The organism is Massilia sp. 2TAF26 (assembly GCF_052115005.1).
Taxonomy (GTDB): domain Bacteria; phylum Pseudomonadota; class Gammaproteobacteria; order Burkholderiales; family Burkholderiaceae_D; genus Telluria.
Genome location: NZ_JBFRFV010000008.1, coordinates 1 through 54,662, shown reverse-complemented (window position 1 = coordinate 54,662; position 54,662 = coordinate 1). Strand labels below are relative to the sequence as shown.

Below are 54,662 nucleotides of genomic sequence, written 5' to 3'. Positions count from 1 at the left end.
GCGTCGGCGCTGCTGTTCGGCTTGTACAGGCCGGTGACGGTGAACAGGGTCGGGCCGTCGTACTCGAACGGCCCGGTCAGGCCGAAGCCGCCGGAGATGTTCAGCGCGATCTCGCGGCCCTTCACCATGCCCTGGTAGAACAGCGAGGCGTCGCCGCCGGCCAGCAGTTCGGCCAGTACGGCCATCGGGGCCTGGTCGGCGGTGCCGCGGGCCGGTACCTTCCAGGCGGCGGCCACGGCCGGCACCTGGGCCAGGGCGTCGCTCTGCTCGATGCGTTTTTCCTGGGTGTTCAGGCCTTCCGAGAAGTCGGTGGCTTTCGGGGTCGCGCGCCTGGCGATGCCGCCGAAGTATTTCTGGGCCAGCGCGAAGCCCTGGGCCGGCGTGACGTCGCCGGCGATCGCCAGCACCGCGTTGTTCGGGCCGTAGTAGTCGCGGTGGAAACCGCGCACGTCGTCCAGGCTGGCGCCCTCGAGGTCTTCGAAGCTGCCGTAGCCGTCGTGGTTGTTCTCCCACTTGTTGAAGGCCAGCTTGCTGATATCGATCCAGTTGAAGCCGCCGTAGGGCTGGTTCTTCACGTTCACGCGGATCTCTTCCTTCACCACGTCCTGCTGGTTCTTCAGCGTGGCCGGGTTGAAGTCGAGGGTCTTCATGCGGTCCGCTTCCAGCCACAGGATGGGCTCGAGCGAGGACACCGGCGCGGTCTCGATGTAGTTGGTGAAGTCCGGACGGGTCGAACCGTTGTTGCGGCCGCCGCCACCGGTGATGGTGCGGTCGAACACGCCCTTCGGCGAATTCGGCGTGCCCTGGAACATCAGGTGTTCGAACAGGTGGGCGAAGCCGGTGCGGTTGCGCGGCTCCAGGCGCATGCCGACGTGGTAGACGACCGACACGCCGACGGTCGGCGAGCTGTGGTCTTCGGAGACGACGACCGTCAGGCCGTTGTCGAGCTTCTTGACGTTGACCGGCAGGGTCCACTGGTCGCTGTTCGCGGCGTACGCGGACATCGACAGCGACACCCCGGCCAGCAGGGCGGGTAATAGGCGCATGCGCATTGATAACCTCTGGTTTGGGCTGAACTAGAAACTGCGTCTTTCTGTCCGGATCGTATCCAGGCAGCGGCTCATATTAGCGCAATGTCATGCAAATAAGTAACTTTTTGTTTGGGTGGCAACTAAAAGCGGAGACGATTCGATGACAAATCCGTACAGTTTTTCATGGTGGGGCGGCGCATAATGGTCGGTTCCGCCGCGTCTCCGGCCTGCATGTCATTCCCGCCATCGTGTCGCTCGGGGCCCGCTTTCTGCAGTTCGTCGCAATCCCGTGGGCATGGACGCGCCGGGGCTTTACTCTGACCATGTGTGATGCCATCTTGAAAATTGTCGAACTAGCACAATTTCATCGAGCACGGTACGCTTGCACAACAAGAACATGGATTCGGAGAACTGGATGAACAAGGTTTTTAAGCTCGGCATGGCGGCCGCGGGAATTGTTGCCTGTTTCGGTGTAGCGCAGGCAGCGCCCGAGGTCGCCACCGAGACCCGCCCCATCGATGCGCGCGTGGTGCGCGTGAAGCTCGACGGCGCGGTCGACCTGCGGATCAGGCAGGGCAGCACGGCCACCCTGACCCTGAGCGGCGATCCGCGCTGGCTGGCCAAGACCGTGACGGTGCAGAGCGGCGATACGCTGAACATCGATACCGACGTCCACGGCCGCGTGCGCCTCGGTTCCCTGCACGCCGAGCTGACCCTGCCCGCGCTGCGCGAGGTGAGTTCCGAGAGCCTGGGTTCGACCGACGTCTCCGGTTTCTCCGGCGACGAGCTGGAACTGAGCCTGGATGGCGCCGGATCGATGCGCATCTCGTGTAATTACAGGATGGTGACGGCCAGCCTGGGCGGCATCGGCAGCATGAACCTGACCAGCCTGAGCGGCGAGGGCGTCGACCTGAATCTGCGCGGCGCCGGTTTCGTGACCCTCAATGGACGCGCCAGATGGCTGAAGGCCGACCTCGGCGGCCTGGGCAGCCTGGATGCGAAGGAATTCGTCGCCGACAGCGTCAACGTCGACCTGTCCGGCCTCGGCAATGCCAGCGTTACGGYGCACCAGAACGCCAGCCTGAACCTGTCCGGCATGGGCTCGGTAACGGTGTACGGCAAGCCCCTGAACCGCAAGGTGGCGGTCGACGGCCTGGGCAAGGTCAGTTGGAAGTAGCACAACAATAAAAATACCGTTCCGAACGAGACAATGAGAAAACACATCGTTGCCATCCTGCTGGCCCTGGGGCTGCACAGCAGTGCGATGGCAGGCTTCACGGAAGGCGCCAACGCCTACAACGCCCGCAACTATGCGCTGGCGTTGAAGGAGATCACGCCGCTCGCCAAGGCCGGCGACGCGGATGCCCAGCACTTGCTGGGCCTGATGTATTACATGGGCCGCGGCGTGCAGCGCGACTACAAGCAGGCCTTCGCCTGGCATTACAAGGCGGCCCAGCAGGGCAAGGCCGACGCCCAGTACGTGATCGGTGCGATGTACTACACCGGCAACGCGGTGCCCGTGGACCAGAAGCTGGCCGTCACCTGGTTCCGCAAGGCGGCCGAGCAGGGCCACCCGGATGCCCAGCACGCGCTCGGCCTGATGTACCGCTACCACGTGGCCGGCATGCCCCAGGACTTCGTCATCGCCTACATGCTGTGGAACCTGGCGGCCGCCAGCGGCCACCGCAGCGCCACCGAGCAGCGCGCCCTGATCGCGCGCCAGATGACCCAGGAGCAGGTCGAGGAAGGGCAGGCGCTGTCGCGCAACTGGAAGCCCGGCACCCCCTTGCCGACCCAGTCCAGAACCGGCAACAACACCCCTTGAGTTGCTTTCAGGTGCAAAGACCAGGCTGACGTGGCTTGAAGGCCCGATCCTACAAAGCCATGGGGCTTTCATGGTGGGCGGGTTGGTGCATGGTGACTACCATGGTCTTGTCTCAGCCAGTTTTCGAACGGGCTGGTGCATAACTCACCAATTATCGGAGGTAAGCATGGCATCGAACAATCAAGGCGGCGGCAACAAGGGTAACAACCAGAGCGACACCAGCAACCGCGGCTTCGCATCGATGGATCCGCAAAAACAGCGCGAAATCGCTTCGGAAGGCGGCAAGGCAGCACACGCTTCGGGCAATGCCCACGAGTTCAACTCGGAAGAAGCCCGCCGCGCCGGCTCCATGAGCCACAAGAACGACGGCAGCCAGCAGAGCCAGGGCGGCGGCAGCCAGCAGAGCGGCAGCGGTGGCAGCGGCGGCGGCACTCGCGGCGGCTCGTCGGCGCAGCATGCGAAGGCTGGCTCGCAGAGCCACAAGAACGACAACAAGAAGTAATTAGCAAGCACTAACGCAACACACCACGTCGTCCCCGCGCAGGCGGGGATCCAAGTTTGAAAGCGTTTCGATGGCTTTCGCAGAACTTGGGTCCCCGCCTTCGCGGGGACGACGGCTTTGTGGGCACGGCCCGTCTCATTCTGAGCATTTAGTTGCGCAATGGTAACGTTATCAGCAATTTCCAGGCGGCAGTTCGCTTGGTCACGGCTTGCCGGTGGCGTACAATTGCCACTTGTTCAACAGGCCTATCCGCACAGGAGTCTCCATGCGCGCAATCGAAATCACCCAGCCCGGCTCGCCCGAGGTGCTGCAGCCCTGCGAACGTCCGCTGCCCGTGCTGAAGGCCGGCGAAATCCTGATCCGCGTGATCGCGGCCGGCGTCAACCGTCCCGACGTGTTCCAGCGCCTCGGCCAGTATCCGGTGCCGCCCGGCGCCTCCGACCTGCCCGGCCTCGAAGTGGCCGGCGAGATCGTCGACGGCGAACTCGGCGATAGCGGCTTTAACAAGGGCGACCTGGTGTGCGCCCTGGTGCAGGGCGGCGGCTATGCCGAATACTGCGCGGCCCCGCTCGAGCAATGCCTGCCGGTGCCGAAGGGACTGAGCCCGCTGGAAGCGGCCTCGCTGCCCGAAACCTTCTTTACCGTCTGGAGCAATGTGTTCCAGCGCGCCGCCCTGCAGCCGGGCGAGACCCTGCTGGTGCAGGGCGGCAGCTCGGGCATCGGCGTCACCGCGATCCAGCTCGCAAGCGCCATGGGCCACCGCGTGTTCGCCACCGCCGGCAGCGAAGACAAATGCCGCGCCTGCGAGCAGCTCGGCGCCGAACGCGGTGTCAACTATAAGACCGAGGATTTTTCGGCCGTGGTCAAGGAGCTGACGGGCGGGAAGGGCGTCGACGTGGTGCTCGACATGGTCGGCGGCGACTACATCAAGCGCGAGATCGCCTGCCTGGCCGACGATGGCCGCATCGCCCTGATCGCGCTGCTGGGCGGCGCGCGCGCCGAAGTCGACCTCGGCCAGGTACTGCGCCGCCGCCTGACGATTACCGGCTCCACCCTGCGTCCGCGCCCGGTGGCCTTCAAGGCGCAGGTCGCACGCGAGTTGCGCGAACGTGTCTGGCCGCTCATCGAGGCCGGCAAGATCAGGCCGGTGATCTACCGCAGCTTCCCGCTCGAGCAGGCCGCCCAGGCCCATGCCCTGATGGAGAGTAGCGCCCACGTCGGCAAGATCATGCTGCAGGTGGCGCCCGCCTGAGCCGGCGCAGGCTACCGGGAAACGAATACCCACAACTTTGGAAAACACCATGAATGACAAGCCTTTGGTCAGCCTTCGTTTGACCGTCCATTCAACGACCGCTAAAATAGCGGGTTATTTGACCGTGAGGTTCTGATGCGGCCCAAGCTCATCGTAGGTAACTGGAAGATGAACGGTAGCCGTTTGGTCAATGCGGCCTTGTTGGCGGATATCGCCGCGGGACTCGGCGATGCGAAGGCATCGGCCGCCGTGTGTGTGCCGGCACCCTATCTGCAGCAGTGCGAAGACCTGCTTTCAGGCAGTGCCATTGCCTGGGGTGCGCAGGACGTGTCCGCGTATGAGGGCGGCGCCTATACGGGCGAAGTGTGCGCCAAGATGCTGTCCGACTTCGCCTGCCGCTACGTGATCGTCGGCCACTCGGAGCGCCGCGCCTACCATGGCGAGAGCAGCGAGCTGGTGGCGCGCAAGGCGCAGGCGGCGCTGAAGGAGGGGCTGACCCCGATCGTCTGCGTCGGCGAAACCCTGGAGCAGCGCGAAGCGGGGCAGACCTTCGACGTGGTCGGCGCCCAGCTCGACGCGGTGCTGGAGCTGCTGCCGGCCGAAGCGGTGGCGAAGATCGTGGTTGCCTACGAACCCGTGTGGGCGATCGGTACCGGCAGGACTGCGACGCCGGAGATGGCACAGGAGGTACATGCGCGGCTGCGCGAGCAGCTGCGGGTGCGTAACGCCGAAGCGGCGGATGGCGTGGCCATCCTGTACGGCGGCAGCATGAAGCCGGAGAATGCGCGCGAACTGCTGTCCCAGCCCGACATCGACGGCGGACTGATCGGCGGGGCGGCGTTGAAGGCGCAGGATTTTCTGGCTATTATTCACGCGACCTGAGCATGCCGCCAGAATAGAATTTGCAACGTAGTTAACCTTGGAATGGAATAATAATGAACGTGTTGTTCAATCTGATCGTTGTTCTGCAGGTCGTGTCCGCGCTGGCCATCATCGGCCTCGTGCTCGTCCAGCACGGTAAGGGCGCCGACATGGGCGCCGCCTTCGGTTCCGGCGCGTCCGGCAGCCTGTTCGGCGCCAGCGGCTCGTCCAACTTCCTGTCGAAGTCGACCGCAGTGGCCGCAGCGATCTTCTTCGCCTCGACCCTCGCGCTGGCCTACTTCGGTACCAACCGTCCGGCAGCCAGCATCGGCGGCGGGGTGATGGAGCACGCGACCGTTCCGGCGACTGCGCCTGCAAACAATGCCGGCAATGCCGTGCCGAACACGGCGCCGGCCGCCCAGGCTCCGGCGCCGGCCGCGACCCAGGACGTCCCGGCGGCCGCCGGCGTGCCGTCGGCTCCGGCTGCTCCGGCTCCGGCTCCGTCCAAGTAAGGCAAGCTCCGCTCCGCACGGTCAAATGCGGACCCCTCCGTGCAGGCTTGCGCGGGGTGGTGTAGTATCGGTGGATTCTCTCCGCCAGCAAGCCCTGGCGGCTTCTCGACCCGCCAGGCTGTGAATACAGCGAAAACACAGTAGAGAAAAAACAGTAGTTTTCCTTGATCTAGCGCAATTTGAGCATTGAAAAAAGGTGCTAAGGCAGGGTAGAATACTGGTCTCCAGCCGACGTGGTGAAATTGGTAGACACGCTATCTTGAGGGGGTAGTGGCGCAAGCTGTGCGAGTTCGAGTCTCGCCGTCGGCACCAAGATACAGAAGCCAGCTAGGGCGCACGGGCTCCGCTCCTGCACTAGCTGGCTTTTTTACGAGGATCTCTGAGGATCCTGGAAAACATCCCAGGGTCTTCGGTCGTACGATCCTGGTGGTAGGCAAAAAGCCAGGATTGCGCGATGCGGTGCTGCAGTCAATGCAGTGTTTTATCAACCGATCGTTCAATAAGGCTTTTCTGCTGTGAACCTCGAGAATTACTTCCCCGTCCTTTTGTTCCTTCTTGTCGGCATCGGCGTTGGCGTCGCTCCGCAAGTCCTTGGCCGCATCATTGCGCCGCACCGTCCCGACGCTGCCAAGCTGTCGCCGTACGAATGCGGTTTCGAAGCATTCGAAGATGCGCGCATGAAATTCGACGTCCGGTACTACCTGGTCGCGATCCTGTTTATTTTGTTTGATCTGGAAACGGCATTCTTCTTCCCATGGGGCGTCTCGATTCGCGACCTGGGCTGGCCGGCGTTCGTCACGATGATGGTCTTCATCGCCGAATTCGTTGTCGGTTTCTGGTACATCTGGAAGAAAGGTGCCCTTGATTGGGAATAAGCCATGGCTATTGAAGGCGTTTTAAACGAAGGTTTTGTTACCACCACAGCCGATAAGCTGATCAACTGGGCCCGTACCGGTTCGATGTGGCCGATGACGTTCGGTCTCGCATGCTGCGCGGTCGAAATGATGCACGCGGGCGCCGCCCGCTACGACCTCGACCGCTTCGGCGTCGTGTTCCGTCCGTCCCCGCGCCAGTCCGACGTGATGATCGTCGCCGGCACCCTGTGCAACAAGATGGCGCCGGCACTGCGCAAGGTCTACGACCAGATGGCCGAGCCGCGCTGGGTCATCTCGATGGGTTCCTGCGCCAACGGCGGCGGCTACTACCACTACTCCTATTCGGTCGTCCGCGGCTGCGACCGCATCGTGCCGGTCGACGTCTACGTCCCGGGCTGCCCCCCGACCGCTGAAGCTCTGCTGTACGGCATCATCCAGCTCCAGAACAAGATCAAGCGCACCAACACCATCGCGCGATAAAACCAAGCAGCTAACACCATGACGACAAAACTCGAAGTCCTTGAGCTCGCCCTGAAGAATGCGCTCGGCGAGCGCGCCGCCATTTCGTCGGCTCTCGGCGAAGTAACCGTGGTAGTCAAGGCCGCCGACTATCTTGCGGCGATGCAGACCCTGCGCGACGACAAATCGCTCGCGTTCGAAGAAATGATCGACCTCTGCGGCGTCGACTACCTGAACTATGGCGAAGGCACCTGGGATGGCCTGCGTTTCGCGGTGGTGGTGCACCTGCTGTCGATCGAGCACAACTGGCGCGTGCGCGTCCGCGTGTTCTGCCCGGACGACGAAATGCCCCTGGTCCAGTCGATCACCGGCATCTGGCGCAACGCCAACTGGTTCGAGCGCGAAGCGTTCGACCTGTACGGCATCCTGTTCGAAGGTCACGGCGACCTGCGCCGCATCCTGACCGACTATGGCTTCATCGGCCACCCGTTCCGCAAGGACTTCCCGATTTCGGGTTACGTCGAGATGCGCTACGACCCCGAGCAGAAGCGCGTGATCTACCAACCCGTGACGATCGAGCCGCGTGAAAACATTCCGCGCGTGATCCGCGAAGAAACCTACGGGATGAAATAATGGCTGAGCTTAAGAATTACACCCTGAACTTTGGTCCGCAGCACCCGGCAGCGCACGGCGTGCTGCGCCTCGTGCTGGAACTGGACGGCGAGGTCATCCAGCGCGCCGACCCGCACATCGGCCTGCTGCACCGCGGCACCGAGAAGCTGGCGGAAACCCGCACCTACCTGCAGTCGGTGCCGTACATGGACCGCCTCGACTACGTGTCGATGATGTGCAACGAGCACGGCTACGTGCTGGCGATCGAGAAGCTGCTGGGCGTCGAAGCCCCGATCCGCGCGCAGTACATCCGCACCATGTTCGACGAGATCACGCGCATCCTGAACCACCTGATGTGGCTGGGCGCGCACGCGCTGGACATCGGCGCCATGGGTCCTTTCCTGTACGCCTTCCGCGACCGCGAAGACCTGTTCGACGTCTATGAAGCGGTGTCGGGCGCGCGCATGCACGCGGCCTACTACCGCCCGGGCGGCGTGTACCGCGACCTGCCGGACGAAATGCCGAAGCACAAGCCGTCGCTGGTGCGCAACCAGCGCGCCGTGGACGAGCTGAACGAAATCCGCCAGGGTTCGGTGCTCGACTTCATCGAAGGCTTCACCAAGCGCTTCGACGGCTACGTCGACGAATACGAGACCCTGCTGACCGACAACCGTATCTGGAAACAGCGTACCGTCGGCATCGGCGTGGTGACCCCGGAAGACGCGAAGGGCATGGGCTTCTCGGGCCCGATGCTGCGCGGCTCGGGCATCGCCTGGGACCTGCGCAAGGTCCAGCCGTACGCCGCCTACGACAAGGTGGAGTTCGACGTCCCGGTCGGCACCAACGGCGACTCCTACGACCGCTACCTGGTCCGCATCGAAGAGCTGCGCCAGTCCAACCGCATCGTCAAGCAGTGCGTCGCCTGGCTGAAGGCGAACCCGGGTCCGGTCATGATCGACAATAACAAGATCGCGCCGCCGTCGCGCGTCGACATGAAGTCGAACATGGAATCGCTGATCCACCACTTCAAGCTGTTCTCGGAAGGCTTCCACGTGCCGCCGGGCGAGGTCTACACCGGCATCGAGCATCCGAAGGGCGAGTTCGGCATCTACATCGTGTCGGACGGCGCCAACAAGCCGTACCGCCTGAAGATCCGTACCCCGGACTATGTGCACCTGCAGAGCCTGGACGAAATGGCGCGCGGCCACATGATTGCCGACGCCGTGACCATCATCGGTACGCAGGACATCGTGTTCGGTTCGATTGACCGCTGATCCGGTCGATAAGGAAGAGAAAAAATGTTATCTGAGCAGTGCTTACAAAAAATTGACCGCGAGCTGGCGAAATACCCGGCCGACCAGCGTCAATCGGCCGTGATGGCCGCGCTGGCCCACGCACAAGTCGAAAAGGGGTGGCTGGCGCCGGAAACGATGCAGGAAATCGCCGACTACATCGGCATGCCCGCCATCGCCGTGCAGGAAGTCGCGACTTTCTACAACATGTACAACCTGAAGCCGGTCGGCAAGCACAAGATCACCGTGTGCACCAACCTGCCGTGCGCCCTGTCGGGCGGCGAGCGCGCCGGCCAGCGCATCAAGGATGCCCTGGGCATCGACTACCGCGGCACCACCGAAGACGGCCAGTTCACCCTGCTGGAAGGCGAGTGCATGGGCGCCTGCGGCGACGCACCCGTCATGCTGGTGAATAACCACCGCATGTGCTCGTTCATGAGCGACGAGAAGATCGACGCCCTGCTGGAGGAACTGAACAAATGACCAGCCTGCACGACCGCCACATCAATCCGCTGATCCTGAAGGATCTGAACGGCGACAACTGGCACCTGGCCGACTACGTCAAGCGTGGCGGCTACTCGGCCCTGCGCAAGATCCTGGAAGAAGGCATTCCGCCCGAGCAGATCATCGCCGACCTGAAGACCTCCGGCCTGCGCGGCCGCGGCGGCGCGGGTTTCCCGACCGGCCTGAAGTGGAGCTTCATGCCGCGCCAGTTCCCGGGCCAGAAATACCTCGTCTGCAACACCGACGAAGGCGAGCCGGGTACGTTCAAGGACCGCGACATCATCCGCTACAACCCGCACGCGCTGATCGAAGGCATGGCCATCGGCGCCTACGCGATGGGCATCACGGTGGGCTACAACTACATCCACGGCGAGATCTTCCAGGAATACCTGCGCTTCGAAGAGGCGCTGGAAGAGGCGCGCGCCGCCGGCTTCCTGGGCGATAACATCATGGGTTCGCAGTTCTCGTTCCAGTTGCACGCCCACCACGGCTACGGCGCCTACATCTGCGGCGAAGAAACCGCGCTGCTGGAGTCGCTGGAAGGCAAGAAGGGCCAGCCGCGCTTCAAGCCGCCGTTCCCGGCCTCGTTCGGCCTGTACGGCAAGCCGACCACCATCAACAACACCGAGACCTTTGCAGCCGTCCCGTTCATCCTGAACATGGGTCCGGAGAACTACATGGGCCTCGGCAAGCCGAACAACGGCGGCACCAAGATCTTCTCGATCTCGGGCGACGTCGAGCGTCCGGGCAACTACGAAGTCCCGCTGGGTACGCCGTTCGCCAAGCTGATGGAACTGGCTGGCGGTATGCGCGGCGGCAAGAAGATCAAGGCCGTCATCCCCGGCGGTTCGTCCGCTCCGGTGATCCGCGGCGACGTCATGATGGACACCGACCTGGACTACGACTCGATCGCCAAGGCCGGTTCGATGCTCGGTTCGGGCGCCGTGATCGTCATGGACGAGACCCGCTGCATGGTCAAGTCGCTGCTGCGCCTGTCCTACTTCTACTACGAGGAATCGTGCGGCCAGTGCACCCCGTGCCGTGAAGGCACCGGCTGGATGTACCGCATGGTCCACCGTATCGAGCACGGCCAGGGTCGTCCGGAAGACATGGATCTGCTGAACAACATCGCCTTCAACATCAAGGGCCGCACCATCTGCGCGCTGGGCGACGCCGCCGCGATGCCGGTGGAAGCGATGATCAAGAACTTCCGCGAGGAATTCGAATATCACATCGAGCACAAGCACTGCCTCGTGCCCGCATACCTTTAAACCAGGTCAGGTAACGATCAAATGGTTGAAATTGAATTAGACGGCAAGAAAGTAGAAGTCCCACCAGGTTCCATGGTGATGGACGCCGCGAACAAACTGGGAACCTATATCCCGCACTTCTGCTATCACAAGAAACTGTCGATCGCAGCGAACTGCCGCATGTGCCTGGTGGAAGTCGAGAAGGCGCCGAAGCCGATGCCGGCCTGCGCCACGCCGGTCTCGCCGGGCATGATCGTGCGCACCCACAGCGACAAGGCGGTGCAGGCACAGAAGTCCGTGATGGAATTCCTGCTGATTAACCACCCGCTGGATTGCCCGATCTGCGACCAGGGCGGCGAATGCCAGCTGCAGGACCTGGCCGTCGGCTACGGCAAGAGCGGCTCGCGCTACAGCGAAGAAAAGCGCGTCGTGACCCCGAAGGAAGCCGGTCCGCTGATCTCGATGGAAGAGATGAGCCGCTGCATCCAGTGCACCCGTTGCGTGCGCTTCGGCCAGGAAGTGGCCGGCGTCATGGAATTCGGCATGGTCGGCCGCGGCGAGCACTCGGAGATCACCACCTTCGTCGGCAAGACCGTCGACTCCGAAGTGTCGGGCAACATGATCGACCTGTGCCCGGTCGGCGCGCTGACCTCCAAGCCTTTCCGCTACTCGGCACGTCCGTGGGAACTGCAGCGCCGCCGTTCGGTGTCGCCGCACGACTCGCTGGGCACCAACCTGATCGTCCAGGTCAAGGGCGGCAAGGTGATGCGCGTGCTGCCGCTGGAAAACGAGAACATCAACGAGTGCTGGCTGTCGGACAAGGACCGCTTCGCCTACGAATCGCTGGACAACGCCGAGCGCCTGGTCAACCCGATGATCAAGCAGGACGGCAAGTGGATCGACACCGACTGGCAGACCGCCCTCGAGTACGTCGCCCACGGCCTGCGTAACATCCGTCACGAGCATGGCGCCGACAGCATCGCCGCCGTCGCGACCCCGCACTCGACCGTCGAAGAACTGTTCCTGCTGCAGAAAGCCATGCGCGGCTTCGGCATCGAGAACGTCGACTTCCGCCTGCGCCAGAGCGACTTCGCGCTGGACGGCACGGTGGTCCCGCACCTGGGCATGCCGATCGCCGAACTGTCGACGCTCAAGCGCGTGCTGGTCGTCGGTTCCTTCCTGCGCAAGGACCACCCGCTGGCCGCGACCCGCCTGCGCGCCGCCGTCAAGTCGGGCGCCAAGCTGACGATCGTCCACGGTTCGGACGACGACAACCTGATCCCGACCAACGGCCGCATCATCGCCGCACCAACGGACTGGCTGGCTGCGCTGTCGGAGATCGCCGTCGCCGTCGCCGCCGCCAAGGGCATCCAAGCCCCGGCCGGTTTCGAAGGCATCGAAGTGTCGGCCGCGGTGAAGGCCATCGCCGCGACCCTGGTGGTCGAGAACGCCGCAGACCTGCCGGGCGCCGTCCTGCTGGGTAACGCCGCCATGCAGCATCCGGAAGCCTCGAAGCTGCACGCTTGTGCCCAGTGGATCGCCGAGCAGACCGGCGCCAAGTTCGGTTACTTCGTCGACGCCGCCAACACCGTCGGCGGCTACCTGGTCAACGCCACGTCGAAGAACGCCGCGAACCTGTTCGCCCAGCCGAAGAAAGCCTATGTGCTGCTGAACGCCGAGCCGGAACTGGACGCCGCCAACCCGCAGCAAGCCATCAAGGCACTGCAGGGCGCCGAGATGGTCGTCGCGATGTCGGCCTTCAAGCACGGCATGGACTACGCCGACGTGCTGCTGCCGATCTCGCCGTTCAGCGAGACCGCCGGCACCTTCGTCAACTGCGAAGGCCGCGCACAGAGCTTCAACGGCACCGTCAAGCCGCTGGGCGAGACCCGTCCGGCCTGGAAAGTGCTGCGCGTGCTGGGTAACCTGCTGGGCCTGTCGGGCTTCGACTACGAGAACTCGGAGTCGATCCGCGACGAAGCGCTGGGCGGCAAGGACGTCGACCTGTCGGCCAGGCTGAACAACGTCGCCAGGCTGGCGCCGGTGTCGGCCAAGTATGCCGACGTCAAGGACGGCGAGCTGAAGCTGGAGCGCCTGGCCGACGTGCCGATCTACTTCGCCGACGCCATCGCGCGCCGTTCGGAACCGCTGCTGCGCACCGCCGACGCCCAGGCGCCGCTGGCCACCATCTCGGCCAAGCTGGCCGAAGTGCTGGGCGTGCAGGCCGGCGACATGGTCACCGTGCAGCAAGGGGAGGGCAGTGCGACCCTGGTCGCCGCCGTCGACGCGCGCCTGCCGGCGAACGTCGTGCGCGTGGCCGCGGCTCACCAGCTGACCTCGTCGCTGGGCGCCATGTTCGGTCCGATTTCGATTGAAAAGGCTTAATAAAAATGTCGATGCCTGACGTACTCAATAGTTTTTACGCTGGCGGCGAACACCTGGTGGGTCCGACCGTCTGGACCTTTGCCTGGACGCTGCTGAAAATCGTCTGCGTCCTGCTGCCGCTGATGGGCCTGGTGGCCTATCTGGTGCTGTGGGAGCGCAAGCTGATCGGCTGGATCCACATCCGCGTGGGTCCGAACCGCGTGGGCCCGCTGGGCCTGCTGCAGCCGATCGCCGACGCGCTCAAGCTGCTGCTCAAGGAAATCGTGGTGCCGGCCAAGGCCACCCCGAGCCTGTTCATCATCGGCCCGATCATGACCATCATGCCGGCTCTGGCCGCATGGGCCGTCATTCCCTTCGGTCCGGAAGCGGCGCTGGCCAACGTCAACGCCGGCCTGCTGCTGCTGCTGGCCATCACCTCGATGGAGGTGTACGGCATCATCATCGCCGGCTGGGCCTCGAACTCGAAGTACTCCTTCATGGGTGCGATGCGCGCTTCGGCACAGATGATCTCCTACGAAATCCCGATGGGCTTCGTGATGGTCGTGATCCTGATGGTGTCGGGTTCGCTGAACTTCTCCGACATCGTCGGCGCCCAGACCCGCGGCCACTTCGCCAGCATGGGCCTGAGCTTCCTGTCGTGGAACTGGCTGCCGCTGCTGCCGCTGTTCGTGATCTACATTACCTCCGGCCTGGCCGAATGTAACCGCCACCCCTTCGACGTGGTGGAAGGCGAATCGGAAATCGTGGCCGGCCACATGGTCGAGTACTCGGGCATGTCCTACGCGATGTTCATGCTGGCGGAATACGCCAACATGATCCTGGTGGCCACGCTGGCGTCGATCATGTTCCTGGGCGGCTGGGCGGCACCGTTCTCCTTCCTGGAATTCGGCGCGCTGGGCGGCTTCTTCTGGCTGTTCGCGAAAGCCTTCCTAGTCGTGTCGCTGTTCGTGTGGGTGCGCGGTACCTTCCCGCGTTACCGCTATGACCAGATCATGCGCCTGGGCTGGAAGGTGTTCATCCCCCTGACCCTGGTGTGGCTGGTCCTGGTCGCCGGCGTCATGCAGACGTCGTGGAACCCCTGGAAGTAAAGAGGCGCAAGAAATGACTCGAGTAAAAGACTTTTTCGGCAGCTTGATGCTGTCCGAACTGATCAAGGGCCTGGCGCTGACCGGAAAATACGCGTTCTCGCGCAAGATCACGGTGCAGTACCCGGAAGAAAAGACCCCGATCTCGCCGCGATTCCGCGGCCTGCACGCGCTGCGCCGCTACCCCAACGGGGAAGAGCGCTGCATCGCCTGCAAGCTGTGCGAAGCGGTGTGCCCGGCAATGGCGATCACGATCGAATCGGCGCAGCGCGAAGACGGCACCCGCCGCACCACGCGCTACGACATCGACCTGACCAAGTGCATCTTCTGCGGCTTCTGCGAAGAATCCTGCCCGGTCGATTCGATCGTCGAAACCCAGGTGCTGGAATACCACGGCGAAAAGCGTGGCGACCTGTACTACACCAAGGAAATGCTCCTGGCCGTGGGTGACCGCTACGAGAACGACATCGCCGCCGCACGTGCCGCTGATGCCAAATATCGTTAATCGCGCTAATAACAAGAGGGCTCCTGCGTAAGTCATGGAATTCACAACTGTTCTTTTCTACGTGTTCTCGGCGATCATGGTCATCGCCGGGTTGCGCGTCATTACCGCCAAGAACCCGGTTCACGCCGCGCTGTTCCTGGTGCTCGCGTTCTTCAACGCTGCCGGCATCTGGATGCTGCTGAAGGCCGAGTTCCTGGCCATCGTGCTGGTGCTGGTCTACGTCGGCGCCGTCATGGTGCTGTTCCTGTTCGTCGTGATGATGCTCGACATTAACGTCGACCGCATGCGCGAAGGCTTCTGGGGCTACCTGCCCCTGGCCTCGGGCATCGGCGCGCTGGTCGTGCTGGAGATGGCGGCCGTCCTGTGGCGCGGCTTCCTGGGCACTTCGGAAGCGCCGGCTGAAAGCGCCGTCGGCCACATCGGCGGCACCAAGGAATTGGGCAAGCTGATCTATACCCAGTACATCTACGGTTTCGAGATCGCCGGCCTGATCCTGCTGGTCGCGATCATCGCCGCCGTGGCGCTGACCCTGCGCAAGCGCAAGGACACCAAGGCCATCGACCCGGCCCTGGCCGTCAGCGTCAAGCGTAACGACCGTCTGCGCATCATCAAGATGCAGACGGTGAACCAGAAGGCGATCGATGCAGCCGCAGTGGCCGCCGCAGAAGCCAAGAAGGAGGCTCCATGACTCTGTCGCTCGCTCACTACCTGATCCTCGGCGCGATCCTGTTCGCGATCTCGGTGGTCGGTATTTTCCTGAACCGGAAGAACATCATCATCCTGCTGATGGCCATCGAACTGATGCTGCTGGCAGTGAACCTGAACTTCGTCGCCTTCTCGCATTATCTGGGAGACGCGGCAGGCCAGATCTTCGTGTTCTTCATCCTGACTGTCGCGGCCGCCGAATCGGCGATCGGCCTGGCGATCCTGGTGGTCCTGTTCCGTAACCTGGACACGATCAACGTGGAAGACCTCGACAGCCTGAAGGGCTAAGCGGTTTGGTCTGTGAACTCCTCGATAAACAAGACATAAGGCTATAGAAAATGACGGGGCCAATTAACCCTAACCTCTTGCTGGCGGTGCCACTCGCACCGCTCGCGGGCTCGGCGATCGCCGGCCTGCTGGGCACCAAGTTCTTCGGGAACGTGGTCGGTCGCAAGGTGTCGCATACCGCGACCATCGCCGGCGTGTTCATCGCCATGGTCATCTCGATCATGACCCTGATGGACGTGCTCGGCGGCGCGACCTTTAACGGCGACGTCTACACCTGGATGACCATCGGCAGCATGAAGATGACGGTCGGTTTCCAAATCGACGCGCTGTCGGCAATGATGATGTGCGTGGTGACCTCGGTGTCGCTGATGGTCCACATCTACACGATCGGCTACATGGCCGAGGACGAAGGCTACAACCGCTTCTTCTCGTACATCTCGCTGTTCACCTTCTCGATGCTGATGCTGGTCATGTCGAACAACTTCCTGCAGCTGTTCTTCGGCTGGGAAGCGGTGGGCCTGGTCTCGTATCTGCTGATCGGCTTCTGGTACACCCGTCCGACCGCCATCTTCGCGAACATGAAGGCCTTCCTGGTCAACCGCGTCGGTGACTTCGGCTTCATCCTCGGCATCGGCCTGCTGCTGGCCGCCACCGGCACCATGAACTACGGCGAAACCTTCGCCAAGGCCCACGACCTGGCCGGCATGACCGTGCCCGGCCTCGGCTGGCCGCTGCTGACCGCCGCCTGCATCTGCCTGTTCATCGGCGCGATGGGCAAGTCGGCGCAGTTCCCGCTGCACGTCTGGCTGCCGGACTCGATGGAAGGCCCGACCCCGATCTCGGCGCTGATCCACGCCGCCACCATGGTTACCGCCGGTATCTTCATGGTGTCGCGCATGTCGCCGCTGTTCGAGCTGTCGGACACCGCGCTGTCCTTCATCATCGTCATCGGTTCGATCACCGCGCTGTTCATGGGCTTCCTGGGCATCATTCAAAATGACATCAAGCGCGTTGTTGCTTATTCCACGCTTTCCCAGCTGGGCTACATGACCGTCGCCTTGGGCGTGTCGGCCTATAACGTGGCCGTGTTCCACCTGATGACCCACGCCTTCTTCAAGGCCCTGCTGTTCCTCGGCGCCGGTTCGGTCATCATCGGCATGCACCACGACCAGGACATGCGCAACATGGGCGGCCTGCGCAAGTACATGCCGATCACCTGGATCACCTCGCTGCTCGGTTCGCTGGCCCTGATCGGTACCCCGTTCTTCGCCGGTTTCTATTCGAAGGACTCGATCATCGAGGCCGTGCACGAGTCCCACCTGTGGGGTTCGGGCTTCGCCTACTTCGCGGTCATCGCCGGCGTGTTCATCACCGCCTTCTACTCCTTCCGCATGTACTTCCTGGTGTTCCACGGCGAAGAACGTTTCGGCAAGGCCCATGCGCATGACCACCATGACGACCATGCGCATCATGCAAGCAACCAGGGCGACGAGGGCAAGGACCCGACCGCCCTGCACGAAGCCACCGCCCACCACGAAGAGGACGAGGACGACGATCACGGCCACCACGGCCTGGCCCCGGGCCAGAAGCCGCACGAGTCGCCGCTGGTGGTGACCCTGCCGCTGATCCTGCTGGCGATCCCGTCGGTCATCATCGGTTTCTTCGCGATCAAGCCGATGCTGTACGGCGGCTTCTTCGACAAGGTCATCACGATCAACGCCGAGCGTCACCCGGCGATGGAAAAGCTGGCCGAAGAATTCCACGGCCCGCTGCAGATGGCCCTGCACGGCTTCACCGCGCTGCCGTTCTGGCTGGCACTGGCCGGCGTCGTTGCCGCCTACTACTGCTACATGATCAATCCGCGCGTACCGGCCTGGTTCTACAACAAGCTGCGCCCGCTCCACACCCTGCTGGACAACAAGTACTACATGGACAAGTTCAACGAGGTGGTGTTCGCCGGTGGCGCCCGCGGCGTGGGCAAGGCCTTGTGGCAGGTGGGTGACCGCGTGCTGATCGACGGCCTGGTCGTCAACGGTTCCGCCAAGCTGGTGGGCTGGTTCTCGACCGTCGTCCGCACGTTCCAGACTGGTTATATCTACCACTACGCGTTCGTGATGATCCTGGGCGTGCTGGGTACGCTGCTGTACTTCTTCCCGTTCTGGCGCGCTTAAACAGAGAGAAAAACAAGATGCAGTCCACGATTTCCACATTTCCTCCGTACCTGAGCCTGTCGGTCTGGCTACCGATCATCTTCGGCATGATCGTGCTGGCCGTCGGCCGTGACAGCAAGGCGGGCTTCACCCGCGTGCTGTCGCTGATCGGCGCGGTGGTCAGCTTCCTGCCGACCATCCCGCTGATGTCGAGCTTCAGCAATACCGCCCACGGTCCCCAGTTCGTCGAGAAGGCGGCCTGGATCGAGCGCTTCAACATCCATTACTACCTGGGTATCGACGGCCTGAGCCTCTGGTTCGTGCCGCTGACTGCCTTCATCACCATCATCGTCGTCATCTCCGCATGGCAGGTGATCGAGGAACGCGTGGCCCAGTACATGGGTTCCTTCCTGATGCTGTCGGGCCTGATGATCGGCGTGTTCGTCTCGCTGGACGGCCTGCTGTTCTACTTCTTCTTTGAAGCCACCCTGATCCCGATGTACATCATCATCGGCGTGTTCGGCGGCCCGAACCGTGTGTACGCGGCATTCAAGTTCTTCCTGTACACCTTCATGGGTTCGCTGCTGACCCTGATCGCGATCATCTACCTGTACAACAAGTCGGGCGGTTCGTTCGACATCCTGGCATGGCACCAGTTACCGCTGGACATGAAGGAACAGGTCCTGATCTTCCTGGCCTTCCTGATGGCCTTCGCCGTCAAGGTGCCGATGTTCCCGGTCCACACCTGGCTGCCCGACGCCCACGTGGAAGCGCCGACCGGCGGTTCCGTGGTGCTGGCCGCGATCATGCTGAAGCTGGGCGGCTACGGCTTCCTGCGGTTCTCGCTGCCGATCGCACCGGACGCCTCGCACTACCTGGCGCCCCTGATCATCGTGCTGTCGCTGACCGCCGTGATCTACATCGGCCTGGTCGCCATGGTCCAGAAGGACATGAAGAAGCTGGTCGCTTACTCGTCGATCGCCCACATGGGCTTCGTCACCCTCGGCTTCTTCATCTTCAACGAGATCGGCGTGCAGGGCGGTATCGTGCAGATGATCTCGCACGGCTTCGTGTCGGGCGCCATGTTCCTGTGCATCGGCGTGCTGTACGACCGCATGCACTCGCGTGAAATCGCCGACTACGGCGGCGTCGTGAACCGCATGCCGAAGTTCGCCGCTTTCTCGGTCCTGTTCGCGATGGCCAACTGCGGCCTGCCGGCGACCTCGGGCTTCGTGGGCGAATTCATGGTCATCCTGGGCGCCGTGAAGTTCAACTTCTGGACCGGCCTGCTGGCCGCCACCGCCCTGATCCTGGGCGCAGCCTACTCGCTGTGGATGGTCAAGCGCGTCGTGTTCGGCAAGATCGGCAACAAGCATGTGGCCGAACTGACCGACCTGAACGGCCGTGAGTTCTTCATGCTGGGCGTGCTCGCGATCCTGACCATCTACATGGGCCTGTATCCGGCGCCGTTCACCGATTCGCTGCAAGTGTCGGTGGCCGACCTGCTGCAGCACGTCTCGGTCAGCAAGCTGCCGCCGTTGCACTAAGCAGGAAACTACAACGATATGAATCCGATGATTAACAACACTGTATCGGTGGCGTCCATCAACATGGCGCCGCTCGCCGCGGAAATCTTCCTGGTGATTGCCGCCTGTGCGATCCTCCTGATCGACATGTTCCTGAAGGAAGGGAAGCGCAACCTGACCTATATCCTGTCGCTGCTCACCCTGGTGGGCTGCGCGGCGATCACCTGGACCGACTTCAGCGCCGGCACCACGACCTACACCTTCTTCAACATGTTCGTGTCGGATCCGATGGCGAACCTGCTGAAGCTGTTCACCTACCTGGCCGTCGGCATCACCCTGGTGTACTCGCGCCAGTACACCGGCGACCGCGGCATGATGTCCGGTAACATGGGCGGCGAGTTCTACGTGCTCGCGCTGTTCACCATGCTGGGCCAGATGATCATGATCTCCGGCAACAACATGCTGCCGATCTACCTGGGCCTGGAAATGATGTCGCTGTCGCTGTACGCCCTGGTGGCACTGCGCCGCGACCATGCGACCTCGACCGAAGCCGCGATGAAGTACTTCATCCTGGGTTCGCTGGCCTCGGGCTTCATGCTCTACGGTATCTCGATGGTCTACGGTGCCACCGGTTCGCTGGACATCACCACCATCGCCAAGCTGACCGCCGCCGGCGCCGCCAACCACACCATCCTGGTGTTCGGCCTGGTCTTCATCGTTGCCGGCATGGCCTTCAAGCTGGGCGCCGTTCCCTTCCACATGTGGGTGCCGGACGTCTACCAGGGCTCGCCGACCGCCGTGACCCTGCTGCTGGGCGCCGCGCCGAAGCTGGCCTCGTTCGCGATGATGATCCGTATCCTGGTCGAAGGCCTGCTGCCGATGGCGGTCGACTGGCAGCAGATGCTGCTGGTGCTGGCCGTGCTGTCGCTGGCCGTGGGTAACCTGACCGCGATCGCCCAGACCAACATCAAGCGCATGCTGGCCTACTCGACCATCGCCCAGCTCGGCTTCGTGCTGCTGGCCATGATGGCCGGCGTCACCGGCGGCAAGGATGCGGTCAACGCCGCCAACGCGGCCCCGGCCTACAGCGCCGCCATGTACTACAGCATCACCTACGTGCTGACCACCCTGGGCAGCTTCGGCCTGGTGATGATGCTGGCGCGCTCGGGCTTCGAAGCGGAAGAAATCGCCGACTTCAAGGGCCTGGCCAAGCGCAGCCCGTGGTACGCCGTCATCATGACCCTGCTGATGTTCTCGCTGGCCGGCGTGCCGCCGATGATGGGCTTCATGGCCAAGTGGGCAGTCCTGCAGTCGGTCGTGGCCACGGGCCAGTACTGGCTGGCGATCGTCGCGGTGATGTTCTCGCTGATCGGCGCCTTCTACTACCTGCGCGTCGTCAAGACCATCTGGTTCGACGAGGTGGTGGATGCTTCGCCGATCTCGACCCCGCTCGACATGCGCGTGGCCCTGTCGCTGAACGGCGTGCTGGTGGTGCTGCTGGGCGTGATGCCGAACGGCCTGCTGAGCGCCTGCCTCAACGCCATGACCCAGACCCTGGGTTCGTAAGCGCCTGTGGACCTGTCCCTGGCAACCTGGTTGGTGATCGCGGTCGCGATCGCGTTCGCCAACCTGCCTTTCCTGAACGAGAGCGTGTTCGGCTTCATTCCCCTGAAGCCCGCGCAGGGCAGGGCGCACACGAAGTTCTTCGTCGTGCGCCTTCTCGAGTTGTTTGTCTTATACTTCGTCGTCGGCGGACTCGCCCATGTGCTGGAATCCCGGATCGGCAATACCTTTCCGCAAACCTGGGAATTCTATGCAATCTCGGCCTGCATGTTCGTCGTGCTGGCGTTTCCGGGTTTCGTGCTGAGATACCTGCGCAAGCGCCGGCATTGAGCACCCGCGTCCATGGCGCCGGTGCTGTTGAAAACCTACGCATCACCGGAGCATCAACCATGGATTCCCACCTGAGAGAAACCCGCATCGATGGCGAGCTCGCCTACGATGGCCACTTCCTCAAAGTCTCCCGCGACCGCATCAGGCTGCCCGACGGCTCGGAAAGCAAGCGCGAGTTCATCCGCCATCCCGGCGCCGTCGTGATCCTGCCGTTGCTGGCCGACGGCCGCGTGCTGCTGGAGCGCCAGTACCGCTACCCGAACGACCGCGTCTTCATCGAATTCCCGGCCGGGAAGATCGACCCGGGCGAACTTCCTCTGGCCACCGCCAGGCGCGAACTCGAAGAAGAGACCGGTTATACGGCCACCGAGTGGAACTTCGTCTGCACCATCCACAACGCGATCGCCTATTCCGACGAGCACCTCGAGATCTTCCTGGCGCGCGGCCTGAGCGCGGGCGAGGCCAAGCTGGACGAGGGCGAATTCCTCGAACTCTTCACCGCCACCATTCCCGAGCTGCTCGAGATGGTGCGCAAGGGCGAGATCACGGACGTGAAAACCATCATCGGTACCTTCTGGCTGGAGAAGTACGCCGCCGGCACCTGGACACCTTCCTGAGATGGCGAGACTGGCGCCGTGCCTGCCGCTGTGCCTGCCGTTGCTGATCCTGTTCGCGGCCGCCGACGCGGCGGCGCGCACGCCTTTCGAGGCGCGCTGCGAAGCCCGGCAACTGGGGCTGGACAGCGAAGTGCGGCGCCCCGGCGTCAGCGTCGAGGCCCACGACAACGGCTACCGCGTCGACAGCAGCCTGTCCTACCGCAGCCTCACCCGGATCAAGCCGGAACGCGTGGGCGACTACGTGCTGGGCCTGACCCGCGCCGAGTCGCGGGTGGCGATCAGCGTCGAGGGCGCCATCGTCAGCGACCCGGATACCGGCGAGGAATGCCTGCTGCCCCAGGTCGGCGTGAGCCTGTCCTATCTGCCGATCGTGATCTATGTGGGCAGCGAGTTCGCCCCGGGCACTTGTGCATATCGCGAGATACTTGCGCACGAGATGCGCCATCTCAAGGCCTACGTCGATTACCTGCCGAAAGTGGAAAGCAGGGTGCGCGAGGCGCTGGGGCGGCGTTTCGACGGCCGTCCCGTGTATGCCTTGCACGGCCAGGCCCTGGCCCGCGTGCAGGCCGAACTGGACGGGCGCTGGATGCCCTTCATCAAGCGCGAAATGGGCAAGGCCAGGGCGCTGCAGGCAGGTATCGACAGTCCGCGCGAGTACGCGCGTCTCAGCAAAGTTTGCCAAGGTGAGGTACAGTCTCTTATTGGATCGACAAGACGATCGCCTTCATCAACAAGCTCATAAATGAATCAAGCACCACGTTACTTTGCCTTAATTCCTGCCGCGGGCGTCGGTGCCCGCATGGGCGCGGGCAGCCCCAAGCAGTACATCAAGATCGGCGGCAAGCCGATGCTGCGGCATACCCTCGACGCCTTCCTGTCGAGCGACCTGATCGCCCACACCTTCGTCGTGGTGAGCCCGGACGACCCCTGCATCGACGCGGTGGCCCCGAGCCATGGCGTGACCGTCCTGCGCTGCGGCGGCGCGAGCCGCATGGAATCGGTGCGCAACGGGCTGGCCGTGCTGGCCAACACCCTGGCGCCGACCGACTGGGTGCTGGTGCATGACGCCGCCCGCCCGGGACTGACCGCCGAGCTGATCGAGAAGCTGATCACGGCTACCGGCGACCACCCGGTCGGCGGCCTGCTGGGCCTGCCGGTGGTCGACACCGTCAAGCGCTGCATCGAAGGCGAAGCCTGCGGCACCATTCCGCGCAACGGCCTGTGGCTGGCGCAGACCCCGCAGATGTTCCGTTTCCAGCTGCTGCGCGAAGCGCTGACGGCGGCTACCGACCCGAATACGATTACCGATGACGCCAGTGCGGTTGAAGCGCTGGGATTGACCCCCAAGTTGGTCGAAGGGCATCCCCGCAACCTGAAAGTGACGCTGCCGGACGATATCCGGATTGCCGAGCTGTACCTGGCAGTGTCCCAACCTGAACTCGTGTGAACACCATGGCTCTTGCATCGTATAACCCAACTCCGCCGTTCCGTATCGGGACCGGCTATGACTGCCACGCCCTGGTCGAGGGGCGCAAGCTGATCGTCGGCGGCGTCACCATCCCGCATCGCCTTGGCCTGCTGGGCCATTCGGATGCCGACGTGCTGCTGCACGCCATCATCGATTCCCTGCTGGGCGCCGCCGCCCTCGGCGACATCGGCAAGCACTTCCCGGACACCGATCCGATGTTCGCCGGCGCCGACTCGCGCACCCTGCTGCGCGAAGTGGCCTCGCGCGTGCTCGCCACCGGCTATACCATCGGCAACATCGACGCCACCATCATCGCCCAGCAGCCGAAGATGGCGCCGCACATCCCGCAGATGGTCTCGCGCATCGCCGAGGACCTGGGCGTTTCGCCGCAGCAGGTCAACATCAAGGCCAAGACCAACGAGAAGCTCGGCTTCCTGGGGCGGGAAGAGGGGATGGCGGCGCAGGCTACGGCTTTGTTGGTCAAGGTCTGACTCGTCGCTTTCGCGCACCCCTGCGTCGTCCCCGCGCAGGCGGGGACCCAAGTTTGCCGGCGTTTCGATAGCTCAAGCAGAACATGGGCCCCCCGCCTTCGCGGGGGCGACGGTTTTGGGGCATCCCTCTGCAGCTTCCCGCACTCCATGCGACACTGTCGAACACAAACGACAACAAGGGAGCCAAGATGACCAGCCAGACCCCGATGACGCCACGCGCCGCGTGGCTGCTCATCCTGTCCGCCAGTGCGATCCTGATGATCACGATGGCGGCGCGCCTGACCACCGGTCTCTTCCTTTCCCCGATCAACACCTCCACCGGCCTCGGCGTCGCCTCGATCAGCCTGGCGATGGCGGTCGGCCAGTTCATGTGGGGCGCTTCGCAGCCGATCTTCGGCGCCGTGGCCGACAAGTGGGGCCCGGCGCGCGTGATCGTGCTGGGCGGCGTGATGCTGGCCGCGGGCCTGGCCGCCACGCCTTTCGTGTCATCGCAGTGGGGATTGATGCTGACCCTGGGCGTGCTGTCGGCGGCCGGGGCGGGGGCCGGCAGTTTCTCGATCCTGATCGGCGCCACCGCCCAGCGCCTGCCGCCCGAGCGCCGGCCCTTCGCCGCCGGCTTCATCAATGCGGGCGGCTCCTTCGGCCAGTTCGTGTTCTCGCCGCTGGTGCAGCTCGTGATCCAGGCCAGCGGATGGGTCGTGGCGATGTTCGCGCTGGCCGCCACCACCTTGCTGACCATTCCGCTGGCCGCCCTCGTACGCGGGCGCGCGCCGGCGCCGGGCGCAAAAGCCGGCGCCGCCGTCGACGAGTATTCGCTGGGCCGCCAGGTGCGCGAAGCCATGCGCGACAAGAGCTACCTCTGCCTGCACGCCGGCTTCTTCACCTGCGGCTTCCACATCGCCTTCCTGGTCACCCACCTGCCGGGCGAGGTCGCCCTGTGCGGCCTGCCGGCCGGCGTGTCCGCCACCGCGCTGGGTCTGATCGGCCTGTTCAACATCGCCGGCTCGCTGGTTGCCGGGGCGCTCGGCCAGCGCTACCGCATGAAGTGGCTGCTGGCCGCGATCTATGGCGGACGTGCCGTCATCATCGGCCTCTACCTGCTGGCGCCGAAGACCGCGCTGACCTTCTACCTGTTCGCGGCGGCGCTCGGCTTCTCGTGGCTGGCGACGGTGCCGCCGACGGCCGGCCTGGTCGGCAAGTTGTTCGGCATGCGCTACCTGTCGACCCTGTTCGGCCTGACCCTGCTGTCGCACCAGATCGGCGGCTTCTTCGGCGCGTGGCTGGGCGGACTGGCCTTCGTGAAGTTCGGCGATTATTCCTGGATGTGGTACGCCGACATCCTGCTGGCGCTGGCCGCCGCCCTGGTCAACCTGCCGATCCGCGAGGCGGCCGTGCACAGCGCCGCCGCAGCGGCGGCGGCGAAAGCCTGAGATGGCGCGCGATCCCTGGGCCTACCGCGAGGTTGCGGTCGAATCGGTGATGGACCCGCGCACCGGGATGCCGCACATCCGGCCGATGGCGGGACAGGCCTACGCGACCTCGATGCGCGTGCATTGCTCGCGCGCGCTGCGCGACCCGGAACTGTACCCGCTCGGGACCCGCTTCCTGATCCGCGCCAAGCTGACCGACCGGATGGGCGGGGCGCCTTACCTGTACGCCCACCATGGCGATCCGGTGAAGGTGCTGACGGCGCGCGAAACCGAGTCCTTCCTTGACGAATATCGCCGCCGGCGGATTTGACTTCGAAAAAACCTGAATATATCTCAAGATTTCTTCGGTTTTAGTTTTGGGTGGAAGGCAGTAGTCTGTTGTCTCCACTATTCGAGGAGTTTCACAATGCGTTCCTATCCCACCGACAGTCCCAAGGCAATTTCCAGGCTGCTGGCGCTGACCATGATCGTCGACGGCCACCTGGCGCCCTCGGAACTGAAGGCCATGCACCGCTCGGGCATCCTGCAGCAGGTGGGCATCGCCGAGGACGATTTCGACGACGTGGTGCGCGACCTCTGCGAAGACCTGCTCGCGACCGCCGCCCGGCGCTGCAGCCAGGAAGTCGAGATCGACGTCCACCTGCTCGATGCCCTGCTGGGCGAACTCCAGGACACGACCTTGCGCATGGCGGTCATGAAGGCCATGCTCGACATCGTCCATGCGGACAGCGTGCTGGATACCCGCGAGACCTTGCTGATCGAGCGCGCGTTCAAGGTGTGGTCGGTGCCGCGCCTGCATGCCGCGTAAGCTAGTTACCGCGAAGGGCAAGCAATTTTCCTTTTGCATTATTCGAAAGGGCATAAGGACAGGACTTGAGCAGTATGCGGATCCGTTCGACACACCGGTCGGAAGTGCTGCCCTGCGATAATTGATAAACGCTGTCCCCTAATGCCAGCTCACCGGGAAGCTTCTCGGCTTTCTGAAGCTGCTGGAGCGCATCCATCTGGTCGAGCGTGCCCTGGAGCGCACAGGCATTCAATCCCGAGATCCGGAATTCGTTGAAATTGGCGGGTCGGCGCTCCTCGGCAAGCCCACGGTCTTTCCAGTAAACGCCAACGACGTGACCGCCCCGATGAAAAATCGCTACACTTGAAGTACTGACATCCATCCCGCAACCTCGAAAGGAATTTCATGGCAACGCGTAAGATCGCAGTTCTCGTCGGCAGCCTGCGCAAGGAATCGTTCACCCGCAAGCTCGCCAAAAGCCTGATGCTGGTAGCCCCGCCCACGCTGGAGCTGGAAATCGTCAACATCGCCCAGCTTCCGATGTACAACCAGGATGACGAGACCGACACGCCGCCGCCGCGCTGGACCGAGTTCCGCGACCGCATCCGCGAGGCCGACGGCGTGCTGTTCTGCACGCCCGAGTACAACCGTTCGCTGCCCGGGGTGCTCAAGAACGCCATCGACGTCGGCTCGCGCCCCTACGGCAAGGCGGCCTGGAACGGCAAGCCCTGCGCCGTGGTCAGCAATTCGCCGGGCGCAATGGGCGGCTTCGGCGCCAACCACGCCTTGCGCCAGTCCCTGGTCTTCCTCAACATGCCCTGCATGCAGCAGCCGGAGGCCTATATCGGCGGCATCGGCAACAAGTTCGACGGCGACAAGCTCACCGACGAATCGCTGCACGGCTTCCTGCAGCAGTTCATGGAATGCTTCGCCACCTGGGTCGAACGCCATGCCGACTGACATGGGGACCTGCGGCGCGGTCAGGATCCGCGAGATCGACCACATCTGCTTCCGCGTCGAGCCCTTCGACGAAGCCGCGATCCGCGCCCACCTGGCGGCGCACGGGGTCGAGGCCGGCCCCGTCGAATCGCGCTTCGGCGCCGAGGGCGAAGGGCCCTCGATCTACCTGCAAGACCCGGAAGGGAACATGATCGAGCTGAAGGGGCCGGCCACAAAGTGACGCCGGAACCGCGCGCCGACAAGCCCTACGTTTCGCAGGTTCCGGACTCCTACGGCAAGCCGCCGTCCGGCCTGCGGCGGCGCATGTTCGACGTCATCTTCGAGGCCGACACCCCGGCCGGGCGCCGCTTCGACATCGGACTGGTCTTCGCGATCATGCTCAGCATCCTGGTCGTGGTGCTGGACAGCGTGCCCGGCCTGCACCGCGAGTACGGCGAAACGCTGAACGTGGTCGAGTGGACCTTCACCCTGCTGTTCAGCGTCGAATACCTGGCGCGCCTCGCCTGCGTGCAGCGGCCCTGGCGCTATGCGGCCGGGTTCTACGGCGTGATCGACCTGTTGGCCGTGCTGCCGACCTATTTCTCGCTGCTGCTGCCGGGCAGCAATCTCTTCCTCGACATCCGCATCCTGCGCCTGCTGCGCGTCTTCCGCATCTTCAAGCTGACGCTCTACATCGAGGAGTACACGCGCCTGGGCGAGGCGCTGTCCGCCAGCCGCCGCAAGATCCTGGTCTTCCTGTCGGTGGTGCTGATGGCTATCCTGATCCTCGGCACCGTCATGTACGTGGTCGAGGGGCCGAAGAACGGCTATACCAGCATCCCGGTCGCGATGTACTGGGCCACCGTGACCATGACCACGGTCGGCTACGGCGACATCACGCCGCATACCCAACTGGGCAAGGCGATCGCTTCCTTCATGATGCTGCTGGGCTGGGGCATCCTGGCGGTGCCGACCGGCATCGTGACGGCCGAAATCTCGGCGCGACGCGGCGACCGCAGGGTCGGGCCGGCACGTCTGCTGGCGACGCGCAAATGCGAGGCCTGCGGCAGTCGTGGCCACGAAGCGGGCGCCCGTTTCTGCAAGGATTGCGGCAGGGAGTTGCCGGCGTCCAAGCCCCAGGCGGGGCCGGGTTCGTCCTCCTGAATTCAAGTCCGGCACGTTTAATCTAGATCAAACTCGTGTACAGCCGCGTCTTTAGTCTTCTAGCTTCATGCCACGGACATGCGGCGGTGCAGCAAAACCGCCGCCGTGGCCTTTCAGATTCTTCCAATCATTTATCCTGAAAGCGAGGCAAGGCATGTATCCATTTCCGCAAACCGTCGCCCCGGCAGTGAAGACCCACGTCGACGCCCAGACCGCATTCCTGAACGACATGTCGAAGTCGCTGTTCCGCTCCTTCCAGCAGATGTGCGACCTGAACATCCAGCTGATGCAGACCATGATCGAGGAAACCACGCTGGCCGGCAAGCACATGCTCAGCGCCGACCGCCAGACCGAGCTGCTGAGCGCCGCCGCCGCGCGCGCCCAGCCGGCCAGCGACAAGCTGCGCGCCTACCAGCAGCACATCACCCGCCTGGCGGCCGACGCCCAGGTGGACCTGGCAAGAGTGACCGAGCAGCACGTCCAGAATACCACCCGTACCGCACGGGCCCTGGCCGACGAGGTGGCGCGCGACGCCACCGAGCAGACCGAGCGCGGCCTGCGCGCCCAGCAGGAAACCGTGCGCCAGTTCTCCGATCCCTTCGCGCACGTGGGCAACGGCGCCGCTTCCTCGTCGCAATCGAGCGCCGGCGCGGGCACGCAGAGCGGTGCGGCCAATGCCCAGGGCAGCCCGCAGCAGACGCAGTCCGGCGGCCAGGGCGGCAGCCAGAGCCAGCGCGGCGCAACGACGCACTGAGCGGCATTACCTTCCGGTGCAAGCCCCAGTGACCGCGCCCAGCCTTTCCATCACGGCAGCGCGGTACTGGCGGCTGCAGGGCACGCGGGCGCCGCCGCGCAGCACCAGTTCGCAATCCCCCTTGTCGAGCGGGACCACCCGCTCGATCCACGCCAGCTGCACGGCGGCGCGCCGGTGGCAGCGCAGGAAGGCCGGTTCCAGCCGTTCCGCCAGTCCGGCCAGGGTCTGGCGCAGCAGTGGGCTGCCGGACGGCGTGTGCAGGGCCACGTAGTTGTCCGCGCTCTCGATCCAGCCGATCTCGGCCACCGGCACCACGCGCGTGGCGCCGCGTTCGGAAACCAGCAGCTGTTGCACGGGCAGGGCCGGCAAGGCCTGGGCCCCGGGTGCGGCGATGCGTTCCCGCAGGCGCTGTACGGCGCGCGCCAGGCGGGCCGCATCGTAGGGCTTGAGCAGGTAGTCGATGGCGCCGGCGTCGAAGGCGCGCAGTGCATACTCGTCGTAAGCGGTCACGAAGACGATGGCCGGCGCCGGTTCCGGCAGCGAGGCTGCCAGCTCGATGCCGGACAGCTCGGGCATGGCGATGTCGAGGAACAGGGCGTCCGGCCTGAAGGCTTCGATGCGTTCCAGCGCGTCGATGCCGTCCGGCGCTTCCTCGATCGCGGCGACGCCCGTTTCCTGCGCCAGCAGGCGGCGCAGCTTGTCGCGCGCGGGCTTTTCGTCGTCGACGATCAGAATACGCATGTGAACCTCAGCATGGCACCCTCAGCTCGGCGCGCACGCCGCCACCGTCGCGGGCGGCCAGGTCCAGCGAGGCGCGCGTGCCGTACAGCGCCGCCAGGCGGGCCCGCAGGTTTGACAGGCCGATGCCGCCGCCCGCGCCGGCCGTGGCGCCGAGACGGCCGTCGTCGTCCACCCGCAGCACCATCGCATCCTGTTCGCGCTGGGCCGAGACCTCGATGCGGGTCAGGCCGCGGCGCTTTTCGACCGTGTGCTTGAACACGTTTTCCAGCAGCGGCTGCAGGCTCATCACGGGCAGCGGCTGGGCCAGCAGGGCATCGTCGATGCGCCAGCCGATCTCGACCCGGCCGGCAAAGCGCTCCGCCATCACGCCGGCATAGCTTTGCGCGATCGCCAGCTCGGCCCGCAGCGGCGCCTCGTGCGCCTCCCCCAGGGCGAGGGTGGCGCGCAGCATCTCGGCCAGTTGCTGGAGGGTGGCGTCGGCCTTGTCGACGTCGACGTGCATCAGCGAGGACACCGTGTTCAGCGCATTGAACAGGAAGTGGGGTTGCATCTGCTGGGCCAGGCGCTGCAGCTGGGCCTGCTGCTGGAGGGCGATCGCCCGCTGCGCGCGCAGCTCGGCTTCGACCAGGGCCAGGTAGGACTTGATGCCGAAGCGGACCGCCGTGAACAGGCCGGCGAAGATCGAGATCTTCATCGACTCGTAGACGAACAGGTGCGGCCATGAATCATGGTAGTAGGTAGCGCCCATCAGCGCATACACGGCGTGGCGGATGCCGAAGGCGAGCGGCGTGAAGACGATCCACCACACCGGCAGCCACAGCGCCTGGCGCGCGAACCAGCGACCGGGACTGCCGAGCAGCGCGTCGTCGCGGCGGCTGAAGCGCAGCTGCGCGAGTACCAGCACGGTCGCCACCAGTGCCGACGAACCCTCCCATAACACCGGCTTCCACAGCTCGGGGCTGTGTTCGTTGCGCTGGAAGTCCTGGACGGCCACCAGCACCATCAGGGTCCAGAACAGGACCCATACCAGGATGAAGACGAGATTGCGGCGAGGAATCTGCATGGCGAAATCATCTGCCATCCTTGCCTGATTGTCAAAATCCAGAATACTGGAATCAGTATTCCAGTTCATCCTCGCCCGGCTTGCGCCCGCGGCTGCGGTCGAGCGGCTCCTTCATGCCCTCGACCTCGCGCATGAATTCGTCGATGCCGTGGTCGCGGCTGACCCGCAGACCGGGCGGCATCAGCACCGCCATGTAGAGCTCGTCCGCCAGGCGTCCGGTGCGCTGCAGGTTGAAGGCCAGGATCAGGCCGGAGCCCAGCACCGCCAGGCCGGCGGCGATCCAGCGGTAGCGCAGGCGGTTCTGCGGCCTGACGGTGCAGAGGTGGAAATAGAGCATGCCGGCCACCAGCAGCGTCGCCGCGTGCGAGGCATAGCGGGTGAAGAACTCGACCGAGAAGGCATAGGCGGCGGTGGCGCACAGCATCGCCACCAGGCTCAGCGCAGCCAGCCCGCAGCCGAACACGAACAGGTGGCGGCCCAGGCGCGCATGGCGTCCGAACAGGCGGTTGGCGAAGGACCACACGCCGGCCCACAGCAGGGCCGCGCCGACGCCCCATGCCAGGGCCTCGAAATAGCGCACGAACTCGACATACTGCGTGTCGCTGAGCCAGCGCGCAAACAGGGCGCAGGCGCCGACCAGCAGGACGCCGGCCGTGCCGGGCAGCGCGCCTTCCCAGCGGTGGAAGGTGCGGTCCTCGAGCTCCGGCGCCACCGGAAAACTCGCCGCCCGCACCCGCAGCGAGGTATGGCCGATGCGCACCACGGTATCCCCGGACAGCACCACTTCCTGCAGCCGCTTGCCGCGATGATTCAGGCCGTTCCTGCTGCCGAGGTCGCGCAACACCAGGCGTCCGGCATTGTCCAGCTCGATGCGCGCGTGGCTGGCGGCCACATAGTCGTCGTCGAGAATCAGCTCGTTATCGTAGCCGCGGCCGATCCGGATCGGCAGGGCGTCCACGCAGTGGCGCTGCAGCACGTCGCCGTTGCGCGCCAGGGTCTCGATATACCAGGGGCCGCTCATCGCGCCAGCCTCCGGGGCTGGGTCCGTCCCAGCGAGGACAGGAAGGCGCGGGTGGCGCGCAGGCCGTTCTCGTAGGAGACGCCGGCCAGGTCGAGACGGCTCTGCAGGCTGGCATGGCCGTCGTCGGTGCTGGCGGTGAGCAGGGTGAAGTTGTACAGGCCGGCAAACTTGCGGTAGGCGCGCACGCAGGTGACGGCGCGCAGCGGCAGGCTGGCCGTGTGCACGAACTGCTCGGTGCAGGACGGGCGGGTCAGGCGCACGTCGCGCGAGGCGCCGATGCGGTCGACCCGGAAGCGGGCGCTGGCCAGTGCCGCGAACTGCAGCGGATGCATGCCGGCCGAACGCAGGTAGAGGTGGGACATCGACACATGCCCGGTCTGCTGGGAATCGGAGACGTACACCGCCACCTCCATCGCGCAGCTGACGGAATCGCCGGTGAACTCGGCTTCGAGGCGGAAGTTGGTGCGCCCCCAGCAGCGCAGCTGCTGCGATTCGCGCACCGGCACGTGATAGGGCCCCATGGTCTTGATCGACAGCGGCTCGGCCAGCAGGCGGTCGATCATTTCGCGCTGGTGGGCCAGCAGCTGCTGGGCGATCAGCGGATTGAAGTCTTTCGGCGGGTGCGGCTGCGCGGCAACCTTGCGCAGCAGTTCCTGGGCGAAGCGTACCGGCACCAGGAAGCTGACCGACTCGCCGTCGCGGCGCTTCGAGACGTTGATCCCGGCCACGGTGCCGGACGCCGTCACGCTGGGACCGCCGCTCATGCCGGAGTTGATCGGCCCCGTGAAGATCAGCTGGTCGTAGAAGCTGCGCGTGACCACACCGTTATAGGCGCCTTCCGAGATCGCGAAGCCGAGGTCGAGAGGATTCCCCAGCGAGTACAGGTACTGGCCCTGGGTCAGCCTGACCGGACGGTCGGGCACCTGGAAGAAACCGGTGCCTTCGCGGTTCACGCGCACCACCGCGAGGTCGTGCAGCACGTCGACCGCCATCAGCTCGACCGGGCCGGTCCTGCCGTCGGTGTCGACGTATTCGCCGATGTAGACGTCGGGGTCGAGCGCCATCTGCGACACCACGTGGTAATTCGTCAGCACCAGCCTGCCGGTGCCGACCAGGAAGCCCGAGCCGACCGAGGACTGGCTGCGGCCGTTCTTCAGCAGCATGCGGATCTGCAGCAGGTCGGACTTGGCGGCCGAGTACAGGTCCTGGGCGGCGGTGGAGGGCGGCGGCAGGGCCGCGGTTTCGTCGGTTTCGCCGGGGAGGGGAGCGGGCGGCGTGGTGGCGGGCGGCGTGGCGGGAGGGATCACCAGCGGCGGCTGCGGCGCCTGCTTGCCGCCGGCGCCCGTCGAAGCGCTCTTCTGTGCGACAGGCGCGGCGCCGGCGATGGCGCAGAGCAGGCACAAGAGGGTGACAAGCGGGAGCGGGCGCATTCCATTCGTCGCTGGAAAGATGACTGGAGTTCATCTTGCCAGAAGATGCAGGAGGGTAGCGCTCGATGGTGCAACGCCATCCCCGCGAAGGCGGGGACGACGTCAAATACTTACAGCTCGCCGTCCAGCACCGGCTCGGCCGCAGGCGTCATCATATGCCCCAGCTTCGCCTGCTTGGTATTCAGGTAGTTGTTATTGAAAGCGTTACGGTTCACCAGCAGCGGCACGCGTTCGGCGACGTCGAAGCCGAGCTTGGTCAGGGCGTCGATCTTGCGCGGGTTGTTGGTCATCAGGCGCACCGACCCGATGCCGAAGTGGGCCAGCATCGGCTGCACCAGCTCGTAGTTGCGGGCGTCGGCGTGGAAGCCCAGCTGCAGGTTGGCTTCGACGGTGTCGGCGCCGGCTTCCTGCAGGCGGTAGGCGCGGATCTTGTTCACCAGGCCGATGCCGCGGCCTTCCTGGCGCAGGTAGAGGAGGATGCCGCGGCCTTCGGCGGCGATCTTCTTCAGCGCGCCTTCGAGCTGGGCGCCGCAGTCGCAGCGCTGCGAGAACATCACGTCGCCGGTCAGGCACTCCGAGTGGATGCGCATCAGCGGCGCCTCATTCGTGGACAGGTCGCCCAGCGTCATCGCCAGGTGTTCCTTGCCGGTGGCATGCTCGACGAAGGCGTGCAGCGTGAACTGCGCCCACGGCGTCGGCAGGGTGCACGACGTGACGTAGTCGACGAGGTTGGACGAAGCGGCGGCGTTGTCTTGCATGACTGGTTCCTGAGACGTAGGCAATGATTTCTGCAACAGTAAACCCGAAGTTTACCGGAAATCCGACATGGCCGTGTGGCGCCGGGTGTTTACCCACGTTCACACTGTGTCCGCAGGGCATCATCGTGTGCTACGCTGGCGGCGGCCTTTTCCTCGATGATCCCGATGCCGTCCTCACGCTCCTTTCCCCGCAATCTGCTGCCGCGCCGCCTGGGTGCCTGGCTGGCGCTCGCCTTCACCCTGCTGACCGTTGCCCTGTCCGTGCTGCTCGTCACCGTCATCGAGCGCAGGAATACCGAACAGGTCAAGTCCAACATCGGCCACAGCCTGGCCGAGCTGGCGCTGCAGACCTCCGACAAGCTCGAGCGCGGCATGTACGAACGCTATCGCGAAGTGCACCTGATGGCGCAGCGCCGCGGCCTGCGTCCGGAGACCCCGGTGAAGCGGCGCCGCGAAACCCTCGACCAGTTGCAGGGCAGCTACGGCTACTACAGCTGGATCGGCGTGGCCGGCATGGACGGCAGGGTACAGGTGGCGGCCAGGGGCCTGCTGGAAGGCGCGGACGTGTCGAAGCGCCCGTGGTTCGGCAGCGCCCTGAAGGGCGTGCACGCCGGCGACGTGCACGAGGCGGTGCTGCTGGCCAAGTTCCTGCCGCAGCAGCAGGAACCCTGGCGCTTCGTCGACGTCGCCTTCCCGGTACGGGACGATGCCGGCCGCGCCGAGGGCGTGCTGGGCGTGCATCTGTCCTGGCAATGGGCGCGCGACGTCGAGCGCTCGGTGATCGCGCCGATCGCCGCGCGGCGCCAGGTCGAGGCCCTGATCGTCGATGCCAAGGGCGTGGTCCTGCTCGGCCCCGCGGGCTTGCAGGGCAAGACCCTGTCGCTGGCCAGCCTGAAGTCGGCGCAGACGCAGAAGGAGGACGGCTACCTGGTCGAGAAGTGGCCGGACGGCGTCTCCTACCTGGTCGGCTTCGCGCGCGGCCACGGCTATGCCGAATATCCCGGCCTCGGCTGGACCGTGCTGGTGCGCCAGAACGTCGACGACGCCTACGCGCCGGTACGCCGGCTGAGCGAATACGGCCTCACCGCCGGCATCCTGCTGGCGGGCCTGTGCTCGATCGCCGGCGTGCTGGTGGCGCGCCGCATCACCCGCCCGCTGGACGAACTGGCGCGTTCGGCGCGCGGCATCCGCGAGGGCGAGCCGGTGACCATCAGCCCGGGCCGCGGCGGCTACGAGGAAGTCGAGACCCTGTCCGGCACCCTGAACGCGCTGGTGGCCGACCTGGTCCGGCGGCGCGGCGAGCTGGAGGACCTGAACGCCACCCTCGAACTGCGGGTCGAGCAGCGCACCCGCGAACTGGAGCAGGCCCTGAACACGGTGCGCGCCAGCCAGCAGCGCATCGTGAACATCATCGAGACCGCCCAGGACGCCTTCATCAGCGTCGATCTCGACGGCCGCATCACCGACTGGAACTCCGCCGCCAGGGACATGCTGGGCCGGACCCGCCAGGAAGCCGTCGGCCGGATGCTGGTCGACGTGGCGATTCCGGAACGCCATCGCGCCAGCGCGCTGCGGGCCCTCCAGCATTTCCGCGAGACCGGCGAGCTCGCGCTGCTCGGCCACCGCGTCGAGCGCAACCTGGTGCGGCGCGACGGCGCCGAGATCACGGCCGAGATGACGGTCGGCCTGGTCGGCACCGGCGAGGGCGTGTTCTTCAGCGTGTTCCTGCACGACGTCTCGGAGCGCAAGCAGATCGAGCGCATGAAAAACGAGTTCATCTCCACCGTCTCGCACGAGCTGCGCACGCCGCTGACCGCGATCAGCGCCTCGCTGTCGCTGCTGAAGGACGGCATGGCCGGTGAGCTGCCGGCGGATGCGCAAGGCCTGGTCGGCGTCGCCTGCGCCAGTTCCGAGCGCCTGGTGCGCCTGATCGGCGACGTGCTCGACATCCAGAAGATGGAAGCGGGGCAGATGGACTACCGCTTCGAAGCGCAGCAGATGGCGCCGGTGGTGGAGGGCGCGGTGGCGGCAATGGACAGCTTCGCGTCCCAGGCCGGCGTGCGGCTGGCCGTCGAGGCGGCGGGCGATGCGCAGGACCTGCGCGCTAAGGTCGACCGTGACCGCTTCACCCAGGTACTGACCAATCTGCTGTCCAATGCGATCAAGTTTTCCGGGCCGGGCGGCGAGGTGCTGACCCGCCTGGAACGCGTTGGCGGGATGCTGAAGATCGCCGTGATCGACCATGGGGCCGGCATTCCGGAAGCCTTCCGCCAGCGCATCTTCCAGCGCTTCGCCCAGGCCGATTCGGCCGACTCGCGCCAGAAGGGCGGCACCGGGCTGGGGCTGAACATCTGCAAGACCATCGTCGAGGAGCACGGCGGGCGCATCCGCTTCGAGAGCGTGGAAGGCGAGGGGACCAGTTTCTTTGTCGAGCTGCCGGCTTTAACGACGGCTTAAGTGTTCGAGCCTTGCGTTCGTGTTAAGTTGTCATCCATTCCATTATCGACGAATCCGACGCCATGATCCTCGACCTTCTCTTCCAGGCAGGTGCCGAAGTCGCGCTGAACGTCGCCGCGCGGCGCAGCAGGGCCGTGCGCAGCTCGCTCATCGCCGCAAGCGTGCTGGTGGTGGCGGTGACCCTCGCCTATGCGCTCGCCTGAGCCGCCCCGGGTAGTCCGCTGGAAGGCCGTCGAGGGCCACGGCCTGGAACACCTGCTGCTGCGCGCGGACGAGCGCGGTGTGAGCGCGGATGGCATGATCATTGGCGAGCGCTTCGGCGGGCGTTTCGGCGAACCCTACACCGTGCGCTACAGCATCCTCTGCGATGCCGCTTGGCGCGTGCGCAGGCTGAGCGTGGACAGCATCGACGGCGGCGGACTGGTCCTGCTGGGCGACGGGCAGGGCCGCTGGACCGATGGCGCCGGCCAGCCGCTTGAAGCACTCGACGGCGCCATCGATGTCGACCTGACCGCCAGCTGCTTCACCAATACCTTGCCCTTGCGCCGCCTCGGCAGGGCGCTGGCCGGGCGCACGGTCATCGAGGTGGCGTATGTGCATATTCCCACGCTGGACTGTGCGCCGGCGCGGCAGGCCTATACCCGCATCGCGCCGGGCCGTGTCCTGTACGAAGGAATCGGCAGCGACTTCCAGGCCGAACTGGATGTGGACGAGGACGATCTCGTCCTGCGCTATCCCGGCCTATTCGACCGTATCGAGGCCTAGGCGACCGCCGAGCCTTCGCCGGTACAGGGGCAGCACGTGATCGCGGGTCAGCGGGGCGAGTTCGAGAGCCGTCGCGGAATCGGCATCGACCCAGACCGCCTCTTCGATCTCGGCCGCGGGCATGACCGGAGGATCCACCCGGATCTCATACAGCTCGCAGCACACCTCGAAGCCCGGCTCGTTCGCGGCCGGCGCGCTGAACCGGCCAAGAAAGCGCGCCCGTGCGATATCGGCATCGATATCCAGCTCTTCCTTCAACTCCCTGCCGAGCGCGTCTTCGGGACGCTCATCCGCTTCGATCTTCCCGCCGGGCTGCATGAAGGCGGCGGTGCCGCGCTTGCGCACCAAAAGCGTTTTTCCTTCGGCGTTCAGGAGCAGGGCGGCGGCAATGTGGAGGCGTCTGGTCATGGCGGTTTCGGCGGATGTAAGCGGCCGCATATTGTAATGGACGCCGCTGTCGGGGACCCAGGCCGCCAGCGCCTGCGCATAGGAGGCGTCGTTGGCAGGCGCTTCGCGCACGGACACCGGCTGCTCCGCCGCCAGCAGGCTCGCCATCGCCGGCAGATCCCGGCCGTTGATCGTGGCCTGGAAGCGGCGCCGCGGGCGGTCGATCGACTGGTGCTGCACGACGTCCTCGGCAGGCCAGCCGTTCGAGCGGATCGAAACGGACTCCGACCGCGACAATTACATGGCGACCAGCCAGGGCGTGGCATATGGACTGATCGACCGCGTACTCAATTGCCGCGCCTGAGTCGTTCGATTCAAATGGCGGCGTTGCAGGCCATCCAGTCCGCGAGCTCCGCGGCCATGATGGGCTTCGAGATGCGGTAGCCCTGGCCGACGTCGCAGCCGTTGGCGCGCAGCCAGTCCAGTTCCTCGGCGGTCTCGACGCCTTCCGCCACCACCGACAGCCCCAGCGCGTGGCTGAGCATGATGGTCGACTTCACGATGGCGGCGTTGCGCGGCGAGTCGGCGATCGCGGTGACGAAGCTGCGGTCCAGTTTCAGTTCATTCACCGGCAGGCTTTTCAGGTAGGCCAGCGAGGCCTGGCCGACGCCGTAGTCGTCGATCGAGAGTTTCACCCCGAGCGCCGCCAGCGCGTTCAGGTGGGACAGGGCCAGCGCCGGCTCGTCCATCAGGGCGCTCTCGGTGATCTCCAGGCACAGGCGCGCCGGCGGTACGCGGTGGAACTCGAGCAGGGCCTTCACGCGCCGCGGCAGTTCCGGATCCAGCAGGTCAAGGGTCGACAGGTTGGCCGAGACCGCGATGTCCAGGCCCTGCGCCTGCCATTGCGCCAGCTGGCGGATGGCGGCGTCCAGCACCCAGGGCGTGATCTCGCGGATGAAGCCGGTCTGCTCGGCGAAGGGGATGAAGCTTCCCGGCGCGACCATGCCGCTGCCCGGACGGCGCCAGCGCAGCAGCGCTTCGGCGGCATTGACGCGGCCGCTCACCAGGTCCAGCTTGGGCTGGTAGGCCAGCAGGAATTCGCCGTTCGCCATCGCGGCGCGCATGTCGCCGATCAGGGACAGCTGCTCCGGCGCCGGCTCCGCGCCCGCCTCGTGGGCGAAGGCCAGGCCCGAGCGGCGCCGCTTGGCCGCCGCCAGCGCCAGTTCGGCGCGCCGCAGCAGGGTGCCGGCGTCCGTACCATCCTGCGGATACAGGGCGATGCCGATGCTGCCGCCGATGTCGAGTCGCTGCCCGTCCAGCGTGATCGGATCGTGCAGCTGCTCCAGCACCGCACGGGCAAAGCCGCGTGCGCAATCCTCGGTCTCGATCTCGAGCAGGAAGGCGAAGTGGTCGCCCCACAGCCGCGCCACCATCAGCGGCGGCCGTTCCAGCCTGGAGATGCGTTCGCCGACTTCGCGCAGCAGGCGGTCGCCGACCTGGTAGCCGAGCGCATTGTTGATCATCGCGAAGCGGTCGATGTTGAGCACCGCCACCGCACGCGAGGTGCCGGCCGGCAGGCGCGCGAAGGTCTCGAGGAAGCGGGTGCGGTTCGGCAGGTCCGTCAGGCCGTCCACGTAGGCCAGGCGCACGATGCGTTCCTCGCGGCTGGCGATGCCGTCGCGCATGTGGGCGAAGCTGGTGGCCAGCCGGCCGATCTCGTCCTGGGGCAGGGCCGGCAGCGCCTGGCCGTAGTCGCCCTGGGCGATGCGGTGCGCGGCCGCCGACAGTTCTTCGAGCGGCTTGACGATGCGCCGCGCCAGCGTGATGCTGCCCAGCGCGAACACCAGGATCGCGATGCCGACCACCCACAGCAGGCGCTGCAGCAACTGGCTGAACGGCGCCTCCACCGTCGAAACCGGCAGCTGCAGCACGGCCTGCATGGCGCCGTCCAGCGGCAGGCGCATGGTGCGCCAGGTTTCGCCGCCGGCGTCGAGCAGGGCCTGCCTGCCGGCCGCCTGCAGGCCGCTCAGGCTCAGCGCGGCGCGCTGCTTCGCATCGAAGGACGAGGCCAGCAGGACCGGGCCGCGCGCGCCGAAGCGCACCACGTGCACGGCCAGTCCGGTCACCTCGGCCATGTCGCGCGCCCAGCCGTCGTCGACCCGGAAGGCCATCGCCACCCAGGCGATGCGGCGCGGCGCCATGATCGGCACCAGCACCACCTGGTAGAGCTGGCCATTGCGCATCTGGCGGAAACCGGCGCTGCGTCCGCTGGATTCGGCCTCGAGCAGCAGGTCGGGGAAGGGGAAGGCGTCGCCGGCGGCGGTTTCGCGCTGGGAGCTGGCGATCAGGGCGCCGCTGGTGTCGGCCACCATCATGACCTGGGCGTGGATGCGCTGGCCGTGGTTGCGGATCACCGAGCGCATGGTGGGCTGGTCCTGGGTCGCGATCGCTTCGCGGAAGGCGAAGTCGGCGGACAGCACGCCGGCCGCCGTCTCCAGCTGGCGCTGGTTCTGGTCGAGCAGGCGCTGGAACACCTTGGCACCCACCACCAGGCCGTTGCTGCCTTCGCTGCCGACGATGCGCGCGCTGCTCTCGCGCACCAGGGTCAGCACCAGGCCCATGACGAGCACCAGCAGGCCCACGAACACGAGGACGATGCGGCGCTGGAGCGAGGTGAGACCCATGAACGATGCTTCCTTTGTTTCAGTAACTGTCCTGGTCGATCGCCGTGTGCGGCTTGGGCTCGCGCGCCCGCGCGTCCAGTACCAGGTTCAGCCTGGCCGGGGCGGCCGCGAGTTCGATCTCACTGGCCGCCGCCTGCGCCTTCTGCAGCGGATGCCAGAGCTGCAGGCGGTAGCGCCCGGCCGGCAGGTTGGCGATGCGGACCTGGCCGTCGGGCCCGGTCTTGCCGAAATACGGCGACTCCACCACCAGCACATAGGCTTCCATCCAGTCGTGGATATTGCAGCCGATGACGACCTCGCCCGGCTTGTCGAAAGTGATGGGCTGGCCCGGCTTGCCGGCATAGAGCTTGATCTCGAAGCGCTTGGGCTGGGAGAAGGAGTAGACGTGGTGGCGGACCGTGTCGTTGTTCGGGAAGTCGACCGCGGTGCCGGTCTGCACGACCGTCACCCAGGGAGAAAATTCGGCGCCGCGCTGCTCGATCACGGCATGCGGGCGGTTCTTTGCCGCCGGTACGGCGCCCGCGAGCGGTTCGAGCACCACGACGGCGCCGGGCACCGGCTTGCCGGCCGGCGTCGCCACCCGCGCGTCCAGGGTGGCGCCGGCCGCGCTTGATGCCAGCGGCAAGCCGAGGACGACCAGCAGGGCCGGCAGGGACGCGCGCAGGAACATCGGCGTCCTTATTGGTCGAGCTGCATGGCAGGAGCGATCTGCCAGAGTTCGGTGGTGAGTTCGCCGTCGCGGTAGGTCAGGACGTGCAGGACCTTGAGCGGCAGCTTGCCGCCGTAGTCGGCGCGCTGCTGCACCGAGGCGCCCTTCGGATTGGCGAAGGCGCTCAGCTTGCCGAAGGTGGCGGGACGGGGCTTGCCCTCGTTGACCGCGATGAATTTCTGCCAGACGGCGCGGATCGCTTCCTTGCCGCGGTAGCGGCCGTCGAGCGGGCCGCCGACCCATTCCATATAGGCATCCTCGGGATAGTCCTTCATCAGGGCCTCGAGGTCGCCGGCGGCGACGGCGTCGAGGTGGGCGCGCGCCTTGGCTTCGTCCAGCGGACCCGCGACCGCCTGCGTGGCCGGCAGGCAGGCCAGGACCAGGGCCAGCGTCATGCAGCCTTGCTTGAGTTTCCGGAACGTCATGAGCCTCTCCTTGGCGTGATCTGGTTTGTATTTATTACCGGAAATTAATAATACACGGAAAGAAGATGGTGTTCTATACACGATGGGAAGCGTTGTTTTCAGGCCGTAAATACTCGCGCGATGGTTTGACGCGGCATCAACGCAGCTCATGCAGGGCGATGCCGCCGAAGGCGCCATCCCAGGCGCTGAAGTCGGATTCTAGTGCCGGGAGAAGGCGCAGCAGGGATTGTCTATCCCGGTGGAAGCTGGTGGCGCTGCCGTCGATCTCGCGGGTCGATTGCAGGCGGAACCCCTCGGCGCCCGCCGCCGCGGCCACGGGTTCGCGCAGCAGGGCCAGCACCTGCTGGCCGCCGACCTTCAGGCGCAGCAGGCCGGCCGCTTCGCCCGCCTGGGCGCGCACGTAGCGGCGCTGGGTTTCGGCGGCGATCCCGCCGGCTTCCAGCGCGATGCGCACCTGCCTGCCATGGCGCGCGCCCCAATCGAGGAAGGGCATGGCGAATTCGCTCACCTGGGCCGGATCGGTGCGGTAATCCATCACGGCGAGGGTATCGACCAGCGGTGCCAGGCCGTCCAGCAGGGCGGTCTTGCCATCCCACCAGAAGGGCACCACCAGCTCCAGGTGCAGGCTGCCGGCCGCCTCGCGCAGGGTGTGCGCCATCGCCAGGTAGCGCGCGTCCCAGTCGACCTTGCCGGCGCCGCGCTCCAAAAGCTGATAATCGGGTAGCAGGTAGGGTTCGACGTCGAACTGCAGGCCGGCCAGGCGCGCGGCCGGTTCGACGCCGGCGTTGTAGTTCAGGTAGGCGCGCACCATGCGCGCCAGCGCCGGCTGCTGCTCGGGCAGCACCATGTGCGGGTCGCCGTCCACGCTCAGCACGCGGATGCCGCGCGCGTTCGCACGCCGGACGAAGGCGGCCAGGCGCGCCGGTTCCCGGACCGCCTCGTTCCTGAACGGCACGCTGACGAACAGCTCGCGCACCCGCTGCGCCGCGGCCCAGTCCAGCAGCGCGGCGCCATGCTCGCGCCAGTCGGCCGCCTTCCAGACCCAGGTCGAGCGGGCCGCCGGCCGGGCGGTCGGTGAGGGATCGGGTTCGATGGCCAGATAGTCCAGCGCCAGGCTGGCTGGCTGGGCCGGGCATTGCAGGACGAAGTGCTTCCAGCTTGCGCGGTCCAGGGTGTCCGGCAGCGCCGGCGTGAAGATCTGCGGCGAGGCGGCGGCCGGATGCGCGGGCAGTTCGCCCAGATCCAATGCGGTTTCGCGCGCGGCGCGGACGCCGTCGGCGGCCTGCAGCGAGAAGCCGGCGCCGCCCGCATACGAGGCCGCCAGGCGCAGGCGCGCGCGCGGCAGGAACCAGGGGCCGCCGAGCAGCACCCCGGCCGACCGGGTGCCGGCGCCGCAGTCGACGGTCAGCCGGCCGCCCTCGAGCTTGAGATTGACCCGCTCCTCCACCCCGAAGGCGCGCGCCTGCATGCGCTCCAGCAGGTTGGCGCGCAGCGGCATGATGCCGGGCTTCTGGACGCCGGGGCGCGAAGAGGGCAGCAGGTGCTCGCTGACCGCAAAGCGGCCTTCGCGCACGCGGCCGTGCAGCAGGATGGTGTGCTCGATGGCTTCGGTGGGGCCGAGCGGGAACAGGGTCTCGACCCGGGCGCCGGCCGGCAGGGCGATGCTGGTGCAGCCGGGGTGTGCGGCCTGGCTGTCGGCCTGCCAGCGCAGGCGCGCGCCGTCGGCGCCGACAGTATCGGCAAACGGCGTGGCCGACGGCGCGGCAGCCGCTGCGGCGCTTTGCGGGCACAGGTGCAACCAGGCGGCATGGGCGGGAGCGCTCATCGCGAACAGGGACAGCATCAGGGCGCGCGCGATCACGGCTTGTCCGCGAAGCTGCCCTTGCGCGCCATGGTGCCCCAGGTCGCTTCCTTTTGCATCGCCCAGCGGAACAGGCCGACCAGGCGCCACCAGGTGTTCAGCTGGCGGTAGCCGAGGTTCTCGACCAGCACCACCACGCCCAGGGCCAGCAGCTGCTTGCCGCGCGGGTAGATGTGGAAGGACATCTCTTCCAGCAGCAGGCCGGAGGCGGACAGCAGGATGCCCAGCCCGATCGCCACGAACATGAAGGTCGAGAAGGCCTGCCAGGAGATGTCGCCGGCCAGGAAAGAGACGATCATGAACAGGTAGCCGCCGACCTCGACCAGGGGTCCCAGCCACTCGAACAGCAGCATGAACGGGAAGGCCAGCCAGCCGGGCACGCCGCCGTTGCGCGAGAACATCAGGCCCCAGTTGGCGTTCAGGCTCTCGGCCAGGCCGCGCTGCCAGCGGATCCGCTGGTTCTTCAGGGTCTTGAAGTCTTCCGGCGCCTCGGTCCAGCACACGGGATCGGGCACGAATTCGATGCGGTAGGGCTGGCGCCGCGCGCGCAGCAGGCGGTGCAGGCGCACGATCAGTTCCATGTCCTCGCCGATGGTGTCGGGGCGGTAGCCGCCGACGCTGACCACGGCATCCTTGCGGAACACGCCGAAGGCGCCGGAGATGATCAGCATGCCGTTCACGGCAGACCAGCCGAGGCGGCCGAACAGGAAGGCGCGCAGGTATTCGACCACCTGGAGCAGGGCCCAGGGATTGCGCGGCAGGCCCACCCGGGTCAGGAAGCCGCCGCTGACTTCGCAGCCGTTGGCGATGCGGATGGTGCCGCCGGTGGCGACCACGGTCGGGTCGCGCAGGAAAGGCTGGGTCACGCGTTCCAGGCTGTCGCGCTGCAGGACCGAGTCGGCGTCGACGCCGCAGAACAGCGGATAGCGCGCGGCATTGATGCCGGCATTCAGCGAGTCGGCCTTGCCGCCGTTGAACTTGTCGATCACGCGCAGGTTCGGGAAGCGCGTCGAGCGGTAGATCGCGCGGATCTCCCTGGTGGGAATCTGACGGCGGTAGGCTTCCGGGAAAGGCAGCAGGCCGAATTCGCGCTTCAGCACCTCCAGCGTGCCGTCCTTCGAGCCGTCGTTGACCACCACGACCTCGTATTCGGAATAGGTCAGCTGCAGCATCGAGCGCACCGAAGCGGCGATGCTCGCTTCCTCGTTATACGCCGGCACCAGGATGCTGACCGGCGGCTCGAGGCCGGAATAGGCGCGCGGCAGGTCGTCCAGCATCTCTTCCTGGCCCTTGCGGTGCAGGGTGCGCAGCGACAGCAGGTTGAGGAGCAGGTAGCCGCCGTTCAGCAGGATGAAGTAGCACAGCACGAACCAGGTGACGAACTGGACCAGCAGGTGGTGGGTGTTCATGCGCCCTCCATTGCCGGGCCGGCCGGCGTCTCTTGCTTCGCATTGGCGGCGTCCTGCTCGGCCACCACCTGGGCCAGCATGTCGGCCGCGTAGCGGTCTTCCAGCGAGGCGTGCAGGGCGTCGAGGTCGGCGCGCTTCAGCCAGGGCAGCGCGGCCAGCGCCTGGGCGGCGCGGTAGCGCACCCACCATTCGCGGTCGGCCAGCAGGTCCGCCAGGCGCTCGACGTCGCCGCGGTCGCCGATGCGGCCCAGGGCCTTGGCGGCCTGCACACGCACCTGCCAGTCCGCGTGCGCCAGCAGGGCGCGCACCTGGCCCTGCAGCAGCGGCGTGTTCACGATGCGCAGGGCGGCGGTGACCACGGCGACGGCGTCGTTGGCCAGCGCGCCGGCCAGGGTCGCGGCCGGCAGCTCGACGCGCAGGGCCTCGGCGATGCGCAGGGCGCGCGGCAGGCGATCGGGATTCAGGCGCGGCAGCATCCCGGCCAGCACCGCCGCCACCGGCGTGCCGGCTTGTTGCAGGATGCCGGCCACGTGCGACATGGCCCAGTCCTCGCGTTCGACGAAGAGCGGGGTCAGGTATTCGGCCGCGGCCTCGGGATCGATCCGCACCAGCGCCCACAGCGCGGTCAGCGACAGGGTCGGGTCGTCCAGGCCGGCCAGGCGCAGCAGTTGGGGCCAGGCTTCGCGGTCGCCCAGGTGGCCCAGCATCAGGGCCGCCAGCAGGCGCTCGGTGCGGGCTCGCCGGCCCAGCATGGCGCGCGCTTCGGCGTCGAGGCCCATGCGGCGCGCGATGGCGTTGAGGGCGGCGCCGGCCTCGCCGCGCAGCGAGGACTGCAGGTGCACCCACAGCTTGATGAAGTGCAGGCGTTCGGAGGCGAGCAGGCGTGGCAGTTCCTGCGGGCCGTCGCCGACGATGGCGGCGTTCAGCAACGGCCGCCAGCGCGCCAAGGTGCGTGCGCGGCGCCGTTCGCGCGCGCGCAGCGAGATGCGCAGGCGCACGATCTGCAGGCCGAGCAGGAGGGTCAGCAGCAGGGCGGCGATGCCGGTCCAGAAGGCCGCCGCCAGGATCGGATCGGAGGGCGCGCCGAAGCCGGGCGCGGTCGCAAGCGTGGGAAACCTCACGGACAGAGCGCGGAGAGGCCGCGCCGTCAGGCCGCGGTCTTGAGGAAGCGGCGCAGGCGCGCCAGCAATTCCTGGGGCTGGAAGGGCTTGATGATGAAATCGTCGGCGCCGGCATCGAGCGCGCGCACGGTGTCGCGTTCGGTGTTCTTGGCGGTCAGCATGATGACCGGGGTTTCCTGCCAGCCGGCCTGGGCGCGGATCAGGCCCACGATCTCGAACCCGTCCACATAGGGCAGCATCACGTCCAGCAGCACCAGGTCCGGCGCCGGATTGCCGAGCACGTGCGCGGTCGCGGCGCGGCCGTCGGCGACGTGGGTCACGAGGTAGCCTTGGCGTTCCAGCATGAAGGTGAGGACGTGGGCGATGTGGGCGTCGTCCTCGACGACGAGGACGGTGGGTTGTGCGCTCATGAAAAGGGCGGAAAAGTTGCTCTGAGGCCTGATTCTATACCGAGCCGGGACAACAAGCCCTTTCCGGACGCCGCTGTGTGGCCTGCATGCGACTACCCTTGGCAGGCCGACCACCAGGGTGGCCAGCCTGCCGAGCAGGGATTAACGCGGCAGGTCGAACAACAGCAGTTCGGCGGCGTCGGCGTTCGCGAAGCTGATGCTTTCCTCGTCGCCGATCTTGACGGCGTCGCCGCCTTTCAAGGCGACGCCATTCACCTCGACCTGGCCGCGGATCACGTGCACGTAGCCGAGGCGTCCGCGCTGCAGGGCGTGCTCCAGCTTGTCCTCGCCGTTCAGGATGGCCGCGTACAGCGAGGCGTCCTGGTGGATCAGCACCGAGCCTTCTCTGCCGTCGCTGGAAGCGATCAGGCGCAGCCTGCCCAGTTTCTCATCCCTGTCGAAGTGCTTCTCTTCGTAGCTCGGCGGGATGCCCTGCACGCTCGGCTGGATCCAGATCTGCAGGAAGTGCACCGGCTCGGTCTGCGAACCGTTGAACTCGCTGTGCCGCACGCCGCTGCCGGCGCTCATGCGCTGGACGTCGCCGTAGTGCAGGACCGAACCGGTGCCCATGCTGTCCTTGTGCTCCAGCGCGCCGTCCAGCACGTAGGAGATGATCTCCATGTCGCGGTGGCCGTGGGTGCCGAAGCCGGCGCCTGCGGCGACACGGTCTTCGTTGATCACGCGCAGCGGGCCGAAGCCGACGTGGCGCGGATCGTAGTAGTCGGCGAAGGAAAAGCTGTGTTTCGATTTCAGCCAGCCGTGGTTGGCGTCGCCGCGGTCTTCACTTTTGCGAATTTCGATCATGATTTGCTCCCTGTGTGTGTTCTCGATGGAAGCCAGTATAGCGAGGCCGCACCGGGAAGAAAAACGAGTAGTTTTGCGGGCTATGATCGAAAAAATCGATTATTAACGTTTTAACGGATCCAGCAGCCCGCGTAGGGCGTTGTGATCGATCTCGTACATCAGTTCGAGCAGCTCGCCCAGCTCGCCACGGGGAAAGCCTTCGCGCGCGAACCAGGCGAGGTAGTGGCCGGGAAGGTCCGCGATCTTCTTGCCCTGGTATTTACCGAAGGGCATTTCGCGGACGAGGAGGAGTTGCAGGTGTTCGGGTTTCATGGTGCCGCCAGTGTAGTAGCATGACCGCGAGGAGGAAAGCAGCATGGACACCGACTACGACCTGCAACGCTTCGTGGACGCCCAGCACGACGTCTACGCCACCGCGCTCGCCGAACTGCGCGCCGGGCGCAAGCGCAGCCACTGGATGTGGTTCGTCTTCCCGCAGCTGGAAGGGTTGGGACGCAGCGGGATGGCGCAGCGCTACGCGATCCGCTCCGCCGACGAGGCCGCGGCCTACCTGGCCCACCCGGTGCTGGGCAAGCGCCTGCGCGAGTGCGCCTCCGCGGTCGCGATGCACCAGGATCGCAATGTCGACGAGATCTTCGGCGATCCCGACAACATGAAATTCCACTCCAGTATGACCCTGTTCGCCGACGTCGCCCCGGACGAGGCGATCTTCCAGACCTGCCTCGACCGCTTCTTCGGCGGCGAGCCCGATCACGCCACCGTCGAGAGGCTGGCATGAACGCGAGAATTCCGGATCCCCTGGCGATTTTCGTGGACGGCCTGACGGGGCTGGTCGACGGCGGCGCCGACGAAGCCACGATCTTCCGCGACGGCCGCGCCTTGCTGGCCGGCCTGATCGCGCACGACGATTGGCTGCCCGCTGCGCTCACCGAGCCCGACCCGGCCAACTACCGCATCCACCTGCTGCACCGCGATCCGGCGGGACGCTTCTCGGTGTCGGCCATGGTGTGGGGGCCGGGTCAGGGCACGCCCATCCATGACCACACGGTGTGGGGCATGGTCGGTGTGCTGAGGGGGAGGGAGCGCTGCGAGGAGTTCGGCCTTCCAGCCCGGCCGGGCGGGTCGCTGGTTCCCGGCCACGTGCATGAGCTGGAACCCGGTGATATCGATTTCGTATCACCCAGCGTCGGTGATATACATCGCGTATCGAATGCGCTTGCCGGCGGCACCTCGGTCAGCATTCACGTCTACGGGGCCGACATTGCCGCCATCACCCGCTCGCGCTGGGAAACGGATGGCCGGGTCACGCCTTTCGTCAGTCCCTACGCCTCCTGCCTGCTGCCCAGTCGTGCGAGCTGAGGTGGATTTCCCGTTGTTGCGTATAATCCGCCGAATAGCTTGCCCAACAACACATTCTCACTAACAACACATGGCTTCATCTTCAGAAAACATCAGCATGGCGGTGTTCTGCGACTTCGAGAACGTCGCACTCGGCGTGCGCGATGCGAATTACGAAAAATTCGACATCAAGCCCGTCCTCGAACGCCTGCTGCTCAAGGGCAGCATCGTGGTCAAGAAAGCCTATTGCGACTGGGACCGTTACAAGGGCTTCAAGGCCACGATGCATGAAGCGAACTTCGAGCTGATCGAAATTCCGCACGTGCGCCAGTCGGGCAAGAATTCGGCGGACATCCGCATGGTGGTGGACGCCCTCGACCTGTGCTACACCAAGGCCCACGTCGATACCTTCGTGATTATCTCGGGCGACTCCGACTTCTCGCCGCTGGTCTCCAAGCTGCGCGAAAACGCCAAGCGCGTGATCGGCGTCGGCGTCAAGAATTCGACCTCCGACCTGCTGGTCGCCAACTGCGACGAATTCATCTTCTACGACGACCTGGTGCGCGAAGTGCGCCGCGCCGCCGCCAAGCGCGACGAGCGCAAGAGCCAGCCGCAGCAGGGCCGCCGTCCTTCCGACGAGAACAATCGCAAGAAGGAAGAGATGGAGGCGCGCAAGCTGCAGGCCCTGGAGATGGTGGTCGAGACCTTCGACGCCCTGGTCTCCGAGCGCGGCGACACCGGCAAGATCTGGGCATCGCTGCTGAAGGACACCCTGAAGCGCCGCCGTCCGGATTTCTCGGAAACCTATTACGGCTTCCGCACCTTCGGCAACCTGCTCGAAGAGGCCCAGACCCGCGGCCTGTTCGAATTCGGCCGCGACGAGAAGTCGGGCACCTATGTCTACCGCAGCGCCCAGCCCATCGAGGTACTCGGCGCCGTGCCGGAAGCGGAGCCGCTGCCGGAAATGGCGGCCCTGGATGGCGCGACGCAGGAGCGCGGCGGCGACGTGGCCGAGGAGACGCGGGGCGAGCAGCCGAGCGAAATTCCGGCGATTGCTGCACCGGCACGCGAGTCGCGCCGCCGTGGCGGTCGTGGCCGCAAAGGGCGCGACCAGGCGGCCGAGCAGGCAGCGGCCCCGGTGGCGGATACCCGGGCTGCGCCGGAAGACGTGCAGGAAGACCTCGGCATGCCCACCTGGCCGGCGCCGACGCCGGATCTGGTGGAGGAAGCGGACGATACCGCGGCCGCGCCGGTGGAGGTGCAGCCGGAAGCCGCAGCCGAGACCGCAGCCGAGCAGCCGGCCGCGCCGGTGAAGGAACGCCGCCGCGCGCCGCGCAAGCCGTCCACGCGCAAATCCGCGGCGGCACAGGCTGCGACGGCCGCCGCGGCGCCCGAGGCCGGAGCCGACAATGCGGCGGTCGCCACTGACGCCGTGGTGGCGCTGGACAAGGCCGTGGCCGGTATCGATGGCGGCGCCGAAGCCGGCACCGACGGCGTGACCGACGCCGACCCGTCCGATCCGGCGCCGGCCGAAGAACAGGGGGAGGCCCAGGGCGACAAGCCGGCGCGCAAGAAGTCGTCCCGCCCGGCCCACAAGGCGTCGCGCAAGCCGGCCACGCGCGCCCGCCGTCCGGCCAAGCCGAAGACGCCGGAAGGCGCCTGATCCGGGCCATACGCGCGCCGGGCAGGCTCGGGGATGTGTGATAATGACAACGCACTCTCAAGCTTGCCCGTTTGCGCAAAGGACCGACATCATGCGACCGCTCACCGGACTGCTCGTTTCCGCCGCCACCCTGGCCGCCGCGCTCGCGGCGCCGTCTGCGTTCGCCGCCGCACCGTCGGCCTCCCATCCGCTGCTCGGGATCTGGGTCCTCAGCATCCCCCAGCTCGGCTGCTCCGAGACCTACCACTTCCGCGGCGACGGCACCACGCTGGTCAAGAGCGCCCAGGAAGTCTCCGAGAGCGAGTTCACGGTGGCCGAAAAACCCAGCGCCAAGGGCTTCTACAAGCTCGAAGACCGCGTCGTCAAGGACAACGGCAAGCAGGACTGCTCGGGCGAAGTGATGCAGGTCGGCACCCGCGCCACCAACTACCTGCGCTTTCACCCGTCGGGAGCGCGCTTCGTGATGTGCCGGGAAGAGTCGATGGAGGCTTGTATCGGACCTTTCGAGCGGATGCCGGCGCAGGGGATCTGATCCGCCGTCATTCCGCGAAAGCGGGCATGACGGGTGCTGACGGTAGTCCATCGCCCAGCTTCGGTGTATATTGCTCGGCGATTAGTCAATCGTCATTATCGGAACCCTGATGTCCCCGGCACTCCTCTTCTGCATCCTCATCGCTTATTTCGCACTGCTGCTCGGCGTCGCCTGGGCGACTTCGCGCAACGCCAACAACGACAGCTTCTTCATCGGTAACAAGAGCAGCAACTGGATGCTGGTCGCCTTCGGCATGGTCGGCACCACGCTGTCCGGCGCCACCTTCATCAGCGTGCCGGGCGCGGTCGGCATCGACGCCTTCGGCTATGGCCAGGTGCTGATCGGCTATGTGTTCGGCTACATCGCCGTGGTCTACCTGCTGCTGCCCCTGTACTACCGGCTCAAGCTGACCTCGATCTACACCTATCTCGACGGCCGCCTCGGACGCCGCGCCTACCAGAGCGGGGCCGGCTTCTTCATCCTGTCGCGCCTGTTCGGCGCCACCGCGCGCCTGTACCTGGTGGTGGCGGTCCTGCAGAGCATCATCCTCGACAGCCTGGGCGTGCCGTTCTGGCTGACCACCTTCGTCATCCTCGGCATGATCCTGCTCTACACCTACCAGGGCGGCGTCAAGACCATCGTCTGGACCGACACCCTGCAGACCACCTGCATGCTGGGCGGCCTGTTCGCCTGCGTCTGGTTCATGCTGGGCCACCTCGACCTCACCGTCCCGCAGGCCCTGCGGCAGATGCACGAGCGCGGCCTGTCGCGCGTGTTCACCTTCGACGCCGACAGCCCGAATTTCTGGCTGAAGCAGATCGTGGCCGGCGCCTTCATCGTCGTGACCATGACCGGCATGGACCAGGAGATGATGCAGAAGACGATCTCCGTGAAGACCCTGGGCGACTCCCAGAAGAACCTGCTGAGCCTGACCGCGGTGCTGGTGGTGGTGCTGTCCGCCTTCCTGTTCCTGGGCGGCCTGCTCTACCTGTACGCGCCGATCGCCGGCGTCACCGCCACCGGCGACAAGATCTTCGCCGCCGTGGTCATGGGCCACCTGCCGGCCGCGGTGCAGATCATCTTCCTGGTCGCCCTGATCTCGGCCCTGTTCCCCAGCGCCGACGGTGCCATCACCGCGCTCACCTCCACCTTCTGCATCGACATCCTCGGCATCAAGCGCCGCGACGACCTGTCGGAAGAAGGCAAGCAGCGCCTGCGCCGCCACGTCCACCTCGGATTCGCCCTGCTGTTCCTGCTGATGGTGCTGTTCTTCAAATGGGTCGACAATCCCAGCATGATCGGCGTGATCCTGAAGCTGGCCGGCTATACCTACGGACCGCTGCTGGGCCTGTTCGCCTTCGGCATGATGACCAGGCGCACGCTGAACGACCGCCTGGTGCCGGTGGTGACGATCGGCGCGCCGATCCTGTGCGCCCTGCTCGAATACAACCAGCACTATCTGCTGGGCCATTACCGATTGGGCCTGGAGTTGCTTATTGTCAACGGCGCACTCGTGTTCCTGGGCTTGCTGGCGATCTCGCGCCGGGCGACCATCAAGCCCGCTGCCGTCGCTGCCTAACCTCTTTCAAAGGAGTTCCCGATGCCATTCAAGCCCATGACCTCCCTGCGCCGCGGCCTCGGGTCGCTCTGGCGCGGCCTCGATGCCACCCGCCGCTTCGTGCTGAACCTGATCTTCCTGCTGATCCTGATCTTCCTGCTGTGGGGGATCTTCGGCGGCGGCATCAAGCCGCTGGCGCCGAAGACCGCCCTGGTGCTGGACCTGAAGGGCGAGCTGGTCGAAGAAAAGGCCGGCAGCGTGCGCGACTCGCTGGTGGCCGGCCTGTCCGGCAATGCGCGCCGCCTGATTCAACTGCGCGACGTCCTCACCGTGCTCGACGCCGCCGCCAAGGACGGCAATATCGACAGCGTGGTGCTGCTGCTCGACGAGATGGACGGCGGCGGCCTGGCTTCGCTGCGCGAAATCGGCGCCGCCGTCGAGCGCGTGAAGGCGGCCGGCAAGACCGTGGTGGCCTGGGGCGGGGCCTACGACCAGAAGCGCTACCTGGTCGCCTCGCACGCCAACGAGGTCTACCTGCACCCGATGGGCATGGTGATGATCGAAGGCTTCGGGCGCCACCGCAACTACTACCGCGACGCCCTCGACAAGATCGGCGTGACGGTCAACCTGATGAAGGTCGGCACCTATAAGAGCTTTGCCGAGCCGTTCATCGGCAACGGTCCGTCGCCGGCGGCGCAGGAGGCCGACAGCTTCCTCTACAACGCCCTGTGGACCAACTACACGAACGAAGTCGAGAAGGCGCGCAGGCTGCCGGCCGGCAGCATCGCGAAGGGCATCGAAGAACTGCCGCAGCGCATGACGGCCGCCAACGGCAACGCGGGCAAGGTGGCGCTGGACGCCAAGCTGATCGACGGCCTCAAGACCCGCGACGAAGTGCGTGCCCTGATGGTCAAGCGCGGCGCCTGGGACGAGGCCAACAAGACCTTCCGCCAGGTGTCCTTCCACGACTACCTGGCGCGCAATCCGCCCAAGCTGCTGGGCGATGCGGTGGCCGTGGTGGTCGCCGCCGGCGACATCACCGAGGGCACGGGCGGCCCCGGCATGGTGGGCGGCATCACGACCGCCAACATGATCCGCGCCGCGCGCGAAGACAAGCAGGTCAAGGCCCTGGTCCTGCGCATCAATTCGCCGGGCGGCAGCGCCTACGGTTCGGAGCTGATCCGCCGCGAGCTGGAACTGACCCGCAACGCCGGCAAGCCGGTGGTGGTGTCGATGGGCGACGTGGCGGCGTCCGGCGGCTACTGGATCTCGATGGCGGCCGACGAAGTCATCGCCGACCCGAACACCGTGACCGGCTCGATCGGCGTGTTCGCGATCCTGCCGACCGCCGATAAAGTGGTCGACAAGCTGGGCATCCACACGGCCGGCGTGACCACCACCTGGCTGGCCGACGCCTACAATCCGCTGCGCCCGCTCGACCCGCGCTTCGGCCAGGTGGTCCAGGCCAGCATCAACCACATCTACGACGAGTTCACCACCAAGGCCGCGATCGCGCGCCGCACCACGCCCGAGAAGATCGACGCTGTCGGCCAGGGCCGCGTGTGGACCGGCGGCCAGGCCAAGGAACGCGGCCTGGTCGACCGTCTCGGCAGCTACGGCGACGCCCTGCAGTCGGCGGCCAAGCGCGCCCACCTGGAGGGCAACTTCCGCGTCGCCTACACCGAGCGCGAGGAAAGCGTGTTCGCGCGCCTGCTGGAGCGCATGGGCCTGTCCGAAGCCCAGACCCTGACCGTCCAGGTCAAGCTGGGCCTGCTGCCGGCCGACCTGGCCCTGGACGCGCTGCCGGCCGGCGCCGCCGCCGGGGTGGCCAGGGACCTCGGCTGGCTGTCGCAGGTGGCCTCGCGCCGCCAGCCTTTCGCGGCGGTCACGCACTGCCTGTGCGAAGTTCCTTAACGCTCTTAACGAGCGTTAAGCCTTTGTAACAAGTTGTAGGCCTGAGCAAGCCAGTTACCACGGGCGCGGAGCCGATCCGCGCCCGTTTTCGTTTTTGCTTCTGTACGTTCTGAAACATAAAGGCAAGGCGCTCCATGCTACATTCGGGGAGTCATTTTTATTGTGCATTTGAACACTCGGCCGCCAAGGACTCGCATGAACCCGACCGTTACCCCAGATAAGGAAAAGCCAGCCATCCGCCCCCAGCGCACACGCCGTTCGCGCGTGATCGGCGCCATCGTCGCCATCCTCGTGATGGCCGGCCTGGGCTGGCTGGCCTGGCACCTGACCCACCAGCCAGCAGGCGCAGGCGCCGGCGCCGGTCCGGGTGCGGGCGCCGGCGCGAGGGGGCAGGGCGGCGCGGGCGCCGGC

The 54,662-nt window shown here is 65.9% G+C and carries 58 protein-coding genes, 1 tRNA gene and 2 pseudogenes (1 of these 61 running past the window's edge); 44 read left to right on the top strand and 17 right to left on the bottom strand.

What is annotated here, in order from left to right; translation table 11 throughout:
• Window positions 1-1,046, bottom strand: the 5' portion of a protein-coding gene (locus tag AB4Z32_RS10540; protein ID WP_442121799.1) for a M16 family metallopeptidase. 367 nt of this gene lie to the left of the window's left edge; only the first 1,046 of its 1,413 coding nucleotides appear in the window; it begins with the start codon at window positions 1,044-1,046; the stop codon falls past the left edge of the window.
• Window positions 1,047-1,446: 400 nt separating this feature from the next.
• Between AB4Z32_RS10540 and AB4Z32_RS10535 the strand changes: the two genes are divergently transcribed.
• The 29 genes from AB4Z32_RS10535 to AB4Z32_RS10395 all read left to right on the top strand — a co-directional run bounded on the left by AB4Z32_RS10535 (window position 1,447) and on the right by AB4Z32_RS10395 (window position 26,326).
• Window positions 1,447-2,208, top strand: coding sequence for a GIN domain-containing protein (locus AB4Z32_RS10535; protein ID WP_442121798.1), 762 nt, complete (start codon window positions 1,447-1,449; stop codon window positions 2,206-2,208).
• A 33-nt stretch (window positions 2,209-2,241) separates the two neighbouring features.
• Complete coding sequence (locus AB4Z32_RS10530) at window positions 2,242-2,856, top strand: tetratricopeptide repeat protein (protein WP_442121797.1); 615 nt, start codon at window positions 2,242-2,244, stop codon at window positions 2,854-2,856.
• Window positions 2,857-3,022: 166 nt separating this feature from the next.
• Entirely contained in the window at window positions 3,023-3,358 is a 336-nt protein-coding gene (locus AB4Z32_RS10525; protein WP_442121796.1) for a KGG domain-containing protein, read from the top strand.
• Between the two features lie 265 nt (window positions 3,359-3,623).
• Window positions 3,624-4,610, top strand: coding sequence for an NAD(P)H-quinone oxidoreductase (locus tag AB4Z32_RS10520; protein ID WP_442121795.1), 987 nt, complete (start codon window positions 3,624-3,626; stop codon window positions 4,608-4,610).
• 135 nt (window positions 4,611-4,745) lie between these two features.
• On the top strand, window positions 4,746-5,492 hold the full coding sequence (gene tpiA, locus AB4Z32_RS10515; RefSeq protein WP_442121794.1) for a triose-phosphate isomerase: 747 nt from the start codon (window positions 4,746-4,748) through the stop codon (window positions 5,490-5,492).
• A 53-nt stretch (window positions 5,493-5,545) separates the two neighbouring features.
• Window positions 5,546-5,983, top strand: coding sequence for a preprotein translocase subunit SecG (gene secG, locus AB4Z32_RS10510; RefSeq protein WP_442121793.1), 438 nt, complete (start codon window positions 5,546-5,548; stop codon window positions 5,981-5,983).
• A gap of 227 nt (window positions 5,984-6,210) precedes the next feature.
• Window positions 6,211-6,295: transfer RNA gene (locus tag AB4Z32_RS10505), tRNA-Leu, on the top strand.
• A 203-nt stretch (window positions 6,296-6,498) separates the two neighbouring features.
• Window positions 6,499-6,858 carry an NADH-quinone oxidoreductase subunit A gene (locus AB4Z32_RS10500; protein ID WP_442121792.1) on the top strand — a complete coding sequence of 120 codons (360 nt, stop codon included), beginning with the start codon at window positions 6,499-6,501 and terminating at the stop codon, window positions 6,856-6,858.
• Window positions 6,859-6,861: 3 nt separating this feature from the next.
• Window positions 6,862-7,338 (top strand): NuoB/complex I 20 kDa subunit family protein, encoded by a 477-nt coding sequence (locus AB4Z32_RS10495; RefSeq protein WP_135190173.1) that lies wholly within the window; start codon window positions 6,862-6,864, stop codon window positions 7,336-7,338.
• Window positions 7,339-7,356: 18 nt separating this feature from the next.
• Entirely contained in the window at window positions 7,357-7,950 is a 594-nt protein-coding gene (locus AB4Z32_RS10490; protein WP_442121791.1) for an NADH-quinone oxidoreductase subunit C, read from the top strand.
• A complete protein-coding gene (locus AB4Z32_RS10485; protein WP_442121790.1) occupies window positions 7,950-9,203 on the top strand; it encodes an NADH-quinone oxidoreductase subunit D in 1,254 nt (417 codons plus the stop codon). The genes AB4Z32_RS10490 and AB4Z32_RS10485 overlap by 1 nt, the downstream gene beginning before the upstream one ends.
• Before the next feature lie 24 nt (window positions 9,204-9,227).
• A complete protein-coding gene (gene nuoE / locus AB4Z32_RS10480; RefSeq protein WP_442121789.1) occupies window positions 9,228-9,704 on the top strand; it encodes an NADH-quinone oxidoreductase subunit NuoE in 477 nt (158 codons plus the stop codon).
• Window positions 9,701-10,996, top strand: a complete 1,296-nt coding sequence (nuoF, locus tag AB4Z32_RS10475; RefSeq protein WP_442121788.1) for an NADH-quinone oxidoreductase subunit NuoF — start codon at window positions 9,701-9,703, stop codon at window positions 10,994-10,996. Before nuoE ends, nuoF begins: the two co-directional genes overlap by 4 nt.
• Window positions 10,997-11,017: 21 nt before the next feature.
• Window positions 11,018-13,360 (top strand): NADH-quinone oxidoreductase subunit NuoG, encoded by a 2,343-nt coding sequence (gene nuoG, locus AB4Z32_RS10470; protein ID WP_442121787.1) that lies wholly within the window; start codon window positions 11,018-11,020, stop codon window positions 13,358-13,360.
• A 5-nt stretch (window positions 13,361-13,365) separates the two neighbouring features.
• Window positions 13,366-14,448 (top strand): NADH-quinone oxidoreductase subunit NuoH, encoded by a 1,083-nt coding sequence (nuoH, locus tag AB4Z32_RS10465; protein WP_442121786.1) that lies wholly within the window; start codon window positions 13,366-13,368, stop codon window positions 14,446-14,448.
• Between the two features lie 13 nt (window positions 14,449-14,461).
• On the top strand, window positions 14,462-14,950 hold the full coding sequence (gene nuoI / locus AB4Z32_RS10460; protein WP_442121785.1) for an NADH-quinone oxidoreductase subunit NuoI: 489 nt from the start codon (window positions 14,462-14,464) through the stop codon (window positions 14,948-14,950).
• Between the two features lie 34 nt (window positions 14,951-14,984).
• Window positions 14,985-15,638, top strand: a complete 654-nt coding sequence (locus AB4Z32_RS10455; RefSeq protein WP_442121784.1) for an NADH-quinone oxidoreductase subunit J — start codon at window positions 14,985-14,987, stop codon at window positions 15,636-15,638.
• The gene (gene nuoK / locus AB4Z32_RS10450) at window positions 15,635-15,943 is read left to right on the top strand and encodes an NADH-quinone oxidoreductase subunit NuoK (RefSeq protein WP_036168632.1); all 309 of its coding nucleotides are present in this window, start codon (window positions 15,635-15,637) and stop codon (window positions 15,941-15,943) included. Before AB4Z32_RS10455 ends, nuoK begins: the two co-directional genes overlap by 4 nt.
• 50 nt (window positions 15,944-15,993) lie before the next feature.
• Window positions 15,994-18,114 carry an NADH-quinone oxidoreductase subunit L gene (gene nuoL / locus AB4Z32_RS10445; protein ID WP_442121783.1) on the top strand — a complete coding sequence of 707 codons (2,121 nt, stop codon included), beginning with the start codon at window positions 15,994-15,996 and terminating at the stop codon, window positions 18,112-18,114.
• Window positions 18,115-18,131: 17 nt separating this feature from the next.
• Window positions 18,132-19,640 carry an NADH-quinone oxidoreductase subunit M gene (locus AB4Z32_RS10440; RefSeq protein WP_442121782.1) on the top strand — a complete coding sequence of 503 codons (1,509 nt, stop codon included), beginning with the start codon at window positions 18,132-18,134 and terminating at the stop codon, window positions 19,638-19,640.
• Between the two features lie 18 nt (window positions 19,641-19,658).
• Window positions 19,659-21,185, top strand: a complete 1,527-nt coding sequence (gene nuoN, locus AB4Z32_RS10435; RefSeq protein WP_442121781.1) for an NADH-quinone oxidoreductase subunit NuoN — start codon at window positions 19,659-19,661, stop codon at window positions 21,183-21,185.
• 6 nt (window positions 21,186-21,191) lie between these two features.
• Window positions 21,192-21,512, top strand: coding sequence for a DUF2818 family protein (locus tag AB4Z32_RS10430; RefSeq protein WP_442121780.1), 321 nt, complete (start codon window positions 21,192-21,194; stop codon window positions 21,510-21,512).
• Between the two features lie 59 nt (window positions 21,513-21,571).
• A complete protein-coding gene (locus tag AB4Z32_RS10425; protein ID WP_442121779.1) occupies window positions 21,572-22,129 on the top strand; it encodes an NUDIX domain-containing protein in 558 nt (185 codons plus the stop codon).
• A 1-nt stretch (window position 22,130) separates the two neighbouring features.
• A complete protein-coding gene (locus AB4Z32_RS10420; RefSeq protein ID WP_442121778.1) occupies window positions 22,131-22,871 on the top strand; it encodes a hypothetical protein in 741 nt (246 codons plus the stop codon).
• Window positions 22,872-23,576: a 2-C-methyl-D-erythritol 4-phosphate cytidylyltransferase gene (gene ispD / locus AB4Z32_RS10415; protein ID WP_442121777.1), complete on the top strand. Its 705-nt coding sequence runs from the start codon at window positions 22,872-22,874 to the stop codon at window positions 23,574-23,576.
• A gap of 5 nt (window positions 23,577-23,581) precedes the next feature.
• Window positions 23,582-24,088 (top strand): 2-C-methyl-D-erythritol 2,4-cyclodiphosphate synthase, encoded by a 507-nt coding sequence (gene ispF, locus AB4Z32_RS10410; RefSeq protein WP_442121776.1) that lies wholly within the window; start codon window positions 23,582-23,584, stop codon window positions 24,086-24,088.
• A gap of 188 nt (window positions 24,089-24,276) precedes the next feature.
• Entirely contained in the window at window positions 24,277-25,518 is a 1,242-nt protein-coding gene (locus tag AB4Z32_RS10405) for an MFS transporter (protein WP_442121775.1), read from the top strand.
• A 1-nt stretch (window position 25,519) separates the two neighbouring features.
• Window positions 25,520-25,828, top strand: a complete 309-nt coding sequence (locus AB4Z32_RS10400; RefSeq protein WP_442121774.1) for a hypothetical protein — start codon at window positions 25,520-25,522, stop codon at window positions 25,826-25,828.
• A 96-nt stretch (window positions 25,829-25,924) separates the two neighbouring features.
• Window positions 25,925-26,326 (top strand): TerB family tellurite resistance protein, encoded by a 402-nt coding sequence (locus tag AB4Z32_RS10395; protein WP_442121773.1) that lies wholly within the window; start codon window positions 25,925-25,927, stop codon window positions 26,324-26,326.
• 1 nt (window position 26,327) lies between these two features.
• Here the strand turns inward: AB4Z32_RS10395 and AB4Z32_RS10390 are convergent, their stop codons facing one another.
• Window positions 26,328-26,687: a hypothetical protein gene (locus AB4Z32_RS10390; RefSeq protein ID WP_442121772.1), complete on the bottom strand. Its 360-nt coding sequence runs from the start codon at window positions 26,685-26,687 to the stop codon at window positions 26,328-26,330.
• Window positions 26,688-26,710: 23 nt separating this feature from the next.
• Here AB4Z32_RS10390 and AB4Z32_RS10385 point away from each other — a divergent pair, with 23 nt between their 5' ends.
• From AB4Z32_RS10385 to AB4Z32_RS10370, 4 genes and pseudogenes are all read left to right on the top strand, one after another.
• Window positions 26,711-27,265 carry an NADPH-dependent FMN reductase gene (locus AB4Z32_RS10385; protein ID WP_442121771.1) on the top strand — a complete coding sequence of 185 codons (555 nt, stop codon included), beginning with the start codon at window positions 26,711-26,713 and terminating at the stop codon, window positions 27,263-27,265.
• 28 nt (window positions 27,266-27,293) lie between these two features.
• Window positions 27,294-27,485: pseudogene (locus AB4Z32_RS10380) on the top strand (VOC family protein); the annotation flags it as partial.
• An 83-nt stretch (window positions 27,486-27,568) separates the two neighbouring features.
• Window positions 27,569-28,408, top strand: a complete 840-nt coding sequence (locus AB4Z32_RS10375; RefSeq protein WP_442121968.1) for an ion transporter — start codon at window positions 27,569-27,571, stop codon at window positions 28,406-28,408.
• Between the two features lie 154 nt (window positions 28,409-28,562).
• On the top strand, window positions 28,563-29,162 hold the full coding sequence (locus tag AB4Z32_RS10370) for a phasin family protein (RefSeq protein ID WP_442121770.1): 600 nt from the start codon (window positions 28,563-28,565) through the stop codon (window positions 29,160-29,162).
• Window positions 29,163-29,168: 6 nt separating this feature from the next.
• Here the strand turns inward: AB4Z32_RS10370 and AB4Z32_RS10365 are convergent, their stop codons facing one another.
• The 5 genes from AB4Z32_RS10365 to ribA form a co-directional block, all read right to left on the bottom strand.
• Entirely contained in the window at window positions 29,169-29,903 is a 735-nt protein-coding gene (locus AB4Z32_RS10365) for a LytR/AlgR family response regulator transcription factor (protein ID WP_442121769.1), read from the bottom strand.
• Window positions 29,904-29,910: 7 nt separating this feature from the next.
• On the bottom strand, window positions 29,911-30,966 hold the full coding sequence (locus AB4Z32_RS10360; RefSeq protein ID WP_442121768.1) for a sensor histidine kinase: 1,056 nt from the start codon (window positions 30,964-30,966) through the stop codon (window positions 29,911-29,913).
• Window positions 30,967-31,018: 52 nt separating this feature from the next.
• Window positions 31,019-31,987 carry an FHA domain-containing protein gene (locus tag AB4Z32_RS10355; protein ID WP_442121767.1) on the bottom strand — a complete coding sequence of 323 codons (969 nt, stop codon included), beginning with the start codon at window positions 31,985-31,987 and terminating at the stop codon, window positions 31,019-31,021.
• Window positions 31,984-33,417 carry a S1 family peptidase gene (locus tag AB4Z32_RS10350; protein ID WP_442121766.1) on the bottom strand — a complete coding sequence of 478 codons (1,434 nt, stop codon included), beginning with the start codon at window positions 33,415-33,417 and terminating at the stop codon, window positions 31,984-31,986. Before AB4Z32_RS10350 ends, AB4Z32_RS10355 begins: the two co-directional genes overlap by 4 nt.
• A gap of 110 nt (window positions 33,418-33,527) precedes the next feature.
• A complete protein-coding gene (gene ribA / locus AB4Z32_RS10345; protein WP_442121765.1) occupies window positions 33,528-34,175 on the bottom strand; it encodes a GTP cyclohydrolase II in 648 nt (215 codons plus the stop codon).
• A 165-nt stretch (window positions 34,176-34,340) separates the two neighbouring features.
• Between ribA and AB4Z32_RS10340 the strand changes: the two genes are divergently transcribed.
• The 3 genes from AB4Z32_RS10340 (at window position 34,341) to AB4Z32_RS10330 (ending at window position 37,397) form a co-directional block, all read left to right on the top strand.
• Window positions 34,341-36,632 carry an ATP-binding protein gene (locus tag AB4Z32_RS10340; RefSeq protein WP_442121764.1) on the top strand — a complete coding sequence of 764 codons (2,292 nt, stop codon included), beginning with the start codon at window positions 34,341-34,343 and terminating at the stop codon, window positions 36,630-36,632.
• A 62-nt stretch (window positions 36,633-36,694) separates the two neighbouring features.
• Complete coding sequence (locus AB4Z32_RS10335) at window positions 36,695-36,835, top strand: hypothetical protein (RefSeq protein ID WP_442121763.1); 141 nt, start codon at window positions 36,695-36,697, stop codon at window positions 36,833-36,835.
• On the top strand, window positions 36,822-37,397 hold the full coding sequence (locus AB4Z32_RS10330) for a putative glycolipid-binding domain-containing protein (RefSeq protein WP_442121762.1): 576 nt from the start codon (window positions 36,822-36,824) through the stop codon (window positions 37,395-37,397). The genes AB4Z32_RS10335 and AB4Z32_RS10330 overlap by 14 nt, the downstream gene beginning before the upstream one ends.
• On the opposite strand, the gene AB4Z32_RS10325 is transcribed toward AB4Z32_RS10330, so the two are convergent.
• Window positions 37,374-38,024: an NUDIX hydrolase gene (locus tag AB4Z32_RS10325; RefSeq protein WP_442121761.1), complete on the bottom strand. Its 651-nt coding sequence runs from the start codon at window positions 38,022-38,024 to the stop codon at window positions 37,374-37,376. The genes AB4Z32_RS10330 and AB4Z32_RS10325 overlap by 24 nt on opposite strands.
• On the opposite strand from AB4Z32_RS10325, the gene AB4Z32_RS10320 reads away from it, so the two are divergent.
• Window positions 37,978-38,148 (top strand): ATP-dependent Clp protease proteolytic subunit, encoded by a 171-nt coding sequence (locus tag AB4Z32_RS10320; protein ID WP_442121760.1) that lies wholly within the window; start codon window positions 37,978-37,980, stop codon window positions 38,146-38,148. The two genes, AB4Z32_RS10325 and AB4Z32_RS10320, sit on opposite strands and share 47 nt — an antisense overlap.
• Window positions 38,149-38,158: 10 nt before the next feature.
• On the opposite strand, the gene AB4Z32_RS10315 is transcribed toward AB4Z32_RS10320, so the two are convergent.
• The 9 genes from AB4Z32_RS10315 to AB4Z32_RS10275 form a co-directional block, all read right to left on the bottom strand.
• The gene (locus tag AB4Z32_RS10315; protein ID WP_442121759.1) at window positions 38,159-40,468 is read right to left on the bottom strand and encodes a putative bifunctional diguanylate cyclase/phosphodiesterase; all 2,310 of its coding nucleotides are present in this window, start codon (window positions 40,466-40,468) and stop codon (window positions 38,159-38,161) included.
• A 19-nt stretch (window positions 40,469-40,487) separates the two neighbouring features.
• Window positions 40,488-41,138, bottom strand: coding sequence for a methylamine utilization protein (locus AB4Z32_RS10310; RefSeq protein ID WP_442121758.1), 651 nt, complete (start codon window positions 41,136-41,138; stop codon window positions 40,488-40,490).
• Between the two features lie 8 nt (window positions 41,139-41,146).
• Complete coding sequence (locus tag AB4Z32_RS10305; RefSeq protein ID WP_442121757.1) at window positions 41,147-41,602, bottom strand: nuclear transport factor 2 family protein; 456 nt, start codon at window positions 41,600-41,602, stop codon at window positions 41,147-41,149.
• Between the two features lie 136 nt (window positions 41,603-41,738).
• Complete coding sequence (locus tag AB4Z32_RS10300) at window positions 41,739-43,463, bottom strand: hypothetical protein (protein WP_442121756.1); 1,725 nt, start codon at window positions 43,461-43,463, stop codon at window positions 41,739-41,741.
• Complete coding sequence (locus tag AB4Z32_RS10295; RefSeq protein ID WP_442121755.1) at window positions 43,460-44,872, bottom strand: glycosyltransferase family 2 protein; 1,413 nt, start codon at window positions 44,870-44,872, stop codon at window positions 43,460-43,462. The genes AB4Z32_RS10300 and AB4Z32_RS10295 overlap by 4 nt, the downstream gene beginning before the upstream one ends.
• Entirely contained in the window at window positions 44,869-45,993 is a 1,125-nt protein-coding gene (locus AB4Z32_RS10290; RefSeq protein ID WP_442121754.1) for a HEAT repeat domain-containing protein, read from the bottom strand. The genes AB4Z32_RS10295 and AB4Z32_RS10290 overlap by 4 nt, the downstream gene beginning before the upstream one ends.
• 26 nt (window positions 45,994-46,019) lie before the next feature.
• Window positions 46,020-46,403, bottom strand: a complete 384-nt coding sequence (locus tag AB4Z32_RS10285) for a response regulator transcription factor (RefSeq protein WP_442121753.1) — start codon at window positions 46,401-46,403, stop codon at window positions 46,020-46,022.
• Window positions 46,404-46,544: 141 nt separating this feature from the next.
• Window positions 46,545-47,246: a pirin family protein gene (locus tag AB4Z32_RS10280; protein WP_442121752.1), complete on the bottom strand. Its 702-nt coding sequence runs from the start codon at window positions 47,244-47,246 to the stop codon at window positions 46,545-46,547.
• A 102-nt stretch (window positions 47,247-47,348) separates the two neighbouring features.
• Window positions 47,349-47,558, bottom strand: a complete 210-nt coding sequence (locus AB4Z32_RS10275) for a DUF3820 family protein (protein WP_442121751.1) — start codon at window positions 47,556-47,558, stop codon at window positions 47,349-47,351.
• A 43-nt stretch (window positions 47,559-47,601) separates the two neighbouring features.
• Between AB4Z32_RS10275 and AB4Z32_RS10270 the strand changes: the two genes are divergently transcribed.
• From AB4Z32_RS10270 to AB4Z32_RS10240, 7 genes and pseudogenes are all read left to right on the top strand, one after another.
• Complete coding sequence (locus AB4Z32_RS10270) at window positions 47,602-48,024, top strand: DUF1810 domain-containing protein (protein WP_442121750.1); 423 nt, start codon at window positions 47,602-47,604, stop codon at window positions 48,022-48,024.
• The gene (locus AB4Z32_RS10265) at window positions 48,021-48,605 is read left to right on the top strand and encodes a cysteine dioxygenase (protein WP_442121749.1); all 585 of its coding nucleotides are present in this window, start codon (window positions 48,021-48,023) and stop codon (window positions 48,603-48,605) included. The genes AB4Z32_RS10270 and AB4Z32_RS10265 overlap by 4 nt, the downstream gene beginning before the upstream one ends.
• A 70-nt stretch (window positions 48,606-48,675) precedes the next feature.
• Window positions 48,676-50,247, top strand: coding sequence for an NYN domain-containing protein (locus tag AB4Z32_RS10260; protein ID WP_442121748.1), 1,572 nt, complete (start codon window positions 48,676-48,678; stop codon window positions 50,245-50,247).
• Window positions 50,248-50,338: 91 nt separating this feature from the next.
• A complete protein-coding gene (locus tag AB4Z32_RS10255; protein WP_442121747.1) occupies window positions 50,339-50,779 on the top strand; it encodes a hypothetical protein in 441 nt (146 codons plus the stop codon).
• A gap of 109 nt (window positions 50,780-50,888) precedes the next feature.
• Window positions 50,889-52,358: a sodium:solute symporter gene (locus tag AB4Z32_RS10250; protein WP_442121746.1), complete on the top strand. Its 1,470-nt coding sequence runs from the start codon at window positions 50,889-50,891 to the stop codon at window positions 52,356-52,358.
• 21 nt (window positions 52,359-52,379) lie between these two features.
• The gene (gene sppA, locus AB4Z32_RS10245) at window positions 52,380-54,251 is read left to right on the top strand and encodes a signal peptide peptidase SppA (RefSeq protein WP_442121745.1); all 1,872 of its coding nucleotides are present in this window, start codon (window positions 52,380-52,382) and stop codon (window positions 54,249-54,251) included.
• Window positions 54,252-54,446: 195 nt separating this feature from the next.
• Window positions 54,447-54,662, top strand: a pseudogene (locus tag AB4Z32_RS10240) (efflux transporter periplasmic adaptor subunit); the annotation flags it as partial.

What these genes read in the sequence shown, in the direction of transcription:
- AB4Z32_RS10530 (WP_442121797.1), top strand. Translation starts at nt 2,242, where the DNA reads ATGAGAAAACACATCGTTGCCATCCTGCTGGCCCTGGGGCTGCACAGC.
- AB4Z32_RS10525 (WP_442121796.1), top strand. Translation starts at nt 3,023, where the DNA reads ATGGCATCGAACAATCAAGGCGGCGGCAACAAGGGTAACAACCAGAGC.
- AB4Z32_RS10520 (WP_442121795.1), top strand. Translation starts at nt 3,624, where the DNA reads ATGCGCGCAATCGAAATCACCCAGCCCGGCTCGCCCGAGGTGCTGCAG.
- tpiA (WP_442121794.1), top strand. Translation starts at nt 4,746, where the DNA reads ATGCGGCCCAAGCTCATCGTAGGTAACTGGAAGATGAACGGTAGCCGT.
- secG (WP_442121793.1), top strand. Translation starts at nt 5,546, where the DNA reads ATGAACGTGTTGTTCAATCTGATCGTTGTTCTGCAGGTCGTGTCCGCG.
- AB4Z32_RS10495 (WP_135190173.1), top strand. Translation starts at nt 6,862, where the DNA reads ATGGCTATTGAAGGCGTTTTAAACGAAGGTTTTGTTACCACCACAGCC.
- AB4Z32_RS10490 (WP_442121791.1), top strand. Translation starts at nt 7,357, where the DNA reads ATGACGACAAAACTCGAAGTCCTTGAGCTCGCCCTGAAGAATGCGCTC.
- AB4Z32_RS10485 (WP_442121790.1), top strand. Translation starts at nt 7,950, where the DNA reads ATGGCTGAGCTTAAGAATTACACCCTGAACTTTGGTCCGCAGCACCCG.
- nuoE (WP_442121789.1), top strand. Translation starts at nt 9,228, where the DNA reads ATGTTATCTGAGCAGTGCTTACAAAAAATTGACCGCGAGCTGGCGAAA.
- nuoF (WP_442121788.1), top strand. Translation starts at nt 9,701, where the DNA reads ATGACCAGCCTGCACGACCGCCACATCAATCCGCTGATCCTGAAGGAT.
- nuoG (WP_442121787.1), top strand. Translation starts at nt 11,018, where the DNA reads ATGGTTGAAATTGAATTAGACGGCAAGAAAGTAGAAGTCCCACCAGGT.
- nuoH (WP_442121786.1), top strand. Translation starts at nt 13,366, where the DNA reads ATGTCGATGCCTGACGTACTCAATAGTTTTTACGCTGGCGGCGAACAC.
- nuoI (WP_442121785.1), top strand. Translation starts at nt 14,462, where the DNA reads ATGACTCGAGTAAAAGACTTTTTCGGCAGCTTGATGCTGTCCGAACTG.
- AB4Z32_RS10455 (WP_442121784.1), top strand. Translation starts at nt 14,985, where the DNA reads ATGGAATTCACAACTGTTCTTTTCTACGTGTTCTCGGCGATCATGGTC.
- nuoK (WP_036168632.1), top strand. Translation starts at nt 15,635, where the DNA reads ATGACTCTGTCGCTCGCTCACTACCTGATCCTCGGCGCGATCCTGTTC.
- nuoL (WP_442121783.1), top strand. Translation starts at nt 15,994, where the DNA reads ATGACGGGGCCAATTAACCCTAACCTCTTGCTGGCGGTGCCACTCGCA.
- AB4Z32_RS10440 (WP_442121782.1), top strand. Translation starts at nt 18,132, where the DNA reads ATGCAGTCCACGATTTCCACATTTCCTCCGTACCTGAGCCTGTCGGTC.
- nuoN (WP_442121781.1), top strand. Translation starts at nt 19,659, where the DNA reads ATGAATCCGATGATTAACAACACTGTATCGGTGGCGTCCATCAACATG.
- AB4Z32_RS10425 (WP_442121779.1), top strand. Translation starts at nt 21,572, where the DNA reads ATGGATTCCCACCTGAGAGAAACCCGCATCGATGGCGAGCTCGCCTAC.
- AB4Z32_RS10420 (WP_442121778.1), top strand. Translation starts at nt 22,131, where the DNA reads ATGGCGAGACTGGCGCCGTGCCTGCCGCTGTGCCTGCCGTTGCTGATC.
- ispD (WP_442121777.1), top strand. Translation starts at nt 22,872, where the DNA reads ATGAATCAAGCACCACGTTACTTTGCCTTAATTCCTGCCGCGGGCGTC.
- ispF (WP_442121776.1), top strand. Translation starts at nt 23,582, where the DNA reads ATGGCTCTTGCATCGTATAACCCAACTCCGCCGTTCCGTATCGGGACC.
- AB4Z32_RS10405 (WP_442121775.1), top strand. Translation starts at nt 24,277, where the DNA reads ATGACCAGCCAGACCCCGATGACGCCACGCGCCGCGTGGCTGCTCATC.
- AB4Z32_RS10400 (WP_442121774.1), top strand. Translation starts at nt 25,520, where the DNA reads ATGGCGCGCGATCCCTGGGCCTACCGCGAGGTTGCGGTCGAATCGGTG.
- AB4Z32_RS10395 (WP_442121773.1), top strand. Translation starts at nt 25,925, where the DNA reads ATGCGTTCCTATCCCACCGACAGTCCCAAGGCAATTTCCAGGCTGCTG.
- AB4Z32_RS10390 (WP_442121772.1), bottom strand. Translation starts at nt 26,687, where the DNA reads ATGGATGTCAGTACTTCAAGTGTAGCGATTTTTCATCGGGGCGGTCAC.
- AB4Z32_RS10385 (WP_442121771.1), top strand. Translation starts at nt 26,711, where the DNA reads ATGGCAACGCGTAAGATCGCAGTTCTCGTCGGCAGCCTGCGCAAGGAA.
- AB4Z32_RS10375 (WP_442121968.1), top strand. Translation starts at nt 27,569, where the DNA reads ATGTTCGACGTCATCTTCGAGGCCGACACCCCGGCCGGGCGCCGCTTC.
- AB4Z32_RS10370 (WP_442121770.1), top strand. Translation starts at nt 28,563, where the DNA reads ATGTATCCATTTCCGCAAACCGTCGCCCCGGCAGTGAAGACCCACGTC.
- AB4Z32_RS10365 (WP_442121769.1), bottom strand. Translation starts at nt 29,903, where the DNA reads ATGCGTATTCTGATCGTCGACGACGAAAAGCCCGCGCGCGACAAGCTG.
- AB4Z32_RS10360 (WP_442121768.1), bottom strand. Translation starts at nt 30,966, where the DNA reads ATGCAGATTCCTCGCCGCAATCTCGTCTTCATCCTGGTATGGGTCCTG.
- AB4Z32_RS10355 (WP_442121767.1), bottom strand. Translation starts at nt 31,987, where the DNA reads ATGAGCGGCCCCTGGTATATCGAGACCCTGGCGCGCAACGGCGACGTG.
- AB4Z32_RS10350 (WP_442121766.1), bottom strand. Translation starts at nt 33,417, where the DNA reads ATGCGCCCGCTCCCGCTTGTCACCCTCTTGTGCCTGCTCTGCGCCATC.
- ribA (WP_442121765.1), bottom strand. Translation starts at nt 34,175, where the DNA reads ATGCAAGACAACGCCGCCGCTTCGTCCAACCTCGTCGACTACGTCACG.
- AB4Z32_RS10340 (WP_442121764.1), top strand. Translation starts at nt 34,341, where the DNA reads ATGCCGTCCTCACGCTCCTTTCCCCGCAATCTGCTGCCGCGCCGCCTG.
- AB4Z32_RS10335 (WP_442121763.1), top strand. Translation starts at nt 36,695, where the DNA reads ATGATCCTCGACCTTCTCTTCCAGGCAGGTGCCGAAGTCGCGCTGAAC.
- AB4Z32_RS10330 (WP_442121762.1), top strand. Translation starts at nt 36,822, where the DNA reads ATGCGCTCGCCTGAGCCGCCCCGGGTAGTCCGCTGGAAGGCCGTCGAG.
- AB4Z32_RS10315 (WP_442121759.1), bottom strand. Translation starts at nt 40,468, where the DNA reads ATGGGTCTCACCTCGCTCCAGCGCCGCATCGTCCTCGTGTTCGTGGGC.
- AB4Z32_RS10310 (WP_442121758.1), bottom strand. Translation starts at nt 41,138, where the DNA reads ATGTTCCTGCGCGCGTCCCTGCCGGCCCTGCTGGTCGTCCTCGGCTTG.
- AB4Z32_RS10305 (WP_442121757.1), bottom strand. Translation starts at nt 41,602, where the DNA reads ATGACGTTCCGGAAACTCAAGCAAGGCTGCATGACGCTGGCCCTGGTC.
- AB4Z32_RS10295 (WP_442121755.1), bottom strand. Translation starts at nt 44,872, where the DNA reads ATGAACACCCACCACCTGCTGGTCCAGTTCGTCACCTGGTTCGTGCTG.
- AB4Z32_RS10285 (WP_442121753.1), bottom strand. Translation starts at nt 46,403, where the DNA reads ATGAGCGCACAACCCACCGTCCTCGTCGTCGAGGACGACGCCCACATC.
- AB4Z32_RS10280 (WP_442121752.1), bottom strand. Translation starts at nt 47,246, where the DNA reads ATGATCGAAATTCGCAAAAGTGAAGACCGCGGCGACGCCAACCACGGC.
- AB4Z32_RS10275 (WP_442121751.1), bottom strand. Translation starts at nt 47,558, where the DNA reads ATGAAACCCGAACACCTGCAACTCCTCCTCGTCCGCGAAATGCCCTTC.
- AB4Z32_RS10270 (WP_442121750.1), top strand. Translation starts at nt 47,602, where the DNA reads ATGGACACCGACTACGACCTGCAACGCTTCGTGGACGCCCAGCACGAC.
- AB4Z32_RS10265 (WP_442121749.1), top strand. Translation starts at nt 48,021, where the DNA reads ATGAACGCGAGAATTCCGGATCCCCTGGCGATTTTCGTGGACGGCCTG.
- AB4Z32_RS10260 (WP_442121748.1), top strand. Translation starts at nt 48,676, where the DNA reads ATGGCTTCATCTTCAGAAAACATCAGCATGGCGGTGTTCTGCGACTTC.
- AB4Z32_RS10255 (WP_442121747.1), top strand. Translation starts at nt 50,339, where the DNA reads ATGCGACCGCTCACCGGACTGCTCGTTTCCGCCGCCACCCTGGCCGCC.
- AB4Z32_RS10250 (WP_442121746.1), top strand. Translation starts at nt 50,889, where the DNA reads ATGTCCCCGGCACTCCTCTTCTGCATCCTCATCGCTTATTTCGCACTG.
- sppA (WP_442121745.1), top strand. Translation starts at nt 52,380, where the DNA reads ATGCCATTCAAGCCCATGACCTCCCTGCGCCGCGGCCTCGGGTCGCTC.